The sequence below is a fragment of the Micromonospora sp. LZ34 genome (assembly GCF_052981855.1).
Genome location: NZ_JBRIQN010000012.1, coordinates 55030 through 109951 on the forward strand (window position 1 = coordinate 55030; position 54922 = coordinate 109951).

Here is a 54922-nt window from a genome sequence, read left to right on the forward strand (position 1 = left end):
GGCCGGCCGGGGCGACCTCGTCCAGCACCGCGGCCAGGTCGTCGCCGAGCTGGGCCAGCGTGGCGGTGGGCAGCGCCATGCAGCTGGACCGGCCGTGCCCGCGGGCGTCGTAGGTGACCACCCGCACCGGTTCGGCGACCGCGTCGCGCAGCGCGGCGAGCTGCCGGTGCCAGGCGCGCCCGTCCAGCGTCCAGCCGTGCAGGAGCACCACGGTGAGCTCGGCGTCGGCCGGCCCGGTGACCTCCACGTGCAGGCGTACGCCGTCGGGCAGACGTACCTCCAGCTGCTCCGGCATCGCCACCTCCCCGGGGCCGGACGGATCCGCGACACCGGGGATACCCGGTGGTAACACCGGCTACCCGCCATGACACCACGCCAACCGTGACGGTGGGAAGATTCGCGACCCGGCACCGCCGGGCGGCCCGCCCGAGCAAGCTGGGGGCATGTGGTCGCCGCGGGCAACGCCGGCCGGGGGCGGCGCCGGGCCGGGGCGGGCGGACGGACGCCTGGCCGGCGGCACGCCCCGCGCCGCGCTGGCCGAACTGCTCGCCGGCAACCGGCGGTTCGTCAGCGGCCAGCCGATCCACGGGCACGACGTGACCGCCGCCGCGGCCAGCGCCTCGGGCGACCAGCAGCCGTACGCGGTGGTGCTGGGCTGCATCGACTCGCGGGTGCCGCTGGAGGCGATCTTCGACCAGACCTTCGGCTCGATCTGTGTGATCCGCACCGGCGGTCACGTGCTGGACCGCGCGGTGCTCGGCTCGATCGAGTACGTGGTCGGCGAGCTGGGCGTACCGCTGGTGATGGTGCTCGGGCACGAGCGGTGCGGGGCGGTCGCCGCGGCCCTCGACGCGGTGCGCGGCGGGCGGCGGCCCGGCGGTTCGCTGGCCCACCTGGTCGACCAGATCGCCCCCGCGGTCCGCGAGGTGGGTGCCGACGGCCCGGGCGCGCACCCGATGGCGATCCGCCGGCACGTGCTCCGTACGGTGGCCGCGCTGCGCGCCGACGACCTGCTGGCCGCCCCGGTCGCCGCCGGCCGGGTCGACGTGGTCGGCGCCCTCTACGACCTCTCCACCGGCGAGGTGACCCCCCTCGCCCTCGACCCCGCCGGCACCGAGGGGTGAGACGCGGAACCGCCCGTCGGGTGATCCCGACGGGCGGTTCCGGTTGGTGCTCGGGGGAGAGCTCAGCCCTCGAAGACGCCGGCCTCGACGAGGCGCTTCTCGGTGGCGTCCCAGCCGTCGCCCGGGTGGGCGGCGTTGAGGCTGCTCAGCTCGGCCCGGATCTTGGCGGCGTGACCGGCGGCGGCCAGCACCCGGATCTCCTCGATGAAGGCCTCGGAGTCGGTGCGCAGGTGCGCGGTCTTGCCGTTGGTCAGGTTCCGCACGTAGGCGTGCTTGCCGCCGTTGAGCGGGATGACGTACTTGAACTCGCCCAGCACGCTGAGGGCGCCACCCTGGCCAGCCTGGCCGGCCCGGACGGACGCGCGCGCGGTCTTTGAGGTGTTGCTCGCCACGGAGGTACTCCTTGCAAGACGTACGGGAGGACGAAACGTCCGGGGGCTGTGCGGGTGATGCCCGGAAGGAGCCTCGGCCCGCGAAGATGTGCGCGGCACAGGCCGCCGATGGAACTGTACACGACCACGATCCCTGGCTGGTCATCGCGTTCGTGAGGCTCAACCTCGGTCACCCGTCCGGCTATTCCGGCGGCGAATGTTCCGATTCCCTGGCGCACCATCCGTCACACCAGTCATCATGTGTTCCAGTAGCCACTCGGAACGGCGAGGTCGTAGGGGAAGACGCACCTCGCACTCCGGGAGGTCACCGTGCCAACGCGTGGCGTCGTATACGTCCACTCGACCCCGCTCGCCGTGTGCTCACACGTCGAGTGGGCGATCGCGCGCGTCCTTGCCGCGCCGGTCAACCTGCAGTGGACGGCTCAGCCCGTCGATCCCGGCGCCCGCCGGGCCGAGTGCGGGTGGACCGGTCGTCCGGGAACGGGCGCCGAGCTGGCTGCTGCCCTCCGGCAGTGGCCCATGATCCGTTTCGAGGTGACCGAGGAACCGAGCCCCGGTGCTGACGGCGAGCGCTTCATGTACGTACCGGGCCGGGGCCTGTTCCGGGCCACGGTCGGCGCGGCCGGCGACATCCAGCTCGGCGAGGACCGGCTGCGCAGCATCATGGCCGGCGCGCGGGCGCCGGAGGCGCTGGCGCACGCGCTCGACAAGGCCCTCGGCACCGCCTGGGACGCCGAACTGGAGCCCTACCGGTACGCCGGGGACGGCGCGCCGGTGACCCTGCTCACCCGGGTCGGCTGAGCGCCGCTCGCGGGCCGGGCCGCGCCGTCGCGTGGCGGCGGCCGGCCGGTCGGCGCGCGTAGGGTCGGGTTGCCCCGATAAGCGTCGAACTGGTGGGATGGCTCGCGTGTCGATATCTCCGCGACGTGCCGGCGTCGCGCTCGCCGCACTGACCGCACTGCTCCTCTCCGGCTGTGCCGACAAGCCGGACCGCCCGCGCCCCACACCGGCAGCGAGCGGCTCCTCGTCGTCGGCGGCACCCTCCACCGCCCCCGCCGGCGACCCGGCCGCCCGGGCGGCCGCCCTGGTCGGCGCGCTCGCCGACGAGGACCTGGTCGGCCAGGTGCTGATGCCCTACGCGTACGGGGACGCGGCGACGAAGGTCTCGCCCGGCTCGGCGGCCGGCAACCGGGCGCTGGCCGGGGTGGACACCCCGGCCGAGATGATCGCGAAGTACCGGCTCGGCGGCCTGATCCTGGTCGGCTTCAGCGCCGACGACCCGACCAGCGGTAACCAGGAGACCACCAACGTCGACAACCCGCGGCAGGTCCGCGAGTTGACCACCGGGCTGCGCGCCGCCGCCGGCGAGCTGCCCACCGGCGCGGCACCGTTCCTGATCGGCACCGACCAGGAGTACGGCGTGGTCACCCGGATCACCGACGGGGTCACCCTGCTGCCCAGCGCGCTGGCCGCCGGCGCGGCCGGCGACCCGGCGCTGACCGAGGCCGCCTGGCGGGCCGCCGGCACCGAACTCGCCGCGATGGGCGTCAACCTGGACTTCGCCCCGGTCGCCGACGTGCTCGCCACCCGCAGCACGGTGATCGGCTCCCGGTCGTTCGGTGCCGATCCGAAGCGGGCCGCGGCGCAGGTCGGCGGCGCGGTGCGCGGCCTGCAGGGCGCGGGCGTGGCGGCCACCGTGAAGCACTTCCCGGGGCACGGCCACAGCGCCGCCGACTCGCACAAGGACCTGCCGGCGCTGAACCAGTCGCCGGCGGCGCTGGCCGCCGGGGCGTGGCCGCCGTTCACCGCCGGCATCGAGGCGGGCGCGATGGCCGTGATGTCCGCCCACCTGGACGTGCGGTCGGTCGACCCGGGCACGCCGGCCACCTTCTCGCGCAAGCTGCTCACCGACGTGCTCCGCGGCCAGCTCGGCTTCCAGGGCGTGGTGATCACCGACGGGATGAACATGGCGCCGGCCAAGCGCTGGTCGCCGGGGGAGGCCGCGGTGCGGGCGCTGCTCGCCGGCAACGACCTGATCCTGATGCCGCCGCACGTCGGCCAGGCGTACGACGGGCTGCTCGGCGCGCTCCGCAACGGCTCGCTGCCCCGGGCCCGGCTGGTCGAGGCGGTCACCCGGGTGCTGACCATGAAGTTCAAGCTGGCCGACCGGCCGGCGCCGGAGCTGTCCACGCTGGCCGCCCCGGCGCACCGGGAGGCGGCGCAGCGGCTGGCCGCGGCGGCGGTCACCGTGCTGCGCGGCGCCTGCGGCGGTGCCGTCCGCGGCCCGGTGACCGTCACCTCCTCCGGCGGCCGGGACCACACCCGGGCGGCGCTCGGCGAGGCGCTGACCGCGGCCGGTGTGAAGGTGGTGCCGAGCGGCGGGACGGTGGTGCACCTGGTCGGCTACGGCGACGGCGCCGGCGACCTGCGCGCCGACGCCGCCGTCACGGTCGCCATGGACACCCCGTACGTGCTGGGGAGCGCGAAGTCGCCGACGTTGCTGGCCACCTACTCGTCCAGCTGGGCGTCGATGACCGCGCTCGCCGGGGTGCTGGCCGGCAAGGCGCGGCCGGGCGGCCGGTCCCCGGTGCGGGTGCCCGGCCTGCCCGCCACCACCTGCGGCACCTGACCGGTCAGTCGCGGTTGATCCGCGCCGACTGCTTCACCAGCTGGTACGCCGGCAGCAGGTCCTCCGGGTCCGGGGCGTACAGGCTCAGCACGATCGGGCCGTAGAGGGATGCCAACGCGACGGCCCGGTCCAGGTCGCCGTCCTCGGTGTAGCTCGCCTCGACGGCGTCCAGCGTGCCGGCCCGGAGGCGCCGGTACTCCACGCCCGTCGCCTTCGGCGAGTACGCGCCGACGAAGTGCTTCAGGTGCTCCTCGGCACCGCCGGCAACCCCGTTGACGCGCCAGACCCGGAGGAACCCGATCTCGCCGGCCGGCCGGGAGTTGAGCTCGCACAGCATCGTGGCCTTGCCGACGGCCGCCTCGCCGAACTCGGCCGAGCCCTTCACTGCCTCGACCTTCCACTTCGCCGGCAGCGAGAAGGTGATCGGCAGCTCGCAGGGCGTCCCCTTCCTGCCGACGGTGGTGCCGGCCGGGGCGGCGGCGACCTCGTCGTGCCAGGGTGGCCCGGGGACCACCGGCGAGGCGGTGGCGCTCGGTGACGCCGACGGCGAGCCGGCGGCCGACGGCCGCTCCCCGTCGTCGCCGCAGCCGGCGAGCGCACCGATCATGAGCACCGCCAGCACGGCGGCGCGGGTACGTCGTTCCATGGTGTCCATTCCCCGTCGATGATCTCGAGTCGGCCCATCAAAGCGGCCCGGGCGTGCGGCGTCAAACCGTTCGCGTCCCGCCGCCGCAGGTGTGGAATCCGGGAAAACGGGAAGGCCGGGCCCTTCGGTGATCCTGCGTACGTGGCGTCGGCTGGAGGGACATGGGCCCCAGGACCTTCGTGGTGGTCGGTGGCACCAGCGGCCTGGGGCTCTCGGTGGCCCGGCTGCTCGCCGACGACCACCGGGTGGCCGTCTTCGGCGACGTGGCGGACGAGATCGCCGCGGTGACCGCCGAGCTGAGCTGCGCCGGAGTCACCTGCGACGTCGCCTCGTACGAGCAGGTCCGCGCGGCGTTCGACCAGGTCGCACACCGGTACGGCACGATCGACGGGGTGGCGACCTGCGCCTCGGTGTGGGCGGGCGGCGACCTGGCGGAGCTCTCCCCGGCGCACATCCGGCGGGCGGTGGAGGTGAACGCGCTCGGCACCACGTACGTGCTCCGGGAGGCGCTGCGCCACCTGCACCGGCAGGGCTTCGGCAACGTCGTCTACGTCGGGGCGATGGCGGTGGTCAAGGCCCGGCCCGGCATCCCGGTCTACCGGGCCACCAAGAGCTACGGAAGCAGCCTGGTCGAGTCGCTGGCCGAGGCCCAGCACAGCAACCGGATCAAGGTGATGCAGCTGCACCCGGGGCCGATGCCGACCCGGTTGCAGGAGCGGGTCGGCGCCGACTTCCTGGACGAGGTCTACGCGCTGCCCGACCAGGTCGCCACAGAGGTCGTACGACTGCTCATGCTCGCCCCGGACGACCTCTACGTCTCCGGTGCGCGCGTCCTGCGGGCGGACGGGCGATGGTGACGATCGGCGGTGGGACCGCCGAGCCGAGCATCTCGGCGTGGACGCCGCTGCGCACCGCGACCTACCGCAGCCTCTGGTTCGCGCTGCTCGGCGCCAACATCGGCACCTGGATGCAGACGGTCGGCGCGCAGTGGCTGCTGATCCACGAGTCGAACGCCTCGACGTTGGTCGCCCTGGTCCAGACGGCCGGTCTGCTGCCGGTGCTGCTGCTGGCGTTGCCGGCCGGCGCGCTCGCCGACGCCCTGGACCGTCGGCACCTGCTGATCTCGGTGCAGCTGTTCCTGGTCGCGGTGGCCGTGGCGCTGACGCTGCTCACCGCGACCGACCGGATGCCGCCGGCGTTGCTGCTCACCCTGACCTTCGCCTTCGGGGTGGGGCAGGCGCTCACCCTGCCGGCCTGGGCGGCGGTGATTCCCGAACTGGTGCCGCGCGACCAGTTGCGGGCGGCGTCCGCGCTCGGGGCGATCAGCTTCAACGTGGCCCGGGCGGTCGGGCCCGCCGCGGCCGGCGTCCTGATCGCCCGGGTGGGCGCCGCCCCGGTCTTCGCCCTCAACGCCGTGGCCTTCCTGGTCTGCGCGCTCACGCTGGCGCGGTGGCGGCCGGCCAACGCCCGGGCCGTCGAGGTGCCGGAGCCGTTCACCGCCGCGCTGCGCGCCGGCGGCCGGTACGTGCGGCACTCGCCCGTCGTCCGCCGGCTGCTGCGGCGGGCGCTGGTCTTCGTGGTGCCGGCCAGCGCGCTGTGGGCGTTGCTGCCGGTGGTGGCCAACCGGCGGCTCGGCCTGGACTCCAGCGGGTACGGCCTGCTGCTGGCCGCCCTCGGCGTCGGCGCGATCCTCGGTGGCCTGCTGCTGTCGTGGGTCCGTACCCGGATGTCGGCCAACCACTTCCTGCTGGCGGCCGGGGCGACCTACAGCGCCACGCTGATCGTGGTGGCGTCGGTCCAGGTGCTGCCGGTGGTGCTCGTGGCCCTGCTGCCGGCCGGGTTCGCCTGGGTGACGGTGCTCGCCAACGTCAACGCCGAGATCCAGCTCTTCCTGCCCGGCTGGGTACGGGCTCGCGGCCTGGCCGTCTACCAGGTGGTGCAAGGGGGCGGGCAGGCCGTCGGCGCGTTCCTCTGGGGCCTGGTGGCCGACATGGGCGGCCTGGTCGGCGCGCTCGTTGCGGCCGGTGTGCTGATGCTGCTGGGCGCGGTGACCAGCCAGGTCTGGCCGCTTCCCGAGCTGCGTGGCACGACGAAGGACCCCACCACCTACCTGCCCCCGCTGGAACTCGCCCACGAACCGGACCCCCGGGTGGGCCCGGTGCTGGTGGTGGTGACCTACACCGTCCGGCCGGAGCGGCAGCGGGAATTCATCCGGGCGATGGACCCGGTCCGCGGTTCGCGGCAGCGTACCGGCGCGATGCGGTGGGGGCTGTTCCGCGAGGGCGAGTCGCACGACCGCATCGCGGAGGTCTACCTGGTGCCGTCCTGGGACGAGCACCTGCGCCAGCACGGGGGCCGGCTGACCGGGGCCGACCAGGAAGCCGAGACCCGCGCCCAGGAACTCGCCGAAGGCCCACCCGAGGTGCACCACCTGCTGCCGGCCGCCGCCGGCCCGGCGATGACCGACAACCGGGAGGCCTCCTGAGCGAGGGCCCGGCGCGGGCCGGGCCCCCACCCGCGAGGGTGTCCGCGACGCCTCAGCCGGCCGCGCGGAGCGCGGCGACCAACCACTCCACCGCCGGCACCGCGGGCTCGAACGGCGGCCGCCGGTTGAGCACCCCGATCAGCTGCCAGTAGCGCTCCACCCGCCGGTCGGTGAAGGCGGCGATGGCGTCGGCCAACGCCCGGCGCTGCTCGGCGGTGAGGGTCGGGTCCACCAGCTCGTCGAGCACCGCCCGACCCTCGGGGAGGCCGGCTCCGTCCCGGCGGCCAGCGCCGCGCGCGCCAGCTCGAGCTTGGCCATCGGCTCCGGCGGGGGCACCGGCGCGTCAGTCGCCCCGGCCACTGCCATCTGGCGTACCCGGCGGCGGAAGTCCGGGTCGGCCACCAGCTCCGCCAGTTCCAGCCAGGCGTCCACCTCCTCGTCGGTGGGCTCGTCGGGCAGGTCCGCGGGCAGCGCCCGCATGGCCTGCGCCAGCCCGGCCGCGGGGCCGTCGACGCCGGCGAACACCTCGGCCACGAAGTCGTCGATGATCTGCTGCCGCTCCCGGGCGGAGAGCCGGGCCAGGTCGTTCACGAGTCTCAACTCCTCGGTCGTACTGCCACGTCGGGTGACCGACCGCAGCACCGCCCGGCGCAGCCGCAACGTCCGGATCTCCGCGTCCAGCGCCCGGGCGTGCGCCTGCACCACGTCCCGGACGGTGCTCTGCCGGTCCACGATCCGGCGCGCGTCGTCCAGGCCGATCCCCAGCTCGCGCAGGGTGCGCAGCAGCTCCAGGCGGGCCACGGCGGCCGCGTCGTAGAGCCGGTAGCCGCCCGGCGAGCGGCCGGTCGGCGGTAGCAGGTCGAGGTCGGACCAGAAGCGGATGGTCCGGACCGACAGGCCGGTCCGGCGGGCGAGCTGCCCGATGGTGAACAGTTCGGTGGGGTCGTCCACGTCGGTCAGCCTCCTGTCTCCAGCCGCTGGAGAGTCAACCCGGAAATCCGTTCGCGGTTGCGCGGCACGGCTGGCAGCCTCGGCCGGCATGGGAGCGGCAGCGGGTTTCGGGTACGTGCAGCGGCCGGACGGCACGGTGGTGATCACCCACCACGGGCGGGTGGCCGGCACCCTGCGGGGCGGGCGGGTGGCGCAGTTCCTCGCCGAGGTCGAGGACGACCCGCAGCTGGTGATGGCGCGGTGGACCGGCAACTACCGCCGGGGCAACGAGCGCACCGCCCGCCAGCATCCGCGCAACCGGGGTTGAGCGACGCGAGGGCCCGCGCTCGCCGAGCGCGGGCCCCTCGACCGTTCAGGTGACTACAGCGGGATGTTGCCGTGCGCGCCCCGGGCGGCCGGGGCCGCGGCGAGCGCCTCGGCGATCCGGCGCCGGGTCTCCGCCGGCTTGATCACGTCGTCCACCACGCCGATCTCGAGCGCGCGGTTGACCCCGCCGGCCACCCGGATCTGCTCCTCGATCAGCTGGGCGCGTAGCGCCTCCCGCTCCTCGACCGGGGTGGCGGCCAGCTTCTTGCGGTGCAGGATGTTCACCGCCGCGCTGGCGCCCATCACCGCGACCTCCGCGTTCGGCCAGGCGAAGACCGCGGTCGCGCCGAGCGAGCGCGAGTTCATCGCGATGTACGCGCCGCCGTACGCCTTGCGGGTCACCAGGGTCACCCGCGGCACCACCGCCTCGGCGAAGGCGTGCAGCAGCTTCGCGCCGCGCCGGACCACACCGTCCCACTCCTGACCCAGGCCGGGCAGGTAGCCGGGGACGTCGACCAGCACGATCAGCGGTACGCCGAGCGAGTCGCACATCCGCACGAAGCGGGCCGCCTTCTCGGCGCTGGACGCGTCGAGGCAGCCGCCCAGCCGCAGCGGGTTGTTGGCGATCACGCCGACCGTCCGGCCGGCGAACCGGCCGAGGGTGGTGACGACGTTCGGCGCCCACTTGGCGTGCAGCTCCACGCCGGGGGCGTCGAGCAGCGCCTTGACCACCGGCTTGACGTCGTACGCCCGGTTGGCCTCGGCCGGCATCTTCGCGGCCAGGTCGTGGCCCTCCTCGCCCTCGGCCGGCACGTCGTCCGGACAGAGCCGGCCCTGGCGGCCCAGCAGCGCGGCCAGCTTGCGCGACTCGGCCAGCGCCTCCTCGTCGTCGGCGCAGGTCACGTGCACCACGCCGGAGCGCCGGCCGTGCGGCTCGGGGCCGCCGAGGCGCTCCATGTCGACCTGCTCGCCGGTGACGCTGCGGACCACCTCGGGACCGGTCACGAAGATCCGGCCCGCGCCGCTCATCACCACGATGTCGGTCAGCGCCGGCCCGTACGCCGCGCCGCCGGCCGCCGGCCCGAGCACCACCGAGATCTGCGGCACCCGCCCGGACGCCCGGACCATCGCGGCGAAGACCTGACCCACCGCGTCGAGCGCGACCACGCCCTCGGCCAGCCGGGCCCCGCCGGAGTGCCAGAGGCCGAGCACCGGGACCCGCTCCCGGACGGCGGTGTCGATGGCGTCGACGACGTGCCGGCACCCGTCACTGCCCATCGCGCCGCCCATCCTCGTGGCGTCGGTGGCGAACGCGATCGCCGGCGTACCGTCGATCTCACCCCGCGCCCAGATCGCGCCGGAGGTGTCCCGCGGCGAGGCCAGGCGCAGCGAGCCGGCGTCGAAGAGCGCCCGCAGCCGGACCTCGGGGTCGCGGTGGTCCACTGTCGAGGTGTCGGCGCTGACGGCGGTGCTGGTCACATGAGCCTCCAAGGCTGTGCTCAGGCCCGCGTGAAGACGAGAGCCACGTTGTGGCCGCCGAAGCCGAACGCGTTGTTCAGCGCGGCCGGGATCTCCATGTGGCGCGCCTTGTGGGCGGCCACCTCCATGGTGAGCCCGTCGTCGGGTTCGTCGAGGTTGATGGTCGGAGGAACGACACCGTCGCGGATGGCCAGGATGGTGGCGATCGACTCCAGTGCCCCGGCCGCGCCGAGCAGGTGGCCGGTCATCGACTTGGTCGCGGCCAGCACCGGGTGGTCGCCGAGCGCCTGGTGCAGCGCGCCGATCTCCAGCATGTCGCCGACCGGCGTCGAGGTGGCGTGGGCGTTGACGTGCACGATGTCGCGCTTGGCCACGCCGGCGTCGGCGATGGCCTTCGCGATCGCCCGGATCGCGCCCTCGCCCTCGGCGTGCGGCTGCACGATGTCGTACGCGTCGGAGGTGATGCCGGAGCCGGCGAGGCGCGCGTACACCCGGGCGCCCCGGGCGGCGGCGTGGTCGGCCCGCTCCAGGACGACCACCCCGGCGCCCTCGCCGAGCACGAAGCCGTCCCGACCCTTGTCCCATGGGCGGGAGGCGCGCTCCGGCTCGTCGTTGCGGGTCGACATGGCCCGCATCGAGGCGAACCCGGCGATCGGCAGCGGGTGGATGACCGCCTCGGTGCCGCCGGCCACCACCACGTCGGCGCGGCCGGCGCGGATGATGTCCAGGCCCAGCGCGATCGCCTCGGCGCCGGTCGCGCAGGCGCTGGCCACCGAGTGCACGCCGGCCTTGGCGCCGAGTTCCAGCCCGACCCAGGCGGCCGGGCCGTTCGGCATCAGCATCGGCACGGTGTGCGGCGACACCCGGCGCGGCCCGGACGACTCGAGGATGTCGTCCTGGGCCAGCAGGGTGGTGGCGCCGCCGATGCCGGAACCGACGCTGACCGCCAGCCGCTCCGGGTCCAGCCCGGAGTCGGCCAGGCCGGCGTCCGCCCAGGCCTGCTGCGCCGCGATGATGGCGATCGCCTCGGACCGGTCCAGCCGGCGCAGCCTGACCCGCTCCAGCACCTCGGAAGGTTCCACGGCGAGCTGGGCGGCGATCCGGACCGGCAGTTGCCCGGCCCACTCCTGGGTGAGCGCACTCACCCCGGAGCGGCCGGCGAGCATGGCGTCCCAGGTCGACGCGACGTCCCCGCCGAGCGGGGTCGTCGCGCCGAGCCCGGTGACGACGACGTCGGGGCGACTCATGATCAGGACTGCGCCTCGATGTAGCTGACGGCGTCCCCGACGGTCTTCAGGTTCTGCACCTCGTTGTCCGGGATCTTGACGCCGAACTTCTCCTCGGCCGCCACCACGACCTCCACCATGGAGAGCGAGTCGACGTCCAGGTCGTCGGTGAAGGACTTCCCCTCGGCCACGTCGTCCGGGTTCACGCCGGCAACCTCTTCGAGGATCTCGGCGAGGCCGGCGGTGATCTCGTCACGGGTCATTGCGGTTGGTTCCTCTCATCGGGGGTTCACTCGACGGGCGGCGACGCCGGCCGTCTCCCCGGCGCTGGCGCGCCGGAGGGGTCTTCAGGGGCAGCGGACGACCTGACCGGCGTAGGTCAAGCCGCCGCCGAAGCCGAACAGCAGCACCGGGGCGCCGGAGGGCACCTCGCGCCGCTCGACCAGCTTGGACAGGGCCAGCGGCACGCTCGCCGCGGACGTGTTGCCGGACTCGACGATGTCCTTGGCGATGATCGCGTCGGGGATGTTCAGCCGCTTGGCGATGCCGTCGATGATCCGGGCGTTGGCCTGGTGCGGCACGAACGCGGCCAGCTCCGAGGGCGCCACCCCGGCCCGTTCGCAGGCCTGCAGCGCCAGCGGGGCGAGCGCGGTGGTGGCCCAGCGGAACACCGCCTGCCCCTCCTGCGCGATGTAGGGCCGCCAGCCCTCGATCCGGACCGCGTCGCCCTTCTCCGGCACCGAGCCCCAGACCACCGGGCCGACCCCGGCCGGCTCGTCGTCGGCGGTGGCGGTGACCACCGCGGCGCCCGCGCCGTCGCCGAAGATGATGCAGGTGGAACGGTCGGTCCAGTCGGTGAAGTCGGAGAGCTTCTCGGCGCCGATGACGATGGCGTTGCGGGTGGCGCCGGCCCGGATCGCGTGGTCGACGGTGCCCAGCGCGTACGCGAAGCCGGAGCAGGCGGTGTTGATGTCGTACGCCCCGGGCGCGGTGATGCCGAGCTTCGCGGCGACCCGGCAGGCCACGTTCGGGCTGCGGTCCACCGACGTGCAGGTGGCCACCACGACCAGGTCGATGTCGGCGGCGGTCAGCCCGGAGTTGGCCAGCGCCTTGCCGGCGGCGGCGGCGGCCATGTCGGCCACCGTCTCGCCGTCGGCGATCCGCCGGGTGACGATCCCGACCCGGTCCCGGATCCACTCGTCGCTGGTCTCCACCAGCTGGGCGATCTCGTCGTTGGTCACCACCCGGGAGGGCTGGTAGTGGCCCAGGGCGACGATGCGGCTTCCGGCCATCAGTGCTGTCCTCCGATGCGGGCGAGCGGTTGGCCCGGGGCGACCGGGTCGTCGTGGTGGGCGAGCCACTCGGTGAGCACGCCGCTGTCGTGGGCGGTCACCTCGACCGGCCCCTGCCGGGTGGCGACCCGGCCGATGACTTGGCCGGCGCGGAGCGTCTCACCCTCGGCGAGGCTCTCGGCGGGCTCGAAGGTACCGGCCGAGGGGGCCACCACCACCCGGAAGGAGATGGTCGGCTCGTGGCTCGGCGACATGCCGTGCCGGGCGATGAGGTCCCGGGCGGCGGGCAGGTCGTCTGGGGTGTTCAGGGTGACGATCTCCGGTGCGCCGGCGCCCTTGAGCTCCCGCTTGACCAGGCCGGCCAGGGTGCCGGCCGGGGGCAGCTCGAGCACCCCGGTCACCCCGAGGTCGGCCAGCGTCCGCATGCACAGGTCCCAGCGCACCGGCGCGGTGACCTGGCGGACCAGCCGCTGCACCATCTCCCGGCCGTGGTTGACCGCGGCGCCGTCGAGGTTGGACAGCAGGATCCGGCTCGGGTCGGCCGGGGTGATCCCGGCGGCCACCGCGGCCAGCGCCGACTCGGCCGGCACCATGTACGGGGTGTGGAAAGCCCCGGCCACCTGCAGCCGGATGATCCGGGTCTTCGCCGGTGGCTCGGCGGCGAGCTTGTCCAGGTTGTCCAGCGCGCCGGCGGCGACGATCTGGCCGGCGCCGTTGCGGTTGGCCGGGTGCAGCCCGTGCGCGGCGATGGCGGCGAGCACCTCGTCCGGGTCGCCGCCCAGTACGGCGGCCATCCCGGTGGGCTCCAGCGCGCATGCGGCGGCCATCTCGCGGCCCCGCACCCCCGCCAGGGTGATCGCCGCCTCCGCCGGGAGCACCCCGGCCAGCGCCGCCGCGCCCAGTTCGCCGACGCTGTGCCCGGCGGTGAGCGTGACGTCGTACATCGGCAGGTGCTCGGCGGCGAGCAGCGCCGCCGCGACCAGCAGCGGCTGGGTGCGGGCGGTGTCCTTGATCTCGTCGGCGTCGGCGGCGGTGCCCAGGTGCACCAGGTCGACCCCGGCCAGCGCCGACCACCAGCGCAGGCGGGCCTCGGCGCCGGGCAGGTCGAGCCAGGGAGTCAGGAAGCCGGGTTTCTGGGAACCCTGGCCGGGTGAAAGTACGGCGAGCACGTCTAAAGACTCTCCCGGATACGCGTGGGTAGCGCTGTGCCGACTGCCACCAAACCGCACTAGGACCTTTGGAGGGATCCTACAAAGATCGGCGGTGATCATCACCCGTCTGTGATGTTTTACTGACGGCTGGGGTCATTGTCTGGCTCGGGACCACCGGGACAACTGGGTCGAGCCGGCCCACGGTCAACGCCACCCGGAGGGCGAACGCGTCCCGCGGCGCGAGCGGCGAGAAGCCGGTCACCTCGGCGATCCGCCGCAACCGGTAGCGCACCGTGTTCGGGTGCACGAAGAGGGCCCGGGCCGCGCTCTCCAGCGTCCCGCCGGCGGCGAAGAAGGCGTCCAGCGTCTCCAGCAGCTCGCCCCCGGCGCGCACCAGCGTCGCGTACACGTCGTGGCGCAGCCGCCGGCGCGCCTCCGCGTCCCCGGCCAGCGCCCGTTCCGGCAGCAGGTCGCCCGCCGGCACCGGCCGGGGCGCGGTCGGCCAGGCGGGCGCGGCGCGGAAACCGGCCAGCGCCGCCCGGGCCGACTCGGTGGCCTCATCCAGGCTCGGCACCGCCGGGCCGACCACCACCGGCCCGTCCCCGAACGCGCTGAGCAGCTTCCCGGTGGCGGCGAGCGGGTCGGCGACGCCGCCGAGCACGATCACCAGCCGGTCGCCGTGCACCCCGCCGATCACCTCCGCGCCGATCCGCCGGGCCTGCCGGTAGACGGTGTGCAGCACGGCGGAGACCTCGCCGCCGGGGGAGCGGCCGACCGCCACCGCCACCGGCGGCGCGTCCGACCAGCCGAGCGCGGCGGCCCGGCTGGCCAGCACGTCCGGCGAGTCGCCGCGCAGCAGCGCGTCCACCAGCAGCGCCTGCAACCGGGCGTCCCAGGCGCCGCGGGACTCGGCGGCCCGGGCGTACACCCGGGCGGCGGCGAAGGCGATCTCCCGGGAGAAGCGCAGCACCGCCTCGCGCAGCTGCTGCTCCTCGCCCTCCGCGGCCAGGTGGCCGACCTGCTCCTCGACCACGTCGATGGTCACCTTGATCAGCGCGACGGTCTGCTGGAGGCTGATCGACCGGGCCAGCGCCTGCGGCGCGGCGGCGAACACCTCGTCGGAGACCTCCTGGGTGCTGTCCGCGGTGCCGCCGCCGTCGCGCAGCCACTGCACCAGCGAGCGGGCGCCGGCCTGGGCCACCAGCATCACCCAGGAGCGCTGGTCGGCGGGGAGGGTGCGGAACCACGGCAGGGTCTCGTCCATCCGGGCCACGCTGGCGGTGGCCAGCGCCCCCGCCGCGCGTTCGATCCGGCGCAGCGTGGCTGACAGCTGAATCCCGGCCGGCTCGCTCACCGCTCCAGCCTGACATGCCCTGACCTGGACATCGACGCCGGGCGGCCGGTCGGCGCCGCGGCGGCACCCGCCCCCGGCCGGTGGCGGGGCGACCCACCCGGGCGGCGCGGAAGTGGATCTCGTCGGGCCCCGACCCGGGTACGCGCTGCACACGGCGTCGGTCCCGGACAGTACGGTGTCAGGGCACGTCGGGGCCAAGGCCGGCGGGCGACGGCGAGCGTGAGGAGACCGGGATGGCGCACGGGGAGGCCGACCACGGCTGCGCCCAGGGCGAGCCCTGCCGGCCTGGTCACCACGAGCAGCAGCCGATGGCCAAGCACCACCGCCGCCTGGCCGGCGGGCTGCCGGCCGGGCCGACCGAGCAGAGCCGTCCGCCCGAGTGGCCCGACGAGGACCCGCCGGTGCCCCGGCAGCGCGCCGCCGAGCCGGCCCCGCCCGGTGAGCTGGAGCCGGCCGAGGTGCGTGGCTGCCGCAGCGACCTGCCCGGCTGGGCCGGCGGGCACCGGCACGGCCCGGTTCGTCCGCCCCGGCGGGCGATCCGCCGGCAGCGGCCGCCGCACCGCTGGTGCTGACCACGCGGGTGCCGACCGGCGGTTAGCGTGGTGGTCGTGAAGGCGATCGCCATCGACGCGTACGGGCCGGCTGACCTGCTCGCCGTGCGCGACCTGCCCGAGCCGCCGGTCGGCCCGGACACGGTCCTGGTGCGGGTGCGCGCCGCCGGGGTGAACCCGGTCGACTGGAAGGTGCGCGAGGGGCACCTGGCCGGCGCCTTCCCCAGCCACTTCCCGCTGGTGCCGGGGTGGGACGCGGCCGGTGTGGTGGCCTCGGTAGGCCCCGCGGTGACCGGGTTCGCCGTGGGCGACGAGGTGATCGGGTACGTCCGGCGCGACGACATCCAACACGGCACGTACGCCGAACTGGTGCCGGCCCCGGAGCGGACGCTGGCCGACAAGCCGGTGCGGGCGTCCTGGGCGGCTGCCGCCGGGCTGCCGCTCGCCGGGCTCACCGCCTACCAGGCCCTCCAGTCGGTCCGCACCGCCAGCGGGGACACGGTGCTGGTGCACGGCGCGGCCGGCGGGGTCGGCCACCTGGCCGTGCAGCTCGCCCGGGCCCTCGGCGCCGACAAGGTGATCGGCACCGCGGGCCCGACCAACCACGACTTCGTCCGGTCGCTCGGCGCGGAGCCGGTCAGCTACGGCGACGGGCTGCTCGACCGGATCCGCGCGGTGGCCCCGGACGGCGTGGACGTGGCGCTCGACCTGTTCGGCGGCGAGGCGTTGGACGTCTCGGCCCAACTGCTGGCCCGACCGGGCCGGCTGGTCTCCACGGCCGATCCGGAACACGTCGCCCGGCTGGGCGGCAGCTACCTGTTCGTCAAGCCGTCGACGGCCGACCTGAGCCTGCTCGCCGGGCTGGTCGACGCCGGCCGGCTCACCGTCCAGGTCGAACGGACGTTCCCGCTGGCCCAAGCCGCGGACGCGCACCGGCTGGTGGAGGCCGGCCACGTCCGGGGCAAGGTGGTGCTGGAGCTCTGACCCGGCGGGCACCGGGTTGGTGGGTGCGGTGGCGGCTCAGCGGGTGCGTCGCCGGATCAGCAGCGCGATGCCGGCGAGGCCGAGGGTGATGACCAGCACCACCGCGACGTTGAGCAGCAGCAGGCGCTGCAGCTCGCCGAGCGCCTCGTCGATGTCCCGGGCCGGGTTGAGCGCGTCCTCGGGGATGACCCGCTCGCCGCCGCCGACGCCGCCGCTGACCGTGTCGAACTCGCGCTCCAGCGGCACCCCGGCCGTGCGCAGCGTCTCGGACATGGAAAGCCGGCCGAGGAACCAGCCCGCGCTGGTCTTGCGGGAGTCCGGCTGCTTGGCCGGCCGGAAGACCCGCGGCCCGCCCTTGGCCTTCGGGTAGAGGTCGTACGTCTGCTTCGGCGCGTCACCGGCGAGCACCACGATCGTGTACTTCGGACCGAGGTCGGCCGGCTTCGGGGCGGTCGCCAGCCCGGTGCGGGGGAGGAAGTTGACCTGGTCGATGATGGCGACCACGTGCTGCGGGTGGGAGTCGGCGTGCAACCGCAGCGGCTCGGCCAGCCCGTCCCCGGTGATCTCCACCCCGGCGGGCGGCGGCTTCGGGGCGGCCGTCGCCGGCGCCGCGGCGGCCACCGCGACCAGCGCCGCCGTCAACGCACCCACCAGTATGGCGACCAGTCGCCTCATCCGTCGGACCATCGCCGCCTCCTCGCCCCGTTCGATGGATGGCTTTGCTGCAGGTCACGCGCGTGGTTGGTGGACGGAGGTGACCGTGGCCACAGGCCGGGACCCACCTCAGAGACTCCGCGGAACGTCGCTCGGTTGCAGCTGGTGGAACAGTATTTGGAACTATCTGCGATCCAGGCTCGACTAATCTGCGGCAGCCGTTGATCAGCGGGCGGATCGTACCTTTGCGGAGGGTCTCATGGGGGGCAGGGTCGCACGTGTGGCGCGTACCTGGCCAGCGGTGATCGGCGTGGCGCTCGGCGTGTCGTTGCTGCCGGCGGCGCCGGCAGCCGCGCACAACTCGCTGACCGGCAGCGATCCGCGCGACGGCGCCCGGGTGGCGGCCGCGCCGGCCCGGATCGAACTGCGGTTCCTGGCGAAGCTGGACCCGGCCACGACGAAGATCACAGTCACCGGCCCGGACAACGTGGCCGCGCTGGGCGGCGCGCCGACGTTCACCGGCAACCGGGTGGGCCTGCCGTTCAAGCCCGGCAAGGCCGGGCTCTACATCGTCGGCTACCGGCTGGCCTCCAGCGACGGGCACCCGGTCTCCGGCGAGGTGCGGTTCACCCTCACCACCGGCACCCCCGCCGACCCGTCCGCCGCGCCGTCGACGGCCGGCACCGGCCCGGCGGGGTCGGTCCCGACCGCATCGCCGTCGGCCGGGTCAGGTTCGGCCGCGCCCGGGCCGGACGGCGGCAGCCCGACGGTGGCCGCGCCAACGGCCGGGCAGGGCGGCGACCCCGACTCCCGGGGCTGGCTCTGGGGGCTCGGCGGCCTGGTGCTGCTCGCCGCGCTCGTCACGGGTCTCCTGCTCCGCCGCCGGTCCGCCCGGGGCTGACGCCGGACGGGCCGAACGGTTGGCCCGGACGCTGCGCGCTGCGCTCGACCGTCGTCGGCGGAGCCGGCGCGCGTGCCGCAGCGCGATGTGTGCCGGAGCGGGCGAGGCGGCGGGCGGTGGCGCCCCTTCGCGCAGTCCTTTGCTCTGCTTCAACGGGCGCAACAGTCAGCGAGGTCCGGCGTTGCGCGGGTTGAAGCAGAGCAAAGGGCGCGGTGCGGTGCCCGCCCGTCGGTGGTTGGACCACCGACGGGCGGCTGACAGACCTCAGACCAGGCGGACCCGGGCGGCGCGCAGCCGGGTCAGGGTGCGCTCGCGGCCGAGCACCTCCAGCGACTCGAAGAGCGGCAGCCCGACCGTCCGGCCGGTGACCGCGACCCGGACCGGGGCCTGCGCCTTGCCGAGCTTGAGCCCGCGCTCCGCGCCGACCGCCTCCAGGGCGGCCTTGAGCGACTCGGCGTCCCAGGACTCCAGCGCCCCGAACGCCGCCATCGCCGCGTCCAGCAGCTCCGCCGAGCCCTCCTTCATCGCCTTGGCCCAAGCCGCCTCGTCGATCAGCGGCGAGGCGAGGAAGAGGAAGTCGACGTTCGGCACGATCTCGCTGAGCACCGCGATCCGGGTCTGCGCCAGCGGGGCCACCGCGGCGAACGCCGCGGCGTCGAACTCCGCCGGCTGCCACGGCGGCGGCGCGATGGTGCCGGTGCCGGTCAGCCAGGGCTGGCAGGCCTCGACGAAGTCCTCGATCGGCAGCGCCCGGATGTACTCCCCGTTGAACGCGCGCAGCTTCTTCTCGTCGAAGAACGCCGGCGACGGGTTGACCTCCTCCAGCCGGAACTCCTCCTCGATCACCGACCAGGGCACGATCTCCCGGTCGCCGGAGGGCGCCCAGCCGAGCAGCATCAGGTAGTTGCGCATCGCGGCGGCGAGGTAGCCCTCGTCCCGGTACGCCTCCAGGGCGACCTTGTCGCGGCGCTTGGAGAGCTTCTGCCGCTTCTCGTTGACCACCACCGGCACGTGCGCCCAGGTCGGCGGCTTGACCCCGAGGGCGTCCCAGAGCAGCTGCTGCTTCGGGGTGTTCGGCAGGTGCTCCTCGGCCCGGATCACGTGGGTGATCCCCATCGTCATGTCGTCCACGACGTTGGCCAGCAGGAACACCGGCGAGCCGTCGCCGCGGGCGATGACGAAGTCCTCGATCAGCTTGTTTTCGAAGGTGGGCTCGCCGCGGATCAGGTCGACCACCACGGTCTCGCCCTCGTCCGGCGTACGGAAGCGCAGCGCCCGACCCTCGCCCGGGCCCAGGCCGCGGTCGCGGCAGAAGCCGTCGTAGCCCTGGTACTGCGAGCCGGTGCGGGCCTGCACCGCCTCCCGCGTGCAGTCGCAGTAGTACGCCCGGCCGGACTCGTAGAGCCGCGCCGCGGCGGCCCGGTGCTCGCCGGCGTACTGGGACTGGAAGTGGGGGCCCTCGTAGCTGCCGCGCTCGATGCCGATCCAGTCCAGCGCGGAGAGGATGCCCTCGGTCCACTCCGGCTTGTTCCGCGCCGCGTCAGTGTCCTCGATGCGGAGCACGAACACCCCGCCCTGCTGCCTGGCGTAGATCCAGTTCTGCAGGGCCGAGCGGGCGCCGCCGACGTGGAACATACCGGTCGGGGAGGGGGCGAAGCGTACACGTACCGTCACGTCCCCCAGCCTACGGCGGCGCGCGACCGGATTCGGCCAGGGGTGCGGGTCAGGGCACCGAGCGGATCTTCAACACCAGCACGCTGCCCAGCACGGTGACCGCCGCGGTGACCGCGTAGAGCGTCGGATAACCGCCTAGATGCACCACGAGCGGGGCGGAGAGCGCCGGGCCGAGCACCTGCGGGGCGGAGTTGGCGATGTTGATCACCCCGAGGTCCTTGGCCCGGTCGGTGGCCCGGGGCAGCACCTGGGTGATCAGCGCGGCGTCCACCGACAGGTAGACGCCGTAGCCGGCGCCGAGCAGCAGCGCGGCGACCACCGCCATCGGCCAGACCGGCGCGACGGCGAGCAGCAGCGCGGCGACCGCCATGATCCCGCCGGAGGCGATCACGAAGACCTTCCGCCGCCCGGAGCGGTCGGAGAGCCGGCCGGCCAGCACCGCGGTGGCGGCCATCCCGGCCGTGTAGAGCAGGATCAGCACCAGCAGGCCGCCCTCCGGGTCGGCCAGCCGCACCTGGTCGGTGAGGAAGTAGAGCAGGTAGAGGGTGCCGAGGGCGTTGCCGAGCTGGACCAGGAACCGGGTGATCCAGGCCCAGCCGAAGTCCGGGTACCGGCGTGGCGAGACCCACATCGAGGCGGGCAGGGCGCGCCAGCGCAGCGCCGGCCGCTGCGCGCGGGGCAGCGGGTCGTCGGTGGTGGCCAGGGTGAACGGCAGCGCCAGCAGCAGCACCGCCGCGGCCATCGCCAGGTAGCCGGCGGCGTTGCCGGTCACCACGGCGGTCACCAGCACCACCCCGAGCACCAGCCCGAGCGCCTGCGGGATGCCCACCCAGCCGGAGACCCCGCCGCGCTGAGCGACCGGCACCCGGTCCGGCACGGCGGCGGTGAGGCTGGCCAACATCGCGTTGAAGCAGACCTGCGCGGCGACCCAGCCCAGCGCCACTCCGAGCACGGTGCGCTGCTGGGCCAGCAGGGCCAGGGCCGCGGCGCCGAGCAGTGCCCCGCCGGCGGTCCAGACATGCCGGCGGCCGAACTCGCGGCCGGCCAGCCGCAGGCAGGTCCGGTCGGACAGCGCGCCGGCGAGCGGGTTGGCGAGCACCGCGGCAAGCGCGCCGAGGCCGGTGACCAGCGCGAGCACGGCCTCCTTGTCACCCGGCGCGATCCGCTCCACCTGCTGCGGCAACAGCACCTGGATCGGGGTGAAGAAGGCCATCCAGACGCCGAGGTTGGCCGCGAAGATTAGTGCGATCCAGCCCCGCCGGACCGGGACGGTCGGCTCGGCGAGCGCCGCCGGCAGCGAGGTCGGCGTCGGGTCGACGGTGGTCACCGCAGCGGCGCCCGGCGGGCGGCCGCGATCAGGTCGCGGAACCAGGCGTACGAGGACTTCGGGGTGCGGACCTGGGTGTCGAAGTCGACGTGCACAAGCCCGAAGCGCTTGGTGAAGCCCTCGGCCCACTCCCAGTTGTCCAGCAGCGACCAGACGAAGTAGCCGCGGACGTCCACGCCGTCGGCGATCGCGGCCCGTACCGCGCGCAGGTGCCCGTCGAGATAGGCGATCCGCTCCGGGTCGGGCACCCGTCCGGTGGCGTCCGGGGCGTCGTCGTAGGCGCAGCCGCTCTCGGTGATCTCGATCGGCGGCAGGTCGTCGCGGTACGTGTCCCGCAGCCAGCCGAGCAGCTCGCGCAGCCCGTCTGGGGAGACCGGCCAGTCGAAGGCGGTCCGCGGGTAGCCCTCCAGCGGCACCAGGTCGAACGGCAGCGGGGAGCCGTCCTCCGGCGCGCGCACCGCGGTGGGGTTGTAGTAGTTCACCCCGAGCACGTCGATCGGCGCGGCGATCACCGCCAGGTCGCCGTCGCGCACCACGGTCTCGTCGAAGTTCTGCCCGGCGGGGTAGCCCCGGCCCAGCAGCGGATCCGTGAAGAGCCGGTTGTGCAGCGCCTCGTACGCGGCCGCGGCCGCCCGGTCGGCGTCGCTGTCGCCGGCCACCCGGACCGGGGAGTAGTTGTTGGCGATGGCGACCGGGCTGGCGGTGCGGGCGCGCAGCGCGCCGACCGCGAGGCCGTGGCCGAGCAGTTGGTGGTGGGCGACCGGGAAGGCGTCGAAGAGCAGCATCCGCCCGGGCGCGTGCACTCCCATGCCGTGCCCGAGGCTCATGTGGACGAAGGACTCGTTGAGGGTGATCCAGAGCTGGACCCGGTCGCCGAGCCGGGCGGCGGTCAGGTCGGCGTACTCGGCGAAGCGGTGCGCGGTCTCCCGGTTCAGCCAGCCGCCGGCGTCCTCGAGGGGCTGCGGCAGATCCCAGTGGAACAGGGTGGCGACCGGGTCGATGCCCCGGGCCAGCAGGTCGTCGACCAGCCGGTCGTAGAAGTCCAGCCCGGCCGGGTTGGCCGGGCCGGTGCCCCGGGGCTGGACCCGGGGCCAGGCGAGGGAGAAGCGGTACGCGGAGACGCCGAGCCCCGCCATCAGTTCGACGTCCTCGGCGTGCCGGTGGTAGTGGTCGCAGGCCACGTCGCCGGTGCTGCCGTCGACGATCCGGCCCGGGGAGTGCGCGAAGGTGTCCCAGATGGACGGCCCCCGGCCGTCTGCGCCGACGCCGCCCTCGATCTGGTAGGCGGAGGTGGAGACGCCCCAGCGGAAGCCGGCGGGGAAGTCGGGCATCGGTGCGGTCGGCATGCGCCCTCCCGGTGAACGCGAAACGTGTTCGCGACTCTAGGACGCGGCCGGCGAATACGCCATAGGCGCTCGTCGCTCAGGACGCAATGGTTTTCGGCGTGTCTTTTCCGAACCCGTCCAGGTAAGTCCGAATTTGTGCATAGAGTGCCGATATCGTGGGATGTCCTCACTGGAGGAAAAGGGAAATGATCCTCGTGGAACGCAGTGCGCACGTGGCGGCGCCGGTGGAAGCGGTCTGGGACGTCGTGCAGCGGGCCGAGCAGCTGCCGGCCTGGCTGGCGGGGGTCCGCGCGGCCGAGGTGCTCTCAGGGGAGGGCTTCGGGCGGCGGCAGCTGGTCCAGGCCGGGCGCGGCGCGGCGCATGAGGCCGAGGTGATCGCCTACCAGGAGCCGACCCTGATCGGCTGGCGGGAACGCGCCAAGGGCGCCGGTGCCCGGGCGGAGGCGCGCACCGAGATCTACGTCCAGCTCACTCCCGACGAGGAGGAGGGCGGGACGATCGTACGGCTCATCGTCGTACGCTGGCCGGCCGGTCCGGTCAAGGCCGCCCTGCTCCGGCTCGGCCTGCGTCGGGTCGGCGCCGACCTGGAGGACTCGCTCGCCCGGCTGACCGATCTGGCCGCCGTCGGCTGACCGGGCTCGTCCTGGCGCCACCCGCGACGGCGGTGGCCCGGGTCCCCGCCAGGGACACCGGTCCACCGCCCACTCGCGCTCGCCCCGCCGACGCCGGCGCGGGACGACGAAAGGGCCCGGCGCGGATGCGCCGGGCCCTTCGCGTCGTACGACCTAGCTGTCGCCGCCGGTCTCGCCGACCGGGGCGGCGGTGACGTCCTCGATGGCGTACTTCTTGGCCGCCTCGGCGGGCACGGTGGCCGGTACCGCGCCGCGGAGCGCGAGCTGCCGCAGCGTCGCGACCACCACCGACTCGGCGTCGACGTGGAAGTGCCGGCGCAGCGCGTGCCGGGTGTCCGACATGCCGAAGCCGTCGGTGCCGAGCGAGGTGTAGTCGCCGGGTACCCAGCGGGCGATCAGGTCCGGTACCGCGCGCATCCAGTCGCTGACCGCGACCTTCGGCCCGTCGGCGTCGGCCAGCTTCCGGGTCACGTACGGCACCTGCTGCTCGGCGCCCGGGTTGAGCAGGTTGTGCTCCTCGCACTGGACCGCGTCGCGGCGCAGCTCCGTCCAGGAGGTCACCGACCAGACGTCCGCGGCCACTCCCCAGTCCTGGGCGAGCAGCTGCTGCGCGCGCAGCGCCCACTGCATCCCGGTGCCGGAGGCGAGCAGGTTGGCCTTCGGGGCGTCACCGTTGACCTGCGGCGCGGGGGAGTAGCGGTAGATGCCCTTGAGCAGCCCCTCGACGTCCACGTCGGACGGCTCCGCCGGCTGGAGGATCGGCTCGTTGTAGACGGTGAGGTAGTAGAAGACGTTCTCCTGCGCCTCGCCGTACATCCGGTGCAGGCCGTCTTCCATGATGTGCGCGATCTCGAACGCGAACGCCGGGTCGTACGCGACGACCGCCGGGTTGGTGGCGGCCATCAGGTGCGAGTGGCCGTCCTCGTGCTGGAGCCCTTCGCCGTTCAGCGTGGTGCGGCCGGCGGTGGCGCCGAGCAGGAAGCCCCGGGCCATCTGGTCGGCGGCCGCCCAGAGCCCGTCGGCGGTGCGCTGGAACCCGAACATCGAGTAGAAGATGTACATCGGGATCATCGGCTCGCCGTGCGTGGCGTACGACGAGCCCGCGGCGGTGAACGAGGCGACCGAGCCGGCCTCGTTGATCCCCTCGTGCAGGATCTGCCCGCCGAGGGCCTCCTTGTACGACAGGAACAGCTCCCGGTCGACCGCGGTGTACCGCTGCCCGTGCGGAGAGTAGATCTTCGCCGTCGGGAAGAGCGAGTCCATGCCGAAGGTGCGGGCCTCGTCCGGGATGATCGGCACCCAGCGCTTGCCGAACTCCTTGTCCTTCATGACGTCCTTGAGCAGGCGGACGAAGGCCATCGTGGTGGCCACCTTCTGCTTGCCCGAGCCCCGCTTGACGTCGGAGAACCGCTCCGAGCCGGGGATGGCCAGCCGCTTGCCCTCGGTGCGCCGCGACGGCAGGTAGCCGCCGAGCTGCCTGCGCCGCTCATGGAGGTAGGCGATCTCGTCGGACTTCTCGCCCGGGTGGTAGTACGGCGGCAGGTAGGGGTTCTCCTCCAGCGCCGAGTCCGGGATGTCCAGGAAGAGCCGGTCGCGGAAGGTCTTGAGGTCCTCCAGCGTCAGCTTCTTCATCTGGTGCGTGGCGTTGCGCGCCTCGAAGTGCGAGCCGAGCGTCCAGCCCTTGATCGTCTTGGCCAGGATCACCGTCGGCTGCCCGGTGTGCTCCATCGCCGCCTTGTAGGCCGCGTAGAGCTTGCGGTAGTCGTGCCCGCCCCGCTTGAGGTTCCAGATCTCGTCGTCGCTCAGGTGCTCGACCATCTTGCGGGTGCGCGGGTCGCGGCCGAAGAAGTGCTCCCGCACGTACGCCCCGGACTCCGCCTTGTAGGTCTGGTAGTCGCCGTCCGGGGTGGTGTTCATCAGGTTGACCAGCGCGCCGTCGGTGTCCGCGGCGAGCAGCGGGTCCCACTCCCGGCCCCAGACCACCTTGATGACGTTCCAGCCGGCGCCCCGGAAGAACGCCTCCAGCTCCTGCATGACCTTGCCATTGCCGCGGACCGGGCCGTCCAGCCGCTGCAGGTTGCAGTTGATCACGAAGGTGAGGTTGTCCAGCTCCTCGCGGGCGGCCACCCCGATCGCGCCGAGGGTCTCCGGCTCGTCCATCTCACCGTCGCCGAGGTACGCCCAGACGTGCTGGTCGGAGGTGTCCTTGATGCCCCGGTGGTGCAGGTAGCGGTTGAACCGCGCCTGGTAGATCGCGTTCAGCCCGCCCAGGCCCATGGAGACCGTGGGGAACTCCCAGAAGTCCGGCATCAGCCGCGGGTGCGGGTACGACGGCAGGCCGCCGCCGGGGTGGGACAGCTCCTGGCGGAACCCGTCGAGCTGGTGCTCGGTGAGCCGGCCCTCGAGGAACGCCCGCGCGTACATGCCGGGGGAGGCGTGGCCCTGGTAGAAGATGTGGTCGCCGCCGCCCGGGTGGTCCTTGCCCCGGAAGAAGTGGTTGAAGCCCACCTCGTAGAGCGAGGCCGAGCTGGCGAAGGTGGAGATGTGCCCGCCGACGCTGATCTCCGGGCGCTGCGCCCGGTGCACCAGCATGGCGGCGTTCCATCGGACGTACGCCCGGATCCGCCGCTCGACGTGCTCGTCACCCGGGAACCACGGCTCGCGCTCCGGCGGGATGGTGTTGATGTAGTCCGTGGTGGTCAGGGACGGCACCCCGACCTGGCGCTCGCGGGCCCGCTCCAGCAGGCGCAGCATGACGTAGCGGGCGCGCTTGGTCCCGCGCTCGTCGATGACACCGTCGAGCGACTCGACCCATTCGCTGGTTTCTTCAGGGTCGATGTCCGGAAGCTGGCTCGGCAGACCGGCGGTGATCACCGGGCGCTTGCGTTCCGTAGCCACAGGCGTTCCCTCGGTTGTGTGTGGGATAGGTCTCTAGCGCCATCCTGCCCCCTTGTGCCACCCGGCGTCACGTCCACCGCCCCGAGACGCGATGCTCGACACAGGTACCCACCAGTAACTTTGTCCGGTCGGCGCGCCGGCCCGCCGGTCGGGCCGGGGGGCGCACTTGTCCGGCGTCCCTACCCTGCCGTCATGAGATGGCGACCGGTGGTTCTCGGCGGGGTGATGACCGCCGTCGGAGTGGTCGGCACGGCGGTCGGCGGGGTGGCCGGCTGGCTCGTGTCACCGGGGGCGTTCATGATCGCGGCGGTGGGTGCGACCCTGGCGCTGCTCGGGGTCGGGCTGATCCGGGATGCGCGCCGGCCACGCAGCCGGCGCCGCCCCCAGGACGCGGCGGCGGGGGCGCTGTACGTCGGCCCGACCGGGGACGTCGGCACGGACTACCGCGACCGGGACCACGGCCGGGGCGACGAGTCCGGCGACCGGTCCGGCGCGAGTTCCGGCGCCGGTTGGTGGGGCGGGGGCGACTCCGGCGGCGGCTGGTCGGGCGGGGGCGACTCCGGCGGCGGCTTCTCCGGTGGAGGTGACTCCGGCGGCGGTGGCGGCGGCTACTGACCCGGCGCTGCGGCAGAATGCGACGTATGCGCAGTGAGGTGATCAGCGTCCAGACCGGTTCCCGCCCCACCGTCCGGGACATCACCGCCGAGGCGGAACGGTTCGTCTCCGGTCAGGGCGACGGTCTGCTGCACGTCTTCGTGCCGCACGCCACCGCCGGCCTGGCGCTCATCGAGACCGGCTCCGGCTCCGACGACGATCTGCTCAGCGCGCTGGACGACCTGCTGCCCGCCGATGACCGCTGGCGGCACCGGCACGGCTCTACCGGGCACGGCCGGGACCATGTGCTGCCCGCCTTCCTGCCGCCGTACGCGACGCTGCCGGTGCTCGACGGGCAGCTCGCGCTGGGCACCTGGCAGTCGCTCTGCCTGGTCGACCCCAACGGCGACAACCCGTCCCGCAAGGTCCGCCTCTCCTTCCTCCCGGGCTGATCGCCCCGACCAGTCGCCGGCTCCGCGCCGGCCCTGCCCGGACCGGCCGGGCCGAGGCGCCCGCACGGGAGGGAGTGGCCGCCCGGGGTCGGACGGCCACTCCCTCCGTGATCGTGCGCCGCGTCGGCGCGGGTGGTCAGGGGCGGACGGTCTCGGCCTCCACCGTCCGCCGGCCCTCGTCGGTGGCCGCCGAACTGCGCGCGGCGGCGGCCGGCAGCGGGTTGTCCGCGGTCAGGTGCAGGCCGGGCACCCGGTCCTCGATGACGAACCGCGCCCGGGTGTGCGCCGGCGCGCCCGGCCGGCTCACGTACGGCAGCACGTCGAAGTCGGCGGTGAGCTGCGCCGGGGTGATCGTGGTGCGGACGTAGCCGCGCAGGTTGTTCTGGAACCGCAGGTGCGGGTTGAACGCCAGCCAGGGGTGCGAGCCGGTGACCGAGTCGGCCCCGTCCCCGCCCGAGGTGATCGAGGAGCAGACCAGTTCGGTGCCGACGGTCCGGGAGGTCGGGTCGGCGTAGTCCAGCTTCAGGTCGCTGGCCCAGTGCGCGTGCACGTCCCCGGTGAGCACCACCGGGTTGCGCACCCCGGCGGCCAGCCAGCCGCGGGTGATCCGGTCGCGCGAGGCGACGTAGCCGTCCCAGGCGTCCATGCTGGTGACCGTCAGCGGCCCGGCGTTGTTGTCCCGCTGGGCGAAGAAGACCTGCTGGCCGAGGATGTCCCAGCGGGCGTCGGAGCGGCGGAAGCCGTCCAGCAGCCAGGCCTCCTGGTCGGCGCCGGTGATGGAGCGGCTCGGGTCGGCGGCCGCCGCACAGTTCCGGTAGCCGTCGCCACAGGCCTGGTCGTCGCGGTACTGCCGGGTGTCGAGCATGTGGAAGGTGGCCAGCCGACCCCAGCGGACCCGCCGGTAGAGCTGCATGTCGATGCCGCGCGGGATCGAGGTGCGGCGCAGCGGCATGTTCTCGTAGTACGCCTGGAAGGCGGCCGCCCGCCGGGCGAGGAAGTCCGGGTCCGCCGCCTCCGGCGTCTCGTCGGCCCAGTTGTTCTCCACCTCGTGGTCGTCGAAGACCACCAACCAGGGCGCGACGGCGTGCGCGGCCTGCAGGTCGGCGTCGGTCTTGTACTGGGCGTGCCGCTGCCGGTAGTTGGCCAGCGTCCGGGTCTCCGGGCCCTGGTGGTCGCGCGGGTTGCCGCCGGGCACGTTGTAGGTGTCCGGCGCGTACTCGTACTGGTAGTCGCCCAGGTGCAGGATCAGCTCCGGCTCGGTCTCGGCCAGCCGGCGGTAGGCGGTGAAGTAGCCGTGCTCGTACTGGGAGCAGGAGGCGAAGCCCATGGCCAGGGCGGCCGGCATGCTCCAGGGCGCGGGCGCCGTGCGGGTGCGGCCGACCGGGGAGAGGTGCCCCTCGGCCCGGAACCGGTAGAAGTACTCCCGGCCGGGCAGCAGCCCGTCCAACTCGACGTGCACGCTGTGCGCCGACCCGGGCCGGGCCCAGGCCACGCCCCGCCGCACGACGTGCCGGAACCGCTCGTCGGCGGCCAGTTCCCACTGCACCGGGACGACCCGGTCCGGCATGCCGCCGAGGCCGTCCTCGGCGAGCGGCTGCGGCGCCAGCCGGGTCCAGAGCACGAATCCGTCGTGGCCGGGGTCGCCGGAGGCCACCCCGAGGGTGAACGGGTCCTGGCGCAGCGGGCCGGACGCGCTCGCGCTCGCCGCCGTGGTCAGGCCGGTCACCGCGCCGGCGGCGCCGAGCGCCGCGCCGGTGACCAGGACGGTACGTCGGGACAGTGCCACGGTTTCCTCCCCGGGGTCCGATTTCTCGACCCGGGAAGCGTCGCGAGCGTCAATGACCATCAGGTGACGGGCAGGGGGCCGCCGTCCTCGCCATTGGTCGAACAGCAGTCCCCGCCCGGGTGTCCGGCGTCAGCCGTCACGCAGCAGCCGGCGCAGCCGGCCCCGGGTGTGCCCGAGGTGGGCGCGGACCGTCCGGGTGAGGTGGGCCTGGTCGGCGAAGCCCAGCTCGGCCGCGTCTCCGCCGGGCTCGCGCCCCCGGCCAGCAGGTCCATCGCCCGGCCGACCCGCAGCCGGTTGCGGTACCGGGTCAGGCTCAGCGCCCTCGTCGCCGGGCTGGCCTTCCTGCCGTACGCCGCCGGGTTCGCCCTCTGCGGTCTGAGCGTGCCGCGGCTGCCGCGGCGCTGCCGGGACGTCCTCCCGGTGGCCGGCCTGCCGGTGCTGGCCGTGGTGGTGCTGTCGGTCGACGCGCTGTCCCGGGACGGCTGGCCGTGGCCGGCGGCGGGCGCCCTGCTGTTGGTGGGCGGCGCCGCGCACGCCGCGGCGTTCAGTCCACTGGTCGCCCGGCTGGCCGGCACCGTGCCGGTCACCGCGGCGGCCGCGCTCTCCGCGCTGGTCTCCACCGGCACCCTGCTGGCCGCCGTGCTGGGCGTCACCGTCCTCGGCGGGCTCCACCTGGCCGGGCCACCGGGAACGGCCGCCACCGCGACGGCCGCGCTCCTGGTGACCGGCGCGGTGGCCGCCCACCGCGCGGCGAGCGGCCGCCCCGCCGGCGACCGCGTCGCCGACCGGCCGGCGCGACTGGCCGCCGCGGCACGATCGCGCGACATCGTGAAAGTGGTGGCCTCGGACGTGCGCCGAGGCCACCACTTCCCGGATCGAGCACCATCCGGCCACGGGGCCGGTGCGGCCGGCGCGGTTGGTGCGGCGACGGCGGTGGGTCAGGCGGCGGCGGCCAGCTCGGTGATCCGGATCCGGGTGACCAGGGCGTCGAGCAGGCCGCGCAGCAGGGTTTCGGTGGTGGCGTCCTTGACCGTGCCGTCGACGTCGAGCTTCTCGTGCGCGTTGGTGACGATGATCTCCGGCTTGCTGACCACGGCCGAGTCGGTCCAGAGGAAGAGCTGCCGCAGCTGGAGCTGAGCCCTGACGGTGCCCATCCCGGTCGGCGCGGCGCCCATGATCGCCACCGGCTTGTGCGCCAGCGGCGACACCCAGGCGGTGACCGGGAAGGTCGGTCGGGACGCCCAGTCGAGCGCGTTCTTCAGCACTCCGGGCACCCCGTAGTTGTACTCCGGAGTGGCGATGAGCAGCGCGTCCGCCGCGGCGATCCGCTGCCGAAGGTCGAGCACGGGCGCCGGCGGCTGTGCCTCCTGGTCCTCGCTGAACGGCGGGACGGCGGCCAGGTTCTCGTACCGCTCGATGGTCAGCCCGGGCGGGGCGAGCCGCTGGGCCGCCCGGATCAGGGCGGTGTTGAACGAGGCGTCGCGCAGGCTGCCGGAGATGGCGAGGACCGAGAAGTCGGACATGAGGTTCTTCCTCCTGAGTTCGCCCACACGATTTGCGTGAGCTGCTCGATAGTAGAGGTACTAAACTATCGGCTGGAAAGTAGGATGTGAGGCATGGCGCAGAGCACCGTTCCCTCCACCGAGCCGGAGCTGGGCCGGCGCTCCGGGCTGGCCGGGGACGCGGTGCGACGGATCATGCACATCGCCTCCGCCATGCGGCACTACCAGGACGTCGAGATCGCCGCGCTGGGGCTGACCCCGGCGGTCGCCCGGGCCCTGCACGAGCTCGACCCCGACCGGCCGCTGCCCGCCCGCGATCTCGCCGAGCAGCTGCGCTGCGACCGGTCCAACGTCACCGCCCTGGTCGACAAGCTGGAGCAGGCCGGGCTGGTGCAGCGCCGGGTGGACCCGGCCGACCGGCGGCAGAAGACCCTGGTGGTGACGGAGGCCGGGCGCCGGATGCGGCAGCGGGTGCACGAGGTGATGTCCGACTCCCGACTGCTCACCGGGCTCACCACCGACGAGCTGTCCACCCTGCGTGACCTGGTCTGGAAGGTCTCCGACGGCGGCTGCCCGGAGGCGTGCGGCACCGACTGAGCCAACCCGCGTGGTTCGTGTCCGACTGGGCGAGCCGGCCCCTCGTCGGTAATGCTGTCGGACGTGACCACCCCGCAAGATCTCGACGACCGGCTCCGGGAGACCCTGGCCGCGCTGGCCGCCCCCGAGCAGCGGCGTGACCCGGCAGAGCCGGTCGCCGACGGCGCGGCGCTGACCGGCGCGCAAGCGCTCGACCTGTTCGACGCACAGGTCACCAGCCGGCAGCTCGACCTCGCCGGACGCTGGCTGCGCAGTTTCGGCGAGGGGTTCTACACGATCGGTTCGGCCGGCCACGAGGGCAACGCCGCGGTCGCCGCCGCCCTGCGGGCCAGCGACCCGGCGCTGCTGCACTACCGTTCCGGGGCGTTCTACTGCGTCCGGGCCGCCCAGGCCAGCGCGACCGGTCCCGCCCCGACGTCGGCCGACGGCCCGGACGCCACCGGGCCGGCCCGCGAGGAGGCGGCCGCCCCTGCCGACCAGGACGCCGACGATCCCGCCGTCGGGGAGGAGACCGCCGGGCCCGTCCCGGACCGGCCGTTCGCCCGGGGGTACGCCGAGGCCGCCCGGGACGTGCTGCGCGGGATGGTCGCCTCGGCCCGGGAGCCGATCGCCGGGGGCCGGCACAAGGTCTTCGGCCGCGCCGACCTGGCGGTCGTGCCCACCACCTCGACCATCGCCTCGCACCTGCCGCGCGCCGTCGGGATGGGGCTGGCCGTGGAGCGGCTGCGCCGGCTGGACATGGCCGGGCGGCGCAACGGCGCCGGGGTGCGGATCGGCAGCGGCGGCGGCGCCGCGCACGCGCTCTGGCCGCCGGACGCCATCGTGGTCTGCTCCTTCGGCGACGCGTCGGTCAACCACGCCAGCGCCGCCGCCGCGTTCAACACCGCCGGCTGGTACGACCACACCGGCCTGCGCATCCCGGTGCTCTTCGTCTGCGAGGACAACGGGCTCGGCATCAGCGTCCGCTCGCCGAAGGGCTGGGTGGCCACGACGCTGCAGGCCAGGCCGGGGATCCGCTACTTCGCCGCGGACGGCGGCGACCTGGTGCGGGCGTACGAGGTGGCGGCGGAGGCGGCCGCCTGGGTGCGCCGGCACCGGCGGCCGGCGGTGCTGCACCTGTCCACCGTGCGGCTGATGGGGCACGCCGGCGCGGACGTCGAGACCGCGTACCGCGGGGCCGAGGAGATCGCCGCCGACCTGGACCGGGACCCGGTCGTCGGCACCGCGCGGCTGCTCGTGCGGGCGGGTGTCGCCACGGGCGCGGAGCTGCTCTCCCGGTACGACGAGATCGGCTGGCGGGTGCGCCGGATCGCCGAGGAGGTGCTCGACGAGCCGAAGCTCACCGCGCCGGCCGAGGTGGTCGCCCCGCTGGCGCCCCGCCGCCAGGTCCGGGTGGCCCGGGCGGTGGCCGACGCGGCGGCCCGGGCCAGCGGCCCCGGTGCGGCCGCGCGGGCGGAGTCGTTCGGCGGGAAGCCGCCCGAGCTGGCCGGGCCGTTGACCCTGGCGCAGAGCATCAACGCCGCGCTCGCCGACGGGATGCTCGACCACCCGCAGATGGCCGTCTTCGGTGAGGACGTGGCCGCCAAGGGCGGGGTGTACGGGGTGACCAAGGGGCTGCGGGACCGGTTCGGGGCGGCCCGGGTCTTCGACACGCTGCTCGACGAGACCTCGGTGCTCGGGCTCGGGCTCGGCGCCGGGCTGGCCGGGATGCTGCCGGTGCCGGAGATCCAGTACCTGGCGTACCTGCACAACGCCGAGGACCAGTTGCGGGGCGAGGCGGCCACCATGCAGTTCTTCTCGCAGGGGGCGTTCCGCAACCCGATGGTGGTGCGGGTGGCCGGGCTGGCGTACCAGGAGGGCTTCGGCGGGCACTTCCACAACGACAACTCGGTGGCCGTACTCCGGGACGTGCCGGGCCTGGTGATCGCCGTGCCGGCCCGGCCGGACGACGCCGCGCCCATGCTGCGGACCTGCCTGGCCAGCGCGGCGGTGGACGGCAGCGTCTGCGTCTTTTTGGAGCCGATCGCGCTCTACCACACCCGCGACCTGTACGCCGAGGGCGACGGGGAGTGGCTGGCCGGCTATCCGGAGCCGGGCGCCTGGGCGAGCGGGCACGTGCCGATCGGCCGGGCCCGGGTCTACGGCGTCGGCTCGGCCGAGGACGTCACGATCATCACCTTCGGTAACGGCGTACGGATGTCGCTGCGCGCGGCCGCGATCCTCGCGGACGAGGGGATCGGCACCCGGGTGGTGGATTTGCGCTGGCTGGCCCCGCTGCCGGTGGCGGACATCATCCGGGAGGCGGCCGCGACCGGCCGGGTGCTGGTGGTGGACGAGACCCGCCGGTCCGGCGGGGTCGGCGAGGGGGTGATCGCCGCTCTGGTCGATGCCGGATATGTCGGGGCGGCGCGACGAGTTGCCGGAGTTGACTCGTTTGTACCATTAGGTCCGGCGGCACGTCAGGTTCTGGTCTCCGAGGAAGCCATTACCCAGGGTGCCCGTACGCTCCTGGCACGGTAAATTCCGTTCCACCCGGTGCGCCACTTGCGCAGGGAGCCACAACTGTGTGGACTTTGCCTGACGGCGTCGACGACGTCGCCAGCAGGGATGAGATGAGGAGGCACGCGACAGTGAGCGCGACCGCTGGTCAGGCCGCCGACGGGGTACGCAGCCTGGCGGACCGGTTCGGAATCGAGCCGGGGATGGTCGTCATGGAGATGGGGTACGACGACGACGTCGACCAGGATCTCCGAGACGCCCTGACGGACCGCTGTGGAGAGCTGGTCGACGAGGACACCGACGAGGTGGTCGACGCGGTGCTGGTCTGGTACCGCGACGGCGACGGTGATCTCTTCGAGCTCCTCGTCGACGCCCTCGGCCCGCTGGCCGACACCGGTGTCGTGTGGCTGCTCACGCCCAAGGCGGGGCGCGAGGGGCACGTCGAGCCGAGCGAGATCGCCGAGTCCGCACCCACGGCCGGCCTCCAGCAGACCTCGACGGTCAACGCCGGCCGGGACTGGAGCGGCGCCCGGCTCGTCCTGCGCCGCGGCGCCAAGGGCCGGAAGTAGCCGCCCCACCCCACGCCCGGCGGCCACCCGCCGGGGGTGACAATCTGGGTGCGTCCCCGACTTCGACCCGAGGAGCTGGCATGCCGATCGAGGTGGGCGCCGAGGCGCCGGACTTCGTGCTGAAGGACCAGAACAACCAGGAGGTGCGGCTCTCGGCCTTCCGCGGCCGGCGCACCGTCCTGCTGGTCTTCTATCCGCTCGCGTTCACCGGCACCTGCCAGGGTGAGCTGGCCGAGGTGCGCGACAACCTCGACGACTACGTCAACGACGACGTCCAGGTGCTGACCGTCAGCGTCGACTCGGTCTACAGCCACAAGGTCTGGGCCGACCGGGAGGGCTACCAGTTCCCGCTGCTCGCCGACTTCTGGCCGCACGGCGCGGTCGCCCAGGCGTACGGCGTGTTCAACGACACCGCCGGGTTCGCCGACCGCGGCACGTTCGTGATCGACAAGGCCGGCGTGGTCCGCTTCGCCGAGCTCAACGGGCCGGGCGAGGCGCGCGACCAGCAGGGCTGGCGCAAGGCGCTGGCCGAGGCCGCCGCCGGCTGACCGGCCGGGCACGCCGTGCGACCGGGCCGGCGGAGGGCAGGGTAAGCTAGCCAACCTCCGGCCCGCCGTACGGGCGTTCCGGGCGCGTAGCTCAGTGGGAGAGCACTCGCCTTACAAGCGAGGGGTCGCAGGTTCGAAACCTGCCGCGCCCACCACGATTGACCAGCAGCGGAGCCGATCACAAGATCAGGCGCCCCGTCTCGTTGTAGCAGCGCATGTAGCAGCGACGAATCTCAGCCCAACTGGTCATCAAGACGCTTCACCACCGCCCGCATCGCGTCAAGGTTGGTGTGGGCGTAGATCTTCAACGTGACATCGACGTGGGCGTGTCGAGCGATGGCCTGGACCAGGTGCGGCGGCGGACCGTTGGTGCGATCGCTGCGCCATTGGCCGTGGGTGGTTCTCTCGCTCGTGGCCGTGCTGTGTACCGGGGTCGTAGCAGTGCCCGTGTCGTGGGCCGTCCTACGGCAGGCGGAAGCAGAGCGAGGTGAGGCAACGCCGGAGGCGGCCGTGAACGTGTACGTGCTCCAGATGAGCAGCGAAGAGCGGATCGCTTGTCGCGGGTGCTGGCCGCAGGCGTCGTGACGAGCTGCTGCGGCAGTGGCGTGAGTACCGCGGCGAGATGGAACGCGGGAATGTTCCGTCGAAGCTTGAAGTGGTTGGACCGATCGACGTTGAGGACCAGGCCGACGACCGTGCGACGGTGACCGCCCAGGTCCATGCGGTCTGGTGGAACGAACAGGTCAACCTCAGCGGTCAGCCGTGGCGGTTCGAGACTCGGCGGGACGCCGGCGGCTGGCGGGTGTGGGCGGCCGACCTGCCGCCGTGGTGCGGTGTGCACGTCCGGGCAGACGCCTGCCGTTGACCGCCTACGGGCGGGAGCGTTCCCGCTAAGGCCCCCTAGTTCATGAACTGCGCTCTTGATTCGCATTTTGGGCGGCGGTGCCCGGCTGTTTCCCGCGGGCGCCCCTGGGTAGGCACGCTCGGTAGGCGGGCCAGAGACGGACCTTGGCTCCCGATCGGACACCAGCCGTGCCGTGGCGTTCAGCGACGCCATCTTCGCCATCATCATCACGCTGCTGGTCCTGGACCTCCGGGTGCCGAACGTCCCGCCCGGCCGCCTCCTGTCCGGACTGCTCAGCCAGTGGCCGGCGTACGTCGCGTATCTCGCGTCCTACTCGTACGTGGCCGTCGTCTGGCTCAACCACAAGGCGGCGTTCAACCGCATCCAGCAGGTCGATCGCGGCCTGCACTGGATGAACCTGTTCGTGCTGTTCACCACGGCGCTGCTGCCGTTTCCGACCATCGTCGTGTCGCACGCGCTGCAGGAGCACGACAACGCGGACCAGCGTGTGGCCATCGCCTTCTACGCGCTGATCGGCGCGTTGCTGTGGGCGACTTGGCTGGCGTTCTACCACTACCTGGCCCGGAACCCCGACCTGCCGAAGGAACAGGTCAAGGACGGGTTCTTCCGCGTCGAGCGGTTCCGGGCCCTCGCCGGGGTCGTTCTGTACGTCCTGGCGGGGGTGGTCGGCCACCTGGTGGCGCCGCTGGTCGGCCTCGCCATCCTCCTCCTGCCCGTCTTCGACGCCGTCACCAGCGCCGGCCTGTACCAGTTTCGGGTGACCCGCCGGATCACCCACCGCCCTCCGCCACCCCCCGCGGCTGAGGGCGGGCGAACCGCCGTTTCACCCCGGCGGGCGCGGGTACCCGCCGCAATCCGGTTCGAGAGGGGATCCGAGGTGGACTACACCGAGTTCATCCAGTCCGTGGCAGCGCGACCGAAGGTTCCGCCGGGGCAGGCGGAACCGATCACCCGCGCCACGCTCGAGACGTTGGCAGAACGGATCACTGGTGGCCAGGCGAGGGACCTCGCCTCTCAGCTCCCTGAGGAGCTACGAGGTCTGGTGGGTAGGCCCACCGAAGATCCGGAACGGTTCGGGCTCGCCGAGTTCTTCGAACGGGTGCAGTCACGGGCCGGGGTGGATCGCCAGGTGGCCACCGACGGAGCACAGGCCGTGCTGGATACCCTTCGTGAGTCGGCCAGCGCGAAGGAGTACGGGGACCTTGTCGACCAGTTGCCGCAGGAGTTCTGGCAGTTGACCGGGCCGGGGACGGGACGACTTGAGCCCCGGCGGGTCGGCACTTAGCTAGTGAGTCCGCCGGCGGTTGGACTCCTGCCGGATCGCCTCCGTGAGATCCCGCCAGGTGCCGGCCGACGTCTTCATCATCCGGTCGACGATCGAGCGGGCAGCGGTTCGTCCGCGAAGTCGTACGAGACTTCCTGCCCCCGTCACCACCGAGGCGGCCTCGCACTCGCCAGTGCCGACCGTCGGTCCCGCCGGGCCATGCGATCCCACGACCCCTTCCACCAGCGCCCCTGCACCTCCACCGGCAACAATCTAGTCGAACAGACGTACGATCCGGCCGGCTGCCGGCGATGCCGGGCTCCACTTGATCCGTCATCGACTTCACTTGAAGGGTGACAGTTGGCCGGCTCTCTCCGGGCTCGGCTGTCACGGTGCGTAACTGGCGTGCCGCCTATCGCTGGGGCATGCGATCCTCGACGCCGGTCGAGACGCGCGATCAGCGGCAGATCCGGACGTCTGCGCGTCTCCTTTGGCTGGAGCGAGCTTGTCCTATCCCTGTGCTCTAATCCCGTCGTGCATGTCGTCGTCACAGGCGCACTCGTTGAAAACGGCGCGGTCCTGCTAGTACACCGCAGCCCGACCCGCCGGGCATACCCAGATCTCTGGGATCTGCCCGGGGGGCATGTCGAAGCGGGTGAGTCAGAACTACAAGCCCTCGCGCGTGAGATGCGCGAGGAGCTCGATGTTCACATTGTGGCGGAGTCCGCTTCACGGTTGGGCGACTGGCATGCCGGCAGTGGTGAGGACGCCGTTCACGTGGGCGTCTGGCAAATTGGAGACTGGGTTGGCTCTCCCACCAACCGTGCACCTGACGAGCATGACGACATCGCATGGGTCGGGATCAACGGTCTGGGCGGCCTTCCCCTCGCGCATGGCGACTTGGCGGCATTGCTTGGTTCTCTGCCTGAGCCTGACCGGCTGCCTCGTCGCGACGAAGCACGGACAGCCGCATCGCCGAGCGGTCCGGAGGTCCATCGCTGCTCGTCACTACATGTCGGGTCTCAGGACGTGCATGACAGATCGGTCTCGGGACGTGGGTGACAATCCGGCTAGACGATCTTGTCTACCAACTGGGTCAGGTTGTTGAGCTGTCTGCGGCTGCATCAGGGTGGCGAGCTGCTGGTCGGCGTTGGCGGCGGTGACAGCATGGCCATGTCGACCGGAAAGTTAGGAACGAGTGGTCTGCGATGCGGTTCGGCTGAAGCAGCGTTTATCGGGCGTTCGAGGGGCGCGATGCGGCGTCGTCAAGATGGAGAGCCAGAGCCGTCACTCATATCCCACGGCCGGGATGACCTTGCCGAGTGCTTCTTCGATGAACTCGCGGGTTTCGTCGTCGAATTGGTCGTTGCGGTTCGTCAGCTTGTGCGACTGAAACGTTGAAGGGGTGGCGAAGTCGTCGACGTCGAGCCGTTCGAACAGGGCGCGGCGCTGCCCGGGCCAGTCGGCTGCGAGATCTTCTGCTTTCACCTCGATGTATCGCCTGCCCGTCAGGTCGACCGTGTTCTTCCAGGTGAGCCATCGGTGGTAGACCGGCTTGAGGTAGGCGAGCGCGCCGTCGACGGTGGGCGGTGCCCATGGCTGGGCCAGGTGGGACGCGAGCACTGAGACCGGGTGACGCTTGATGTGCACGATGGTCGCTTCGGGGACCAGTTCCCAGAGGAACTCCATGCACAGCAGGTTGAACGGTGTCTTCTCGCACCAGGTCGGCTTGCCCGCGTCGGCGGCTGCTCCGCCGAACATGGTGTCGATCAGGCCCCGCAAGATTCCGAGCAGTTCGCCCCGGTCGCTGAAATACCTGGGTAGTACCCGCCGGCGGCTCAGCGGCTCGAACGGCCCGGCAGGCCGGTCGGCGTTCCCGAAGCCTTCCGCGGGCGCAGGTTCGTCGTATGTGTACGCGATCAACTGCGGCCAGAGCTGTTGCACCGCGTCGCGGTAGCGCCGCTCGCCGACCAGCTCGGGAACGGTTTTGCCGCGATCGTCGCGCCGGCCGGGCACTCGTACGGTGAGGAAGTCGCTCAGCCGGTGCAGGGCGTCCTCACCGACGGTGGGGTCGTATCGATCGGTGAGCGCGTCGGCCAGGTCCCGCAGGCCACCCGGGTCGATGAGAAACCGGGTCTCCATGGGAATCCGATGGATCAGCGGATGTTCGCCGATGATGTCGGCGATCCGTGACGTTCCCGAACGACCCGTACCCGCAACGAAGATCGGTGAGGGGAAAGGCATGGCGAGCAGTCAAACTCTCAGCCCGGCGCCTGTGCAAGCCATTTATCCCCTTCACCCGCTGCTACGGGCCGGACCCGCACCCGGCGCGCCGAGTGCGTGCCGGACGGCCGCCTCCGACAAGCGAGCAACGAATTATCGAAGCTTCCCAACGCGCCGCATCTCTCACACACTGATGCGCCGATCTCGGCTACTTGTTTCTTTGACCTACGACCGTGGCCCGGCCAGGCTTCGGTCGAGGCGCCCGGGCTGTCGCTCTCATTTCGGCTGCCCAGGCTGGTGCGCCTCCCATAACCGCTGTCGACAGCAACGGCGACAGCGACGGCCCGAGACGAGGACAGCCGGCGGCGACCGGGCGTGGATCGTAGCCCGAGGTCACGGACGCGTACGGACGCCGCTGGACGAAGCGGGCAGTTCTTACAAGCGAGGGGTCGCAGGTTCGAAACCTGCCGCGCCCACCCATCACCATCAGTCGGCGGCCGGGCCAGCATGCTCCAGGCTGATCTTGGCGGAATCCGAGACGAGGAACTCGCGGATCTCCGTGCGGTTGTCCACGCCTCGACCGTACGTGTCGCGGCTCGTCGGCGGGGTGCCCTGCCGGTACACCTTTCAGCAGAAACTCCCTGAACAGGCTTTGCCGGGATTTGCTGGATGGCGATGAACGGAACCGCTGGCCGCAGCGCCGGTGGGGTGCCCGCGACCGTCCGCTTACCGGGTTGCTCCGCAGATGGTGGCAATCCCACGCCCTGCCGGGGTATGCGGAGCGGATAGCCGCCGCGTCGCGGCCAGACCTCGGAAAGGAAGAACCTCATGCGTGGTGCTGTTCTGCACGCCCCCGGCGACGTCCGGGTGGAGGAGCGCGAGGATCCCCGGATCCTTGTCCCGACCGACGCGGTCATCCGTCTCTCCGCCACCTGCATCTGCGGTTCGGACCTGTGGCCGTATCGCGGCGTCGAAGCGGTCAGCGGGCCGTCCCCGATGGGCCACGAGTATGTCGGCGTCGTCCAGGAGATCGGCAGCGAGGTCAAGAACGTCAAGCCCGGCCAGTTCGTCGTCGGCTCCTTCTTCGCCTCCGACAACACCTGCCCCATCTGCCGCGCCGGCTACCAGAGCTCGTGCATCCACCGGGAGCCGGTCGGTGGACTCGGCGCCCAGGCCGAGTACCTGCGTGTGCCGCTGGCCGACGGCACCCTCGTCGCAACGCCTGAGATCCCCTCGGATGACCTGATCCCGGACCTGCTCGCGGCCTCCGACGTGCTCGGCACCGGCTGGTTCGGGGCCGTGGCGGCCCAGGTCGGACCGGGCAAGACAGTCGCGGTCGTCGGCGACGGTGCGGTCGGTCTGCTCGCCGTGCTGGCGGCGAAGCAGCTCGGCGCGGAACGGATCATCGCGGTCAGCCGGCACGAGCCCCGCCAGAAACTCGCGATCCACTACGGTGCGACGGACATCGTTACCGAGCGCGGTGACGAGGGTGTCGCACGGATCAGGGACCTCACCGACGGCCTCGGCGCGCACTCGGTCATCGAGGCGGTCGGCACCCAGGAGTCGATGATGCAGTCCATCCGGTCCGCCCGTGCCGGCGGTCACGTCGGCTACGTCGGCGTCGCCCACGGGGTGGAGCTGCCGGGCGAGGAGCTGTTCTTCTCCCACGTGCACCTGCACGGTGGCCCCGCTCCGGTGCGTCGCTTCCTGCCCGAGCTGATCGCCCTGATCTGGAACCGGCAGATCGACCCGGGCAAGGTCTTCGACCTCACGCTCCCTCTTGACCAGGCCGCCGAGGGTTACCGGGCCATGGACGAACGCCGCGCCATCAAGGTCCTCCTCAACCCCTGACGACCTGCGCCAACTCCGAGAGGTCGGCCGCTCTGACAGCGCACACACGGCTGACGGAGCTGCAACGCGAAAGGAACCGCGACCTGCGAGTAAACGCCCGCCGGACCCCGGCTACCGGGGCGTCAACACGCAGAACTCGTTGCCGTCGGGGTCGGCCATCACCACCCAGCCGACTTCGCCCTGGCCGATGTCGATCCGGGTCGCCCCGAGCGAGAGCAGGCGGTCCACCTCTGCCTGCTGGTCACCGTGGACAGGTGGAGCGAGGTCGAAGTGCAGTCGCTGCTTGCCGGTCTTCGGCATCAGCGGCGGACCACCCCAGGTGATCTTCGGGCCGCCGAGCGGTGAACGGATCGCGGTCTCCTGGTCCTGATCCCAGACCAGCGGCCAGCCCAGCGCTTCGCTCCAGAAGTACCCGACTTCCTGGGAACCGTCGCAGGACAGCGCTCCGATGAATCCGCAGTCGGCAAGGAACTTGTTGCCCGGCTCGATGACGCAGAACTCGTTGCCGTCGGGGTCGGCGAGCACCACATGATCCTCCTCCGGGCGTTGGCCGATGTCGATGTGCCGTCCGCCAAGTTCCAGCGCCCTGGCCACCGTCTGCTGCTGGTCCTCCAGGGATGCGCTCGTCAGATCGAAGTGCATTCGGTTCTGGCCGACCTTCGGCTCCTGAGTCGGAAGAAAGCGGATTCGGAACCCGGTGTCGTCACTGGGCAGGAGCGCGACACCGTCGTCTGGATCATCGGCCAGGTCCCGACCCAGGACCCCGGACCAGAACTGCGCGAGACGCAGAGGTTGGCTCGCAGCGAAGCTGACCGCGAAAAGTTGACAGGTCATCCCTCTGCTCATCTCCGATCCGCTGACCGTTGCCGACAGGACGCCTTACCGGCCCGTCGAACGGGAGCCTAGGGGTGAGCCGGCGTCACCGCAGCCGAGTATTCGACGGCAGCCGGAACGCCCGGCAGCGCACGCGACATCGTCGGGTGCCGACGTGGGCGCGTCGAGCAGCGATGCCGAGCCCGGCGGATGAGGCCCGCCGCCGGCGCGACCGCAGCGGTGCGGCCGGTCAGCCGGGCAGCTTCTCGAACAGGTCGTGCGGGCTGTCGTAGTACCTCGTCGTACGGCCCAGCCGCGTCATGCCCAGCCGCCGGCAGACGGCCTGGGAGGCGTGGTTCTCGGGATCGGTGACGGCGATGACCCTCGTGAGCCCACGGCTGAACGCGTCGTCGAGGACGGCCGCCGCGGCTTCGGTGGCGCAGCCGTGTCTCCAGGCGTCCGGATGCAGATGCCAGCCGATCTCGACTTCGTCCGGCCCGGCGGACGGTTCGCCGGCCGACCGGGGAATCGGCTTGAGCAGGAGGTTGCCGACCAGCCGCCCCTCCGCGGTGGTGATGGCCCAGATCCCGTGGATCGGGTCGTCGACGGCGCGCCGGCGCTTGATCGAGGCGAGGGCGTCCTCGCGGGTGCGCATGGTCGTGGGATGCGCGCCCAGGAAGCGTACGACCTCCCAGCGCGACTCGAGATCCAGGAGGAAATCGGCGTCGTCGTCGCGCCAGGGGCGCAGCAGGAGGCGGTCGCTGGTGATGGTGCGCATGCACCGAATCTAGCCAGCGCCGACGGGGGCGCCACGATCCGCTGCCGTCGGCGACCGGTCGGGCTTCGAGGCGACGTCGGTCAGGGGCGCGGAAGTCGGTGGCCGGCGGGCGGGCGGCCGGGGAGGATGCGTCGATGGCTCCTGCGACCCTGTTGCGCCGTGCTCAGGATCTCTGGGTGGACCTCGCCAGCGTGGCGACCAGCTTCCCCGCGTCCGGCGTGCGGGTGGTGGTGGCGGCGGAGTCGCGGCTGTGCCCGCCGGCGTGGGCGGGCATCGTGGTGTTGGGTGACGCCGGTATCGCCACCGCGCCGGACCGGGCCAGCGCCCGGTTCCTGCGCGCATCGCTCACCGGCGGGCCGGTCCGCGCGGCCGTTGCGGCCGACCGGTGGCGCGGGGTCGCCGGAGTCCTGGACGTCCTCGGGCCGGCCGCTCTGGCCTACCTGGACGAACGGGAGTTCCGGCCGGTGCCCGGCGCGACCGGCACCGCGGTCCTGCCAGCGGGCCACCCGGACCTCCACGGGCTGCTCTCGGAGGTCCCCGAGGACGAGGCCGCGGAGAGCGGGATCGACGAGATCACGTCGCCGGTGTTCGTCGTCCGGGAACACGATCGGGTGGCAGCGGCGGCGGGTTACCGCCGGTGGCCCAGCTCCGTCGCCCACCTCTGCGTGTTGACCGGTACCCGGTACCGCCGTCGAGGGCTGGCCGCCGCGGTGGCCGCCGCAGCGGTGGCGGAGGCGCTCCGGAATCACCTGCTACCGCAGTGGCGCGCACGCCCCGAGCCGTCCCGCCGGCTTGCCCGCAGGCTCGGTTTCCGCGAGCTCGGGGACCAGGTGAGCATCATGATCGAGGCAGCGCCCTGACAGCGACGCCGCCGACCGCGCCCACCACAGCTCGCCGGTCACGCCGGTGGGCCGAGGGCCACCGGCTTCTTCAGCATGCCCTCGCCGGGGACGTCGAGCCGGCCAACGTCGCCTCGGTGCGGGTGTTGCAGAAGGCCGGTCTGACCCGGTGGCACACCGATCAGCCCGAGGGGGAGACGCACCGGTACGGCGTCGCCGGGGCGGACCCGCGCCGGTAGGGCGCGCGGAACGGCGACGGGTGCGAACCGCTCGTCGCCGTTCTGCCACCGAACACGGGTGGCGGGGGCCTGACCTGCGCGACACGATGCAGGGGTGACGCATCCGCCCGCGTTCCCACCGCAGCACCCCGGTGCGGCCCGCGGCAGGAGCGGCCCGGCGGTGGCCTGGGTCGGCGGTGCCGTCGCGGTCGCCGTGCTGGCGGTGTGTGGCATCGTCGTCTTCTGCGCCGGCCTCTGGACGTACGCGAACCACGACCGCCCCGAGCTGATCGACAATCCGCCGGTCAGCGAGGTGGCGGAGAGCGCCTGCGCCACCATGCGCGCCGCCGTGGCGGCGAAGGCCGCAGCGCCCGGTGCCGCCGTCGACGCGAAGGTCCGCTCCATCAGGGAGCAGAACGCCGCGGTGGCCGCCATGGTGGCGCAGGTGCGCGGTGTCGGGCGTGACCTGCTGGCGGACGACCATCCGACAACCGCCTGGTTGGCCGACTGGGACACCCTGGTCGAGGCCCGCGAGCGGTACGCCGTCGAGCTGGCCGCCGGCCGTGAGCCGCACTTCGTCGTGCCGACCGTCGACGGCCGTCCGCTCATCGACCGGATGAACTCGGTGGGGCTGAGGTGCGAGGTGCCGCCGCAGCTCGTCGACCTCCCGTGACCCGGTCAGTGGCTCGTCGCCCCGCCCACGTTCAGAGTCACGACCCCGGCGATGATGAGGCTGACCCCGACGACCTTGACCACCGTGATCGGTTCGTCGAGGAACGCCGCGCCGATGGCCACGATCGCCGCGGTGCCGAGGGCCGACCACAGGGCGTACGCGACGCCGACCGGGATGTCCTTCACCGCCTGCGACAGGGCGACGAAGGAGACCAGGTAGCCGGTCAGGCAGGCGACGGTGGGCCAGAGCCGGCTGAAGCCGTCGGTCGCCTTGAGCGTGCTGGTGGCGAAGACCTCGGCGGCGATGGCCGCGAGCAGGAACACGTACGGCACTGGCACTCCTTGCGGGACGACGGTCAGGCGAAGCGTTCGGTCGTCACGGGGATCAACCCGTGCTCGCGTACGGCGGAGGTCAGCTCCCGGAGCACGGGCCCGACGGTGCCGTCGTCGGCGGTGGCCAGCAGGACGGTCAGGTCGAGGCACCAGGCGATGGTCCGGCCGACCCGGCGCAGCTGCCAGCTGAACCGGTCCGCGCCCCTCCGCAGCCGGCCGGCGGGCATCCCCTGAGCCCCGGCGTCGCCGGCGACCCGCCCCCAACGGGCCGCCAGGCCCGCCAGCCGGTCGTCGGGCAGGTCCTTGGCGAACAGGACGCGGTAGACCCGTCGCTCGTGGCATCCGGCGGGCGGGTCGGCGGGGCCGAGCCGCAGCGGCGCGGCGGTGGCGAACACCTCGTGGTCGCGGAAGTGGGTGCGGAGCACCGGTCCGGTGGGCAGGTGCCTGGCGCCGAGCCGGCGGTGGACGGCGTCCGCGACGCGGCGGTCCACCGGCGTCACCCGCTCGCGCAGCTCCGGATCGGTACGCATGCCGCGGCTGAAGGCGGCGGAACTCCACCAGTGGCCGTCCGCGGCGGTCCACCCCGCGGTGCGCAGTCCCGAGGTCGACCAGTCGTCGTTGCGGACGAACTCCTCGACGACGATCCCCTCGACAGCGCCCGGCGGCCGGCCGCCGGCGAGGATCACGTAGTAGTCCAGCGCCGGCGGCCGTCCGGCGGGGTCGGCGGCCGACACCACCCGCGCCGCGCTCCACGGCTCGATGTCCACCGGCGATCCTCCGGCCGGTCGGGTCGGTCCCGTCACGTCGGCCATTCTGCCGGTCCGCCGGCGAGAAAGTCGTCGGTGGCGACCCGCAGCGCCCGGACGAAGGCGGCCACCGCCGGGTGGTCGGCCCCGCCCTTGCGGTACACCACCCGGGTGCGCCGCCGGATGTCCAGCGGCACCAGGCGTACCTGCGGGAGCGGCTGCCCGACGGCGAGTTCCGGCACCAGGCCGACCCCCTGGCCGGCGGCCACCAGGGCGAGCACGGCGGTGAAGTCGTCGGCGTGGTGGCGCACGGTGGGGCGGAAGCCGGCCAGCTGGCAGGCGAGCAGGGCGACGGTGTGGCACAGCGTGCCGGGGCTGCCGACGATCCAGTCCGCCTCGCGGGCGGCAGCCAGCGGTTCACCGTCCGCGCGGTGACCGGGCTCCGCCCGCACGGCGAGGTACACCGTCTCGTCCAGCAGTGCGGTCGACTCCAGTGCCGGGTCCGGCTCTACCGGCGCGATGTCGTAGTCGTGCAGGAGCGCCACGTCGAGCCGCCGGTCCCGCAGCGCGGCGGGCACGGCGACCGGGTCCAGTTCGGTCACCATCAGGTCGAGCGCCGGGTGGTCGCGGGTCAGCGCCACCAGGGCCGCCGGCAGCAGGGTGCGGACGGCGCTGGGGTACGCGCCGATGCGTACGGCGCCGGACAGGCCGGCCCGGGCGGCGGCCAGGGTGGCGTCCGCCGCCTCCAGGGCGGCGAGGACGGCCTCGGTGTGCCCCACCAGCGCCTGCCCGGTGGCGGTGAGCGCGACCCGCCGGCCGGCGCGTTCCAGCAGGCGTACGCCGGCCTGGCGTTGCAGCGCCGCCAGCTGCTGGGAGACGGCGGAGGGCGTGTACGCGTGGGCCTCGGCGACGGCGGCGATCGTGCCGAGCCGGGCCAGGTCACGCAGCAGCCGCAGGCGGCGGACGTCGAGCATCAGCTCAGCTTACGTTTCCGTTCAGGAATCTGAACTGGTCCTGCACGGTCATCCGGCCCAGGATGGAGGCATGACACCGACCGGCCTCTACGTCCCGCTGATCACCCCGTTCGACGACTCCGGAGCGGTGGCCACCGACGCCCTCGCCGCGCTCACTCGGCAGGTGCTGGACGCCGGCGCCGCCGGTGTGGTCGCCCTCGGCACCACCGGAGAACCCGCCTCGCTGACCGGGGCGGAGTGCCGGGAGGTGGTCGACGTGGTCGCCGCGGTGTGCCGGGAACGCTCGGCGTCGCTGCTGGTCGGCGCCAGCACCGCCGAGTCGCTGCGCGCGCTGGCGGACCGGCCCGAGGTGGCCGCCGCGCTCTGCCTGGTGCCGCCGTTCGTGCGCCCCGGCGAGGCGGGAGTGCTCGCCCACTTCGCCGAGCTGGCCCGGGTCAGCCCGGTGCCGCTGGTGGCGTACCACGTTCCGTACCGGACGGGGCAGTGCCTGTCGGCGGACGCCCTGCGGCGGCTGGTCCGGGTGCCCGGCGTCGTCGGGATCAAGTACGCGGCGGCCGGGATCGACGCGGACACCACGGCGTTCCTGGCCGACGTGCCCCCCGACGTCGCGGTGCTCGGCGGCGACGACGCGGTGATCGCGCCGCTGCTCGCCCTCGGCGCGCACGGCGGCATCCTCGCCTCCGCGCACCTGGCCACCGCCGAGTTCGTCGCGCTGCTCGACGCGTGGCGGGGCGGCGACGTCGCCCGCGCCCGGCCGCTCGGTCACCGGCTCGCGGCGCTGTCGCGGGCGTTGTTCGCCGAACCCAACCCCGCGGTGGTCAAGGCCGTCCTGCACGCGCAGGGCCGCATCCCGACCCCGGCGGTACGGCTGCCGCTGCTGCCCGCCGCCCCGGAGAGCACCCGGGCCGCGCTGGCGCACCTCGGCGGCTAGCGGGGTCACTGACGCGAACCGTCCGTCGGTGTCGTCCGCCTGGTGTTGGATCGGGACGGGCGACGACGGGGGGCGACGTGAGCTACGCGGAGGTCAACGGGCTGCGGCTCTGGTACGAGTCACACGGCACCGGTCGGCCGCTGGTCCTGCTGCACGGCGGCTACGGCGCGGTGGAGATGTTCGCCGAGATCCTGCCGGCGCTGGCCGAGCGGCGCCGGGTGATCGGCGTCGACCTGCAGGGCCACGGGCGCACCGCCGACGTCGACCGCCCGCTGCGCTACGAGTCGTTGGCCGATGACGTCGCGGCCCTGCTCGGGCACCTCGGGCTGGCCGAGGCCGACCTGCTGGGCTATTCGCTGGGCGGCGGGATGGCCCTGCGTACCGCGATCCAGCATCCGGCGCTGGTGCGCCGGCTGGTGGTGGTCTCCGCGCCGTGCCGGCGGCAGGGCTGGTTTCCCGAGGTGCTGGCCGCGATGGCGGAGCAGGACGAGCAGGTCGGCGAGCGGATGCGGGGCACCCCGCCGCACCTGCTCTACGCGCGGATCGCGCCGAGCCCCGAGGACTGGCCAAAACTCTGGGCCAAGTCCGGTGACCTGCTGCGGCGCGAGTACGACTGGTCGGCGGAGGTGGCCGCGCTGACCGTACCGACGCTGCTGGTCTTCGCCGACGCCGACTCGATCCCGACCGCGCACGTGGCGGAGTTCTTCGGGCTGCTCGGCGGCGGCCACCGGGACGCCGGCTGGGACGGGGCCGGCCGCCCGGCGTCCCGGCTGGCGGTGCTGCCCGGGCTGACCCACTACGACATCGTCCGCTCGCCGGCGCTGCCGGCGGCCGTGCTGCCGTTCCTGACCCATCCGGCCCACCCGCCCGCCTGACCCGATGATCGGTCCGCTCCTGGCCAGCCGAGACGCCGCCGCCCGGTCGAGCCCGGGCACGGCGGCTGTGCGCCACCGCGCCCGGGTGCCGCGGTCGACCGTCCGCCGCCCCGGTCAGCCGGTGAAGCCACCGTCCACGTTGACCACCGCGCCGGTCAGGTAGCCGGCGTCGGCGCCGGCCAGGTGGGCCACCGTGGCGGCGATCTCGGCCGGCTCGGCGAACCGGCCGAGCGCGGTGAAGCCGGCGATCGCCGCCGCGTTGGGCCCGTCGGCCGGGTTGGCGTCGGTGTCGGTCGGCCCGGGGTTGACCAGGTTGACCGTGATGCCCTGCGGCCCGAGCTCCCGGGCCAGGCCCCGGGTCAAACCGACCAGCGCGGTCTTGCTCATCGAGTACAGCGACAGCCCGGGGAAGACCGCGCGTTCCCCGACGTTGCTGCCGATGTTGATGATCCGGCCGCCGGCGGTCAGGTGCCGCACGGCCGCCTGCGCCGCGACGTACGGGGCGCGGACGTTGACCGCGATCGTCCGCTCCAGTTCGTCGGGGCCCAGCTCGGTCACCGGCCCGACCAGGAACACCCCGGCGTTGTTGACCAGGATGTCCAACCGGCCCAGCTCGGCGGCCGTACGGTCGACCGCGGCGCGCACCGCCGCCGGGTCGGCGCTGTCGGCCTGGAGGGCCAGCGCGCGCCGGCCGAGCGCCTCGACCTGCTTCGCCACCACCGCCGCCCGGTCGGCGTTGTGCTGGTAGGTGATCGCCACGTCGGCGCCGTCCTGCGCGAGGCGCAGCGCGATGCCGGCACCGATGCCCCGGGCACCACCGGTGACCAGGGCGACCTTTCCGTTCAACGGGTTCGTCATGACTCGATCATGGAAGCCGACGGTGCCTTCCGTCTGGCGGCGATCGGACGCCTCGTCGCCGACGCGACGTCCGATAACCGCCGGTGGAGGCCACCCGCGCCGGTCGGCGACCGGGACGGTCAGTGGTCGGCGTCGCCGGCCAGGGCGAGACCACGTTCGCGCAGCGCCGCGCGCAGCACCCGGACCGCCTTGGGGCCCACGCCGTGCAGGGCCAGCAGCTCCCGCTCGGTCACACCGGTCAGCTGGGAGAGCCGGGTCCAGCCCGCCTCCGCCAACACCCCGCGGGCCGGGGCGCCAGCCGCCCTCGGAATGTCGTCGTCGTCCATCGTGTCGGCTCCTCGCGGTCTGCGACCTGTCCCGCGGCCGGCGGTGTCCGTGCGGCCGGCCTCCGTGCGGGACGGTAACCCCGGCCACCGACACGGCTCAGCACAGCCGCTGCGCCAGCCAGGGCAGCAGGGCGTCGGCCTGGGCCTGCTGGAACGCCCGGACGGTGGGGATGCCGGGCGGCGGCGGCCGCCGGGCCCCGTCGACGAAGAAGCCGGCCAGGCCGGCGTACACGCCGGTCAGCGCGTCCGGGTCGACGTCGGCGGTGAGCGGTAGCCGGCGCAGCAGCGCCTCGGTGTCGTGCCCGCCATGCAGCCGGACGTTGACCAGCAGCAGCGCGGTGTCCAGCCAGGCCGGTCCGCGGCAGGCCCACGGCCAGTCGACCACGGTCACCGCGCCGGCCGCGTCGAGCAGCAGGTTGTCGGCGCGCAGGTCGGCGTGGCAGAGCGTGTCGCCGTCGAGCGCGGCGAGTCCCCGTTCGGCTGCGGCGCAGAGTTCGGCCAGGTGCCCGGCCGCCCACGGGTCCAGCCCCGGGGGCGGGTCGGCGGCGATCCGGTGCCAGCCGGTGAAGTCGTAGGCCAGGTGCTCGGTGGCGGTCGGCGCGTGCGGCACCGGGTTCGGGGTGAGCGTGGCGGCCAGCGTCTCCAGGGTGGCGAGCACGGCGGTCAGCTCGTCGGCCCGCCACGGGGTGACCGGGTGCCGGCCGTCGACGTCGGTGAGCACCAGCGCCACCCAGGTGCCGTCGTCGTGGCAGCCGAGCAGCCGCGGCGTCGGCGCGGGCCCGGGCAGCGCGGCGGTGTTGCGGGCCTCGGCGCGGTGCAGCCGGGGGCTGACGTCGTTCTGCGCCGGGCTGACCGCCTTGACGAAGGCCCGCCGCCCGCCCGCGGTGCGGACCCGGTCGGCGGTGCCGGGGGAGAAGCCGCCCGGCTGCGACACCGCCTCGACGACCCGGTCGCCGAGGATCCGCTCGACCTCGGCGCGTACGTGGCCGGGCAGGTCGGCCCAGCCGATCCGGGTCGTCGTCAGGCTCTCCACCGGTCCACCGTGGTCGAGGTCGGGACCGGCGGGCAAGCCGATTACCGGCAGCGGCGGCGCTGCCGGTAACCGGTGCCCGGCCCGCCTGTCACGAGGCGGCCGCCGCGCCGGGCGTCCCGTCCGTCGTCTGCGGGCGGGCGTAGTGCAGGACGACCACCCCGGTGGCGAGCGGCCGGGCGTCGAGCAGGGTGAAGCGGTGCGGGTCGAACTCCCGGCTGACCAGCGGGACGCCGCTGCCGGCCACGATCGGGTTCAGCTTGACCACCAGCTCGTCCACCTCGGGCAGCAGCTGGCCGGCCAGGTCGCCGCCGCCGCAGAGCCAGATGTCTCCGCCCGGCTGGCGCTTCAGCTCGCGGACGAACTCCACCGGGTCGGTGTCGAGGATCTCCACCTCGGGCTCGGCGGCCGGGGGCAGCGAGCGGGAGAAGACGTACTGCTTGAGGTGGGCGTACGGGCTGGTGACGCCGATCTTCAGCCCGGGGTCGTAGGTGGCGCGGCCCATCACCAGCGCGTCGAAGCGGCCCTGCGGCCGGTCGATGCCGAACTGGGGGTGGGTGAACGTCGGGAACGTCTGCGGCCAGGACTCGGCGAGGTGGGCCAGCGTCTCCGGGTCGAGCGGGATGAAGTCGGCCGACCCGTCGGGGGCGGCGATGAAGCCGTCGAGGGTGCTGGCGACGTAGTACACGAGCTTGCGCAAGCGGATCTCCCAATCACTACTGATGTCGTGGATGCAGACAGTACAACACCTGTCGTGGTTGCGCTAGGGTGTTCCCGTGGCACGAAATCCGGAACGGCGGGCGGCGCTGGCCGACGCCGGGTTGCGCGTGCTGGCCGCCACCGGCGCGCGCGGGCTGACCCACCGGGCGGTGGACGCCGAGGCGGGCGTGCCGACCGGCACCGCCTCGAACTACTTCCGCTCCCGGGACGCCCTGCTCGGCGCGCTCGGCGAGCGGATCATGGAGCGGTTCGCGCCGGACGAGCGGGTGCTGGCCGAACTGGGCGCCCGGGAGCCGTCGCTGGAGCTGTTCACCGACTACCTGCGCTACATCGTCGAGCGGACCACCCGGCAGCCCGAGCTGACCCGGGCCCTGATCGAGCTGCGCCTGGAGGCGGTCCGCCGGCCCGACCTGGCCCGGATCCTCGGCGGCACGCTGCGCCGCGGCTACCGCGACGACGTCGCCTTCCACGTCGCGGCCGGGCTGCCCGGTGGCGCGTTCGAGGTGGCCCTGCTGCACTATGCGGTGGACGGGCTGCTGCTCGACCTGCTCACCACCTCGATCGGCGCCGGGTTCGACACCGACCAGGTGGTGGCCGCCTTCGTGTCCCGACTGGTCGCCGCCCCGCCGCCGGAAGGAGCATCGTGACCCTCTCCCTGATGCCGATGACGGCCGCACAGCTGGCCCGGCTGCGCGTGCCGCTGGAGCTGTCGTACGCCGAGGGTCTGGCCCGCACCGACGACCTGACCCCGCAGGCCGCCCGGGCGCAGGTCGCGCTCCAGGTCGACCGGCTGCTGCCGCACGGCGCGGCCACCACGGGCGTGCTGCTGCGGGTGGCGGTGGCCGACGACGCCGAGGTGGGCTGGATCTGGGTCACCCTGCCCGGCGAGGACCGCCCGACGATGGCCTGGATCCACAACATCGAGGTGCATCCCGGGCACCGGGGCAAAGGGTACGCACGAGAGATGATTCGGCTCGTCGAGGCGGAACTCGCCCGGCTCGGGGTGGGCCGGCTCGGGCTCAACGTCTTCGGCGGCAACACCGCGGCCATCCGGGTGTACGAGAGCCTCGGCTTCCAGGTCACCGCCCAGCAGATGGCCAAGCCGATCACCCCGGCGGGCTGACCTCAGGACTGTTCACCGGTGCAACGGGAAACCGGCCCGGAACGCACCTGGGGAGGAGCGACGGATGACGCGTGGCGCCGGACTGACCATCGGTGTGCTCGGCTCGTACGGCGGTCGCAACCTCGGTGACGAGGCGATCCTCACTGGCCTGCTCGCCGACCTGCGCGAGCAGGAGCCGAACGGCCGGATCATCGTCTTCTCGCGCAATCCGGCACACACCCGCGTGGCCCACCCCGACGTGGAGGCGGTGCCGTGGGAGGGGGTCAGCCGCACCGACTCCGCGCTGGTGCTGGCCCAGCTCGACCTGCTGATCCTCGGCGGTGGCGGAATCCTCTACGACAAGGAGGCCCGCCGCTACCTGCGGGTCGTCCGGGTCGCCCAGGAGCGCGGCCTGCCGCTGCTGACGTACGCGGTCGGGGTCGGGCCGCTCAGCGAGGGCGTGGACACCGGGATGGTGCGGGAGACGCTGGCCAGCGCCACCCAGGTGACCGTGCGGGACCAGGAGTCCCGGATGGTGCTGGAGGAGGCCGGGCTGCTCAACCCGATCACGGTCACCGCCGACCCGGCGTTCCTGCTGGAACCGGAGGACTTCCCGGCGCACCTGCTGCGCGAGGAGGGGGTGCCGGCCGGCAAGCGGCTGATCGGGATCAGCGTGCGGGAGCCGGGCCGGGCCGCGGAACGGCTCGACGTGGACGGCTACCACCGGCTGCTCGCCCAGATCGGCGACTTCCTGGTGCACCGGGTCGACGCGTACGTGCTGTTCGTGCCGATGGAGCGGGACGACATCCGGCACTCGCACGGCGTCCTGTCCCACATGATCGCCGCGGAGCGGGGCCGGATCCTGCACGGCACCTACTCGCCCCAGCAGGTGCTCGGCCTGATGCGCCACTTCGACCTGGCCGTCGGCATGCGGCTGCACTTCCTGATCTTCGCCGCCATGGTGGGCACGCCGTTCCTGCCCCTGCCGTACGCCGGCAAGGTCTTCGACCTGGCCCAGCGGCTCGGCGTGCCGGCGCTGCGCGGCGTGGAGCGGGAGGTGGAGGGCCCGCTGCTGGCCGAGGTGGACCGGCTCTGGGACGAGCGGGAGCACCGGGCCGAGGCCACCGCCCGGCGGGTGGCCGAGGTGTGCGACCAGGCCCGGGGCACCGCGCAGGTCACCCGCGCGGTGCTGGAGAGCCTGCGGGCCCGGAACCTGGCCCAGGTCGGCGGCTGAAGCCCCGGCGCCGACCCGGATCGCGGCCCGGGCGGCGTGCCCCGCGCGTCACACCGCGGGGCCGCGCCAGGAGTACCGCCAGTCCCGGGCCCGGCCGTCGACGGTCTCCAACTCGTAGATCTCCGCCTGGGCCAACCCCTGCGGACCGAGGTGGTGGTGGGTCAGCGGGGGACGGCCGTTCGGGTCCAGCTCGACGGTGACCGTCTCGCCGTCGGCCGGACCGCCCGCCAAGGGGATCTCTACCGTTGTCGCCATGGGCCCATCGTGCCCCGGCGGCAGCGCCGACCGCAGCGATAGCGGGGCAGCGGGCCGGCCCGGCGCGGGGCTACCGTCAGCCGATGGCGGAGATCCCGATCGACCCCACCCTCGGCCCGGTGCTGGCCCGTACGGGCGACGAGCGGGCCGTGCTCGAATCCTTCCTCGACTTCCACCGCGCCGTGGTGCTGCGCAAGCTGCGCGGCCTCACCGACGCCGAGGCCACGCGCCGCCTGGTGCCCTCCGCGACCACCCTCGCCGGCCTGGTCAAACACCTGACCCTGGTCGAGCGCAACTGGTTCCCGTGCCTGCTGGCGCCCGGCCCCGGTGACGTCTACCTGACCACCGAGGAGGAGGCGCTGGCGAGCTTCGCGCTGACCGGGGAGGACAGCGTCGAGCGGCTCGCCGCCGGATACGAGCGGGCCTGCGCCCGGTCCCGCGAGATCGCCGCGCGGTTCGCGCTCGACCACGTCGTGCCGCACCCGCAGCTCGGCGAGGTCTCGCTGCGCTGGATCCTGGTGCACATGATCGAGGAGACCGCCCGGCACGCCGGCCACGCCGACATCCTCCGCGAGCTGACCGACGGCGCCACCGGCGCGCTCTGAGCCGCCGGGCCGCCGTCCACGGCGGGGCCTGGTCGCGCGGGCCGGCGTGCCGGCCCGGCCCGTGGTCAGGGTGGCGGCAGCAGGCCGGGCCGATACTCCATCCCGTCGTGCGTGCAGGCCGCGGCGGCGACCCGGGCCGCGTACGCCGCCGCGTCGGGCAGCGCCGCGCCCCGCAGCCGGGCGGCGATCAGGCCGGCCGCGAAGGCGTCCCCGGCGCCGTTGGTGTCCACCACCGGCCCCGGGGGTGTGGCGGCTGGCACCCGGTTGCCGCCCGGGTGCAGTTCGGCCCCGGCGGCGCCCCGGGTCACCACCACCGTCCGCGGCGCCAGCGCGGCGGCGAGCGGGGCGGCCGACCCGGCCAGCCGGACCCCGCTGACCAGGACCAGGTCGGTGACCTCGGCGAACGGGCGGTGGTAGGGGTTGGCGCCGTCCCAGTCGTGCAGGTCGGTGGAGATCGCGGCGCCCGCCGACAGCGCGCCACGCAGCGCGGGCAGCAGGCCGAGCGTCCAATCCATGATCGACAGGTGCACGTGCGCGGCGTCCCGGACCAGCCCGGTCAACTCGGCCGGCGCGAACGGGGCCGGCCCGCGCCACGGCCGCGGATCGTAGAGCGACATCCGCCGGCCGGCCGGGTCGACCAGGTTCACCGACCGCCGGGTGCCCGCCGGGTCCTCGGCCAGCACGGTGTGCACGCCGGTGCGGGCCAGCGCGGCCCGGACTACGTCACCGGCCGGGTCGGCGCCCAGCACGTCCAGCACCGCCACCCGCAGGCCGAGAGCGTGCGCGGCGAGCGCCACCCCGGCGCCGGTGTTGCCGATGCGCAGGTCGATCGGGTCGACGGTGACCGAGTCGGCGGCCGGC

58 protein-coding genes and 1 tRNA gene (2 of these 59 running past the window's edge) are annotated in these 54922 nt (G+C 73.5%); 29 read left to right on the plus strand and 30 right to left on the minus strand.

Annotated elements, in window-relative coordinates; all coding sequences use genetic code 11:
* On the minus strand, positions 1–295 hold the 5' portion of the coding sequence (locus tag ACVCAH_RS15590) for an alpha/beta fold hydrolase (RefSeq protein ID WP_447136841.1). The gene continues 632 nt to the left of window position 1, outside the view; only the first 295 of its 927 coding nucleotides appear in the window; its start codon is at positions 293–295; its stop codon lies beyond the left edge, outside the window.
* 148 nt (positions 296–443) lie between these two features.
* Between ACVCAH_RS15590 and ACVCAH_RS15595 the strand changes: the two genes are divergently transcribed.
* Positions 444–1124 carry a carbonic anhydrase gene (locus tag ACVCAH_RS15595; protein WP_447136842.1) on the plus strand — a complete coding sequence of 227 codons (681 nt, stop codon included), beginning with the start codon at positions 444–446 and terminating at the stop codon, positions 1122–1124.
* 62 nt (positions 1125–1186) lie between these two features.
* Here ACVCAH_RS15595 and ACVCAH_RS15600 read toward each other — a convergent pair whose 3' ends face one another.
* Positions 1187–1516: a hypothetical protein gene (locus ACVCAH_RS15600; protein ID WP_447136843.1), complete on the minus strand. Its 330-nt coding sequence runs from the start codon at positions 1514–1516 to the stop codon at positions 1187–1189.
* Positions 1517–1825: 309 nt separating this feature from the next.
* Here ACVCAH_RS15600 and ACVCAH_RS15605 point away from each other — a divergent pair, with 309 nt between their 5' ends.
* Complete coding sequence (locus ACVCAH_RS15605; protein WP_111133972.1) at positions 1826–2317, plus strand: DUF3145 domain-containing protein; 492 nt, start codon at positions 1826–1828, stop codon at positions 2315–2317.
* Positions 2318–2414: 97 nt separating this feature from the next.
* Positions 2415–4145 (plus strand): glycoside hydrolase family 3 protein, encoded by a 1731-nt coding sequence (locus ACVCAH_RS15610; RefSeq protein WP_447136844.1) that lies wholly within the window; start codon positions 2415–2417, stop codon positions 4143–4145.
* 4 nt (positions 4146–4149) lie between these two features.
* Here the strand turns inward: ACVCAH_RS15610 and ACVCAH_RS15615 are convergent, their stop codons facing one another.
* Positions 4150–4791 carry a lipoprotein gene (locus ACVCAH_RS15615; RefSeq protein WP_447136845.1) on the minus strand — a complete coding sequence of 214 codons (642 nt, stop codon included), beginning with the start codon at positions 4789–4791 and terminating at the stop codon, positions 4150–4152.
* A gap of 161 nt (positions 4792–4952) precedes the next feature.
* Between ACVCAH_RS15615 and ACVCAH_RS15620 the strand changes: the two genes are divergently transcribed.
* Positions 4953–5648: an SDR family NAD(P)-dependent oxidoreductase gene (locus ACVCAH_RS15620; RefSeq protein ID WP_447136846.1), complete on the plus strand. Its 696-nt coding sequence runs from the start codon at positions 4953–4955 to the stop codon at positions 5646–5648.
* Positions 5642–7276, plus strand: a complete 1635-nt coding sequence (locus ACVCAH_RS15625) for an MFS transporter (RefSeq protein ID WP_447136847.1) — start codon at positions 5642–5644, stop codon at positions 7274–7276. Before ACVCAH_RS15620 ends, ACVCAH_RS15625 begins: the two co-directional genes overlap by 7 nt.
* Before the next feature lie 138 nt (positions 7277–7414).
* Here the strand turns inward: ACVCAH_RS15625 and ACVCAH_RS15630 are convergent, their stop codons facing one another.
* Positions 7415–8227, minus strand: a complete 813-nt coding sequence (locus tag ACVCAH_RS15630) for a helix-turn-helix domain-containing protein (protein ID WP_447136848.1) — start codon at positions 8225–8227, stop codon at positions 7415–7417.
* An 88-nt stretch (positions 8228–8315) separates the two neighbouring features.
* Here ACVCAH_RS15630 and ACVCAH_RS15635 point away from each other — a divergent pair, with 88 nt between their 5' ends.
* On the plus strand, positions 8316–8534 hold the full coding sequence (locus tag ACVCAH_RS15635; RefSeq protein ID WP_447136849.1) for a hypothetical protein: 219 nt from the start codon (positions 8316–8318) through the stop codon (positions 8532–8534).
* 53 nt (positions 8535–8587) lie between these two features.
* Here ACVCAH_RS15635 and ACVCAH_RS15640 read toward each other — a convergent pair whose 3' ends face one another.
* The 6 genes from ACVCAH_RS15640 to ACVCAH_RS15665 all read right to left on the minus strand — a co-directional run bounded on the left by ACVCAH_RS15640 (position 8588) and on the right by ACVCAH_RS15665 (position 15035).
* Entirely contained in the window at positions 8588–10012 is a 1425-nt protein-coding gene (locus ACVCAH_RS15640) for an acyl-CoA carboxylase subunit beta (RefSeq protein ID WP_447136850.1), read from the minus strand.
* A gap of 20 nt (positions 10013–10032) precedes the next feature.
* Entirely contained in the window at positions 10033–11259 is a 1227-nt protein-coding gene (gene fabF, locus ACVCAH_RS15645) for a beta-ketoacyl-ACP synthase II (RefSeq protein WP_447136851.1), read from the minus strand.
* 2 nt (positions 11260–11261) lie between these two features.
* Positions 11262–11501, minus strand: a complete 240-nt coding sequence (locus ACVCAH_RS15650) for an acyl carrier protein (RefSeq protein WP_007072348.1) — start codon at positions 11499–11501, stop codon at positions 11262–11264.
* Positions 11502–11585: 84 nt separating this feature from the next.
* On the minus strand, positions 11586–12530 hold the full coding sequence (locus ACVCAH_RS15655; RefSeq protein WP_447136852.1) for a beta-ketoacyl-ACP synthase III: 945 nt from the start codon (positions 12528–12530) through the stop codon (positions 11586–11588).
* On the minus strand, positions 12530–13699 hold the full coding sequence (locus ACVCAH_RS15660) for an acyltransferase domain-containing protein (RefSeq protein ID WP_447136853.1): 1170 nt from the start codon (positions 13697–13699) through the stop codon (positions 12530–12532). Before ACVCAH_RS15660 ends, ACVCAH_RS15655 begins: the two co-directional genes overlap by 1 nt.
* Before the next feature lie 79 nt (positions 13700–13778).
* On the minus strand, positions 13779–15035 hold the full coding sequence (locus ACVCAH_RS15665; protein WP_447136854.1) for a PucR family transcriptional regulator: 1257 nt from the start codon (positions 15033–15035) through the stop codon (positions 13779–13781).
* 233 nt (positions 15036–15268) lie between these two features.
* On the opposite strand from ACVCAH_RS15665, the gene ACVCAH_RS15670 reads away from it, so the two are divergent.
* Both ACVCAH_RS15670 and ACVCAH_RS15675 read left to right on the plus strand, forming a co-directional pair.
* Positions 15269–15607 carry a hypothetical protein gene (locus ACVCAH_RS15670; protein ID WP_447136855.1) on the plus strand — a complete coding sequence of 113 codons (339 nt, stop codon included), beginning with the start codon at positions 15269–15271 and terminating at the stop codon, positions 15605–15607.
* A 36-nt stretch (positions 15608–15643) separates the two neighbouring features.
* Complete coding sequence (locus tag ACVCAH_RS15675) at positions 15644–16570, plus strand: NADP-dependent oxidoreductase (RefSeq protein ID WP_447136856.1); 927 nt, start codon at positions 15644–15646, stop codon at positions 16568–16570.
* Positions 16571–16606: 36 nt separating this feature from the next.
* Here ACVCAH_RS15675 and ACVCAH_RS15680 read toward each other — a convergent pair whose 3' ends face one another.
* A complete protein-coding gene (locus ACVCAH_RS15680; RefSeq protein ID WP_447136857.1) occupies positions 16607–17257 on the minus strand; it encodes a hypothetical protein in 651 nt (216 codons plus the stop codon).
* A 247-nt stretch (positions 17258–17504) separates the two neighbouring features.
* Between ACVCAH_RS15680 and ACVCAH_RS15685 the strand changes: the two genes are divergently transcribed.
* Positions 17505–18125 carry a copper resistance CopC family protein gene (locus tag ACVCAH_RS15685; RefSeq protein ID WP_447136858.1) on the plus strand — a complete coding sequence of 207 codons (621 nt, stop codon included), beginning with the start codon at positions 17505–17507 and terminating at the stop codon, positions 18123–18125.
* Between the two features lie 264 nt (positions 18126–18389).
* Here ACVCAH_RS15685 and gltX read toward each other — a convergent pair whose 3' ends face one another.
* Genes gltX through ACVCAH_RS15700 form a run of 3 tightly spaced genes read right to left on the minus strand, consistent with a single transcriptional unit; the run spans position 18390 to position 22472 of the window.
* On the minus strand, positions 18390–19799 hold the full coding sequence (gltX, locus tag ACVCAH_RS15690; protein ID WP_447136859.1) for a glutamate--tRNA ligase: 1410 nt from the start codon (positions 19797–19799) through the stop codon (positions 18390–18392).
* Positions 19800–19848: 49 nt separating this feature from the next.
* The gene (locus ACVCAH_RS15695; RefSeq protein ID WP_447136860.1) at positions 19849–21126 is read right to left on the minus strand and encodes an MFS transporter; all 1278 of its coding nucleotides are present in this window, start codon (positions 21124–21126) and stop codon (positions 19849–19851) included.
* Positions 21123–22472: a GH1 family beta-glucosidase gene (locus tag ACVCAH_RS15700; RefSeq protein ID WP_447136861.1), complete on the minus strand. Its 1350-nt coding sequence runs from the start codon at positions 22470–22472 to the stop codon at positions 21123–21125. The genes ACVCAH_RS15695 and ACVCAH_RS15700 overlap by 4 nt, the downstream gene beginning before the upstream one ends.
* Before the next feature lie 185 nt (positions 22473–22657).
* Here ACVCAH_RS15700 and ACVCAH_RS15705 point away from each other — a divergent pair, with 185 nt between their 5' ends.
* Positions 22658–23104 carry an SRPBCC family protein gene (locus ACVCAH_RS15705; protein WP_013735272.1) on the plus strand — a complete coding sequence of 149 codons (447 nt, stop codon included), beginning with the start codon at positions 22658–22660 and terminating at the stop codon, positions 23102–23104.
* Positions 23105–23257: 153 nt separating this feature from the next.
* Here ACVCAH_RS15705 and aceE read toward each other — a convergent pair whose 3' ends face one another.
* A complete protein-coding gene (aceE, locus tag ACVCAH_RS15710; protein WP_447136862.1) occupies positions 23258–26002 on the minus strand; it encodes a pyruvate dehydrogenase (acetyl-transferring), homodimeric type in 2745 nt (914 codons plus the stop codon).
* 192 nt (positions 26003–26194) lie between these two features.
* Here aceE and ACVCAH_RS15715 point away from each other — a divergent pair, with 192 nt between their 5' ends.
* Together ACVCAH_RS15715 and ACVCAH_RS15720 are read left to right on the plus strand one after the other, a co-directional pair.
* Positions 26195–26617, plus strand: coding sequence for a hypothetical protein (locus ACVCAH_RS15715; RefSeq protein ID WP_447136863.1), 423 nt, complete (start codon positions 26195–26197; stop codon positions 26615–26617).
* 26 nt (positions 26618–26643) lie between these two features.
* A complete protein-coding gene (locus tag ACVCAH_RS15720; RefSeq protein ID WP_447136864.1) occupies positions 26644–27048 on the plus strand; it encodes a YjbQ family protein in 405 nt (134 codons plus the stop codon).
* Between the two features lie 136 nt (positions 27049–27184).
* On the opposite strand, the gene ACVCAH_RS15725 is transcribed toward ACVCAH_RS15720, so the two are convergent.
* Both ACVCAH_RS15725 and ACVCAH_RS15730 read right to left on the minus strand, forming a co-directional pair.
* Positions 27185–28834 (minus strand): alkaline phosphatase D family protein, encoded by a 1650-nt coding sequence (locus ACVCAH_RS15725; protein ID WP_447136865.1) that lies wholly within the window; start codon positions 28832–28834, stop codon positions 27185–27187.
* A gap of 938 nt (positions 28835–29772) precedes the next feature.
* Entirely contained in the window at positions 29773–30357 is a 585-nt protein-coding gene (locus tag ACVCAH_RS15730) for an NADPH-dependent FMN reductase (protein WP_447136866.1), read from the minus strand.
* Between the two features lie 93 nt (positions 30358–30450).
* On the opposite strand from ACVCAH_RS15730, the gene ACVCAH_RS15735 reads away from it, so the two are divergent.
* The 8 genes from ACVCAH_RS15735 to ACVCAH_RS15770 all read left to right on the plus strand — a co-directional run bounded on the left by ACVCAH_RS15735 (position 30451) and on the right by ACVCAH_RS15770 (position 37740).
* Positions 30451–30933, plus strand: a complete 483-nt coding sequence (locus ACVCAH_RS15735; protein WP_447136867.1) for a MarR family winged helix-turn-helix transcriptional regulator — start codon at positions 30451–30453, stop codon at positions 30931–30933.
* Between the two features lie 51 nt (positions 30934–30984).
* Positions 30985–33453: a thiamine pyrophosphate-dependent enzyme gene (locus ACVCAH_RS15740; RefSeq protein ID WP_447136868.1), complete on the plus strand. Its 2469-nt coding sequence runs from the start codon at positions 30985–30987 to the stop codon at positions 33451–33453.
* A 110-nt stretch (positions 33454–33563) separates the two neighbouring features.
* Positions 33564–34001, plus strand: coding sequence for a DUF3052 domain-containing protein (locus ACVCAH_RS15745; protein ID WP_447136869.1), 438 nt, complete (start codon positions 33564–33566; stop codon positions 33999–34001).
* Between the two features lie 80 nt (positions 34002–34081).
* A complete protein-coding gene (locus ACVCAH_RS15750) occupies positions 34082–34549 on the plus strand; it encodes a peroxiredoxin (RefSeq protein ID WP_447136870.1) in 468 nt (155 codons plus the stop codon).
* A gap of 80 nt (positions 34550–34629) precedes the next feature.
* Positions 34630–34704: transfer RNA gene (locus ACVCAH_RS15755), tRNA-Val, on the plus strand.
* 548 nt (positions 34705–35252) lie between these two features.
* Positions 35253–35414, plus strand: coding sequence for a hypothetical protein (locus ACVCAH_RS15760; protein ID WP_447136871.1), 162 nt, complete (start codon positions 35253–35255; stop codon positions 35412–35414).
* 172 nt (positions 35415–35586) lie between these two features.
* Positions 35587–36699 (plus strand): DUF2267 domain-containing protein, encoded by a 1113-nt coding sequence (locus ACVCAH_RS15765; RefSeq protein ID WP_447136872.1) that lies wholly within the window; start codon positions 35587–35589, stop codon positions 36697–36699.
* A 513-nt stretch (positions 36700–37212) separates the two neighbouring features.
* On the plus strand, positions 37213–37740 hold the full coding sequence (locus ACVCAH_RS15770) for an NUDIX domain-containing protein (RefSeq protein WP_447136873.1): 528 nt from the start codon (positions 37213–37215) through the stop codon (positions 37738–37740).
* Positions 37741–37965: 225 nt separating this feature from the next.
* On the opposite strand, the gene ACVCAH_RS15775 is transcribed toward ACVCAH_RS15770, so the two are convergent.
* Both ACVCAH_RS15775 and ACVCAH_RS15780 read right to left on the minus strand, forming a co-directional pair.
* Positions 37966–38922: a sulfotransferase family protein gene (locus ACVCAH_RS15775; protein ID WP_447136874.1), complete on the minus strand. Its 957-nt coding sequence runs from the start codon at positions 38920–38922 to the stop codon at positions 37966–37968.
* Between the two features lie 465 nt (positions 38923–39387).
* A complete protein-coding gene (locus ACVCAH_RS15780) occupies positions 39388–39525 on the minus strand; it encodes a hypothetical protein (RefSeq protein ID WP_447136875.1) in 138 nt (45 codons plus the stop codon).
* A gap of 204 nt (positions 39526–39729) precedes the next feature.
* On the opposite strand from ACVCAH_RS15780, the gene ACVCAH_RS15785 reads away from it, so the two are divergent.
* Positions 39730–40752, plus strand: a complete 1023-nt coding sequence (locus tag ACVCAH_RS15785) for a zinc-dependent alcohol dehydrogenase family protein (RefSeq protein ID WP_447136876.1) — start codon at positions 39730–39732, stop codon at positions 40750–40752.
* A 111-nt stretch (positions 40753–40863) separates the two neighbouring features.
* On the opposite strand, the gene ACVCAH_RS15790 is transcribed toward ACVCAH_RS15785, so the two are convergent.
* Together ACVCAH_RS15790 and ACVCAH_RS15795 are read right to left on the minus strand one after the other, a co-directional pair.
* Positions 40864–41598 (minus strand): VOC family protein, encoded by a 735-nt coding sequence (locus tag ACVCAH_RS15790; RefSeq protein ID WP_447136877.1) that lies wholly within the window; start codon positions 41596–41598, stop codon positions 40864–40866.
* 217 nt (positions 41599–41815) lie between these two features.
* Positions 41816–42343: a GNAT family N-acetyltransferase gene (locus tag ACVCAH_RS15795; RefSeq protein WP_447136878.1), complete on the minus strand. Its 528-nt coding sequence runs from the start codon at positions 42341–42343 to the stop codon at positions 41816–41818.
* A 134-nt stretch (positions 42344–42477) separates the two neighbouring features.
* Here ACVCAH_RS15795 and ACVCAH_RS15800 point away from each other — a divergent pair, with 134 nt between their 5' ends.
* Together ACVCAH_RS15800 and ACVCAH_RS15805 are read left to right on the plus strand one after the other, a co-directional pair.
* Entirely contained in the window at positions 42478–43203 is a 726-nt protein-coding gene (locus ACVCAH_RS15800) for a GNAT family N-acetyltransferase (RefSeq protein ID WP_447136879.1), read from the plus strand.
* 312 nt (positions 43204–43515) lie between these two features.
* Positions 43516–44073, plus strand: a complete 558-nt coding sequence (locus ACVCAH_RS15805; protein ID WP_447136880.1) for a hypothetical protein — start codon at positions 43516–43518, stop codon at positions 44071–44073.
* A gap of 5 nt (positions 44074–44078) precedes the next feature.
* Here the strand turns inward: ACVCAH_RS15805 and ACVCAH_RS15810 are convergent, their stop codons facing one another.
* From ACVCAH_RS15810 to ACVCAH_RS15820, 3 genes are read right to left on the minus strand one after another with little or no spacing between them, the layout of a single operon-like run.
* Entirely contained in the window at positions 44079–44405 is a 327-nt protein-coding gene (locus tag ACVCAH_RS15810) for a DMT family transporter (RefSeq protein ID WP_447136881.1), read from the minus strand.
* Between the two features lie 23 nt (positions 44406–44428).
* Positions 44429–45208: a hypothetical protein gene (locus tag ACVCAH_RS15815; protein WP_447136882.1), complete on the minus strand. Its 780-nt coding sequence runs from the start codon at positions 45206–45208 to the stop codon at positions 44429–44431.
* Positions 45205–46125, minus strand: coding sequence for a LysR family transcriptional regulator (locus ACVCAH_RS15820; RefSeq protein ID WP_447136883.1), 921 nt, complete (start codon positions 46123–46125; stop codon positions 45205–45207). The genes ACVCAH_RS15815 and ACVCAH_RS15820 overlap by 4 nt, the downstream gene beginning before the upstream one ends.
* 70 nt (positions 46126–46195) lie before the next feature.
* Between ACVCAH_RS15820 and ACVCAH_RS15825 the strand changes: the two genes are divergently transcribed.
* On the plus strand, positions 46196–47056 hold the full coding sequence (locus tag ACVCAH_RS15825; RefSeq protein ID WP_447136884.1) for a dihydrodipicolinate synthase family protein: 861 nt from the start codon (positions 46196–46198) through the stop codon (positions 47054–47056).
* 77 nt (positions 47057–47133) lie between these two features.
* Entirely contained in the window at positions 47134–47931 is a 798-nt protein-coding gene (locus ACVCAH_RS15830; protein ID WP_447136885.1) for an alpha/beta fold hydrolase, read from the plus strand.
* Positions 47932–48045: 114 nt separating this feature from the next.
* Here ACVCAH_RS15830 and ACVCAH_RS15835 read toward each other — a convergent pair whose 3' ends face one another.
* The 4 genes from ACVCAH_RS15835 to ACVCAH_RS15850 all read right to left on the minus strand — a co-directional run bounded on the left by ACVCAH_RS15835 (position 48046) and on the right by ACVCAH_RS15850 (position 50845).
* A complete protein-coding gene (locus ACVCAH_RS15835) occupies positions 48046–48789 on the minus strand; it encodes an SDR family oxidoreductase (protein ID WP_447136886.1) in 744 nt (247 codons plus the stop codon).
* Positions 48790–48908: 119 nt separating this feature from the next.
* Entirely contained in the window at positions 48909–49115 is a 207-nt protein-coding gene (locus tag ACVCAH_RS15840; RefSeq protein WP_447136887.1) for a DNA-binding protein, read from the minus strand.
* A gap of 97 nt (positions 49116–49212) precedes the next feature.
* A complete protein-coding gene (locus tag ACVCAH_RS15845; RefSeq protein ID WP_447136888.1) occupies positions 49213–50148 on the minus strand; it encodes an aminoglycoside phosphotransferase family protein in 936 nt (311 codons plus the stop codon).
* Between the two features lie 88 nt (positions 50149–50236).
* Entirely contained in the window at positions 50237–50845 is a 609-nt protein-coding gene (locus tag ACVCAH_RS15850) for a dihydrofolate reductase family protein (protein WP_447136889.1), read from the minus strand.
* Positions 50846–50921: 76 nt separating this feature from the next.
* On the opposite strand from ACVCAH_RS15850, the gene ACVCAH_RS15855 reads away from it, so the two are divergent.
* The 3 genes from ACVCAH_RS15855 (at position 50922) to ACVCAH_RS15865 (ending at position 53201) form a co-directional block, all read left to right on the plus strand.
* Positions 50922–51512 (plus strand): TetR/AcrR family transcriptional regulator, encoded by a 591-nt coding sequence (locus ACVCAH_RS15855; protein WP_447136890.1) that lies wholly within the window; start codon positions 50922–50924, stop codon positions 51510–51512.
* The gene (locus ACVCAH_RS15860; RefSeq protein ID WP_447136891.1) at positions 51509–51988 is read left to right on the plus strand and encodes a GNAT family N-acetyltransferase; all 480 of its coding nucleotides are present in this window, start codon (positions 51509–51511) and stop codon (positions 51986–51988) included. The genes ACVCAH_RS15855 and ACVCAH_RS15860 overlap by 4 nt, the downstream gene beginning before the upstream one ends.
* Before the next feature lie 64 nt (positions 51989–52052).
* Positions 52053–53201, plus strand: a complete 1149-nt coding sequence (locus ACVCAH_RS15865) for a polysaccharide pyruvyl transferase family protein (RefSeq protein ID WP_447136892.1) — start codon at positions 52053–52055, stop codon at positions 53199–53201.
* A gap of 48 nt (positions 53202–53249) precedes the next feature.
* Here the strand turns inward: ACVCAH_RS15865 and ACVCAH_RS15870 are convergent, their stop codons facing one another.
* Positions 53250–53456: a hypothetical protein gene (locus tag ACVCAH_RS15870; RefSeq protein WP_447136893.1), complete on the minus strand. Its 207-nt coding sequence runs from the start codon at positions 53454–53456 to the stop codon at positions 53250–53252.
* Between the two features lie 83 nt (positions 53457–53539).
* Here ACVCAH_RS15870 and ACVCAH_RS15875 point away from each other — a divergent pair, with 83 nt between their 5' ends.
* Positions 53540–54061, plus strand: coding sequence for a DinB family protein (locus tag ACVCAH_RS15875; RefSeq protein ID WP_447136894.1), 522 nt, complete (start codon positions 53540–53542; stop codon positions 54059–54061).
* A 65-nt stretch (positions 54062–54126) separates the two neighbouring features.
* Here ACVCAH_RS15875 and ACVCAH_RS15880 read toward each other — a convergent pair whose 3' ends face one another.
* Positions 54127–54922: the 3' portion of a carbohydrate kinase family protein gene (locus ACVCAH_RS15880; RefSeq protein WP_447136895.1), read on the minus strand. It continues 68 nt past the right edge of the window; only the last 796 of its 864 coding nucleotides appear in the window; the start codon falls outside the window, past its right edge; the stop codon is at positions 54127–54129.

Coding starts and splice junctions, on each gene's coding strand:
- ACVCAH_RS15840 (WP_447136887.1), bottom strand. CDS start 49,115: ATGGACGACGACGACATTCCGAGGGCGGCTGGCGCCCCGGCCCGCGGG.
- ACVCAH_RS15800 (WP_447136879.1), top strand. CDS start 42,478: ATGGCTCCTGCGACCCTGTTGCGCCGTGCTCAGGATCTCTGGGTGGAC.
- ACVCAH_RS15715 (WP_447136863.1), top strand. CDS start 26,195: ATGAGATGGCGACCGGTGGTTCTCGGCGGGGTGATGACCGCCGTCGGA.
- ACVCAH_RS15870 (WP_447136893.1), bottom strand. CDS start 53,456: ATGGCGACAACGGTAGAGATCCCCTTGGCGGGCGGTCCGGCCGACGGC.
- ACVCAH_RS15730 (WP_447136866.1), bottom strand. CDS start 30,357: ATGTCCGACTTCTCGGTCCTCGCCATCTCCGGCAGCCTGCGCGACGCC.
- ACVCAH_RS15595 (WP_447136842.1), top strand. CDS start 444: ATGTGGTCGCCGCGGGCAACGCCGGCCGGGGGCGGCGCCGGGCCGGGG.
- fabF (WP_447136851.1), bottom strand. CDS start 11,259: ATGAGTCGCCCCGACGTCGTCGTCACCGGGCTCGGCGCGACGACCCCG.
- ACVCAH_RS15795 (WP_447136878.1), bottom strand. CDS start 42,343: ATGCGCACCATCACCAGCGACCGCCTCCTGCTGCGCCCCTGGCGCGAC.
- ACVCAH_RS15670 (WP_447136855.1), top strand. CDS start 15,269: ATGGCGCACGGGGAGGCCGACCACGGCTGCGCCCAGGGCGAGCCCTGC.
- ACVCAH_RS15615 (WP_447136845.1), bottom strand. CDS start 4,791: ATGGAACGACGTACCCGCGCCGCCGTGCTGGCGGTGCTCATGATCGGT.
- ACVCAH_RS15875 (WP_447136894.1), top strand. CDS start 53,540: ATGGCGGAGATCCCGATCGACCCCACCCTCGGCCCGGTGCTGGCCCGT.
- ACVCAH_RS15865 (WP_447136892.1), top strand. CDS start 52,053: ATGACGCGTGGCGCCGGACTGACCATCGGTGTGCTCGGCTCGTACGGC.
- ACVCAH_RS15705 (WP_013735272.1), top strand. CDS start 22,658: ATGATCCTCGTGGAACGCAGTGCGCACGTGGCGGCGCCGGTGGAAGCG.
- ACVCAH_RS15650 (WP_007072348.1), bottom strand. CDS start 11,501: ATGACCCGTGACGAGATCACCGCCGGCCTCGCCGAGATCCTCGAAGAG.
- ACVCAH_RS15835 (WP_447136886.1), bottom strand. CDS start 48,789: ATGACGAACCCGTTGAACGGAAAGGTCGCCCTGGTCACCGGTGGTGCC.
- ACVCAH_RS15775 (WP_447136874.1), bottom strand. CDS start 38,922: ATGCCTTTCCCCTCACCGATCTTCGTTGCGGGTACGGGTCGTTCGGGA.
- ACVCAH_RS15735 (WP_447136867.1), top strand. CDS start 30,451: ATGGCGCAGAGCACCGTTCCCTCCACCGAGCCGGAGCTGGGCCGGCGC.
- ACVCAH_RS15820 (WP_447136883.1), bottom strand. CDS start 46,125: ATGCTCGACGTCCGCCGCCTGCGGCTGCTGCGTGACCTGGCCCGGCTC.
- ACVCAH_RS15825 (WP_447136884.1), top strand. CDS start 46,196: ATGACACCGACCGGCCTCTACGTCCCGCTGATCACCCCGTTCGACGAC.
- ACVCAH_RS15625 (WP_447136847.1), top strand. CDS start 5,642: ATGGTGACGATCGGCGGTGGGACCGCCGAGCCGAGCATCTCGGCGTGG.
- ACVCAH_RS15750 (WP_447136870.1), top strand. CDS start 34,082: ATGCCGATCGAGGTGGGCGCCGAGGCGCCGGACTTCGTGCTGAAGGAC.
- ACVCAH_RS15655 (WP_447136852.1), bottom strand. CDS start 12,530: ATGGCCGGAAGCCGCATCGTCGCCCTGGGCCACTACCAGCCCTCCCGG.
- ACVCAH_RS15620 (WP_447136846.1), top strand. CDS start 4,953: ATGGGCCCCAGGACCTTCGTGGTGGTCGGTGGCACCAGCGGCCTGGGG.
- ACVCAH_RS15785 (WP_447136876.1), top strand. CDS start 39,730: ATGCGTGGTGCTGTTCTGCACGCCCCCGGCGACGTCCGGGTGGAGGAG.
- ACVCAH_RS15680 (WP_447136857.1), bottom strand. CDS start 17,257: ATGGTCCGACGGATGAGGCGACTGGTCGCCATACTGGTGGGTGCGTTG.
- ACVCAH_RS15720 (WP_447136864.1), top strand. CDS start 26,644: ATGCGCAGTGAGGTGATCAGCGTCCAGACCGGTTCCCGCCCCACCGTC.
- ACVCAH_RS15635 (WP_447136849.1), top strand. CDS start 8,316: ATGGGAGCGGCAGCGGGTTTCGGGTACGTGCAGCGGCCGGACGGCACG.
- ACVCAH_RS15790 (WP_447136877.1), bottom strand. CDS start 41,598: ATGAGCAGAGGGATGACCTGTCAACTTTTCGCGGTCAGCTTCGCTGCG.
- ACVCAH_RS15700 (WP_447136861.1), bottom strand. CDS start 22,472: ATGCCGACCGCACCGATGCCCGACTTCCCCGCCGGCTTCCGCTGGGGC.
- ACVCAH_RS15610 (WP_447136844.1), top strand. CDS start 2,415: ATGGCTCGCGTGTCGATATCTCCGCGACGTGCCGGCGTCGCGCTCGCC.
- ACVCAH_RS15740 (WP_447136868.1), top strand. CDS start 30,985: ATGCTGTCGGACGTGACCACCCCGCAAGATCTCGACGACCGGCTCCGG.